Below are 44,203 nucleotides of genomic sequence, written 5' to 3'. Positions count from 1 at the left end.
GTCCCGGGGCGGCCAATCCCTAGAAACACCACTTCCCAGTTCGGGCTGGGTCGCGTCGTGCCTTTTCGGTTTCGCGGCCTGGGTCTGTTTTGGCGGGGGTGCTCCCCCGGCGGGCCGGACTCTTGTCGATCGGGCACTGCCTTCACCCGGGCACTGTCTTCACCTGAGACTGCGCAGCGGGTCAGCAGGGGCCGTTGTCGGTCCAGACGCCCCACTGGCCGCTCAGGCTCGGGTCCTCGCCCTTGGTCCACCACTTGTTGGTGTAGTAGTGGCCCTTCCAGGAGACCTTGGTGCCGCCGGCCGCGTAGGTGGTGTTCGCGTCCCAGCTCGGGGCCGCCGCGCAGCCCGCCGGGGTGGTCGGCGTCGCGGTGGCGGTGGCGGTCGGGGTCGCGGTGGGGGTGGCCGTCGCGGTGGGGGTCGGGGTCGGGGTCACCGTGGTGGTCGGGGTCGGCGTCGGGTTCGGCGCGGCCGGGCAGCCGCTCGCGGAGCCGTTGGTGGCCTCGACCATCTTGTCGAACAGGGCGGTCCTGGTGCCCAGGTCGTACAGCGAGAAGGCGAAGGAGCCGCCGAGGCCGTTGCAGTGCGCGTAGTCGGCCTTGGCCTGGATCGACCTGGCGTCCTCACCGCTCCAGAAGGTGCTGCCGTCGTAGAAGTACGTGGCCTTGGCGTCGTCGTCCCAGAAAGTCTTGGCCGGGTTGTCGACGAAGCCGCCGAGCTCCTTGTACATCTGGATGCCGGGGACGTTGCCGGACATCGCCGCGCCGGCGGCCGCGCCGGTGGCGGGCTGGAACAGGCCGTTCTTCCCGTTGTTCGCGACGCCGGTCCAGCCGCGGTAGTAGAACGGGACACCCATGTTGATCTTCTTGGCGGGGAAGCCGCCGGGGATGCCGTAGTCCGGGTCGCCGACCGTCCACGCCTTGACCGCGTTGTCGATCGAGTACTTGCCGTGGCCCGGCTTGGCCGGGGTCATCGGGTCGTTCGGGCCGGAGTAGAGCGGGGCCTGGTGGTTGGTCGGGCCCTGCGCGTCCCAGGCGCCGTGCATGTCGTAGGTCATGACGTCGAGGAAGGTCAGGTACTGGCCGACCTTGTCGGTCTCGATGTTCATGATCTTGTCCTGGCCGGCGCCGACCGCCGCCGAGAGGGCGTAGGTCTTGTTGTCGGCCTTGCCCTGCGCGTCCAGCTGGTTGCGGAACTCCTGGAGCAGCAGGGTGTAGTTCTGCTTGTCGGCCGGGCTGGAGAGGTTGCCGGTGTGGCCGCCGCCGCCCGGGTACTCCCAGTCGATGTCGACGCCGTCGAAGATGCCGGCCGCCGAGGCCGGGCCGCCGTAGCCGGCGTCCACCGGGAGGTTGCCCTTGATGAACATGTCGAGGCAGGAGGAGACCAGGTGCTTGCGCGAGGCGTCCGTGGCGGCCGCCGCCGAGAAGTACTTGGAGTAGGTCCAACCGCCCAGCGAGATCAGGATCTTGAGGTTGGGGTTCTTCGCCTTCAGCTTCTTCAGCTGGTTGAAGTTGCCCGCGATCGGCTGGCCCCAGACGTCGCCGACGCCGTCGACCGCGATGTCCGGGCCGAAGCTCTTCTGGTAGTCGGCGAACGCGTCGCCCGCGCCGTCACCCGCGCTGGGGTTGTTGTCGTCGCCGCTGGCCGCCTTGGTGGCCTCGAAACAGCCGAGGTCGGTCGGGTGGATGTTGGCGAACGAGTAGATCATGTAGTCCAGCTTCCCGGCGACGCCGGTGTCCTGGATCGTCTTGGGGTAGTACGCGTTGGCGTAGATCGACCACTGGTCGAAGTAGGCGACCTTGATGCCGCCGCTGGTGGCGGGCGCGCCGGTGCTGTTGGTGGTCGCGGCGTTGGCCGCGCCGCCGCCGGACAGCGCGAGGCCCGCACCGAGCAGCAGGGAGGCGGTGGTGCCGGCCGCGACGGCGGCCAGGCTCTTCGGGCGCCGGCGGCGGCCGCCCTCCGGAGCCGGGGTCCCGGCCCTTTCAATGCGTGAGCGCAGCATGGGTGCGTGACTCCTGGTCGTGGGGGTTCCGTCAGCCCGGGGGTGCACGTCCGGGGTGGGGCCGGACGACCGGGACATGACAGATCAGGGGTGGGAATCGAGCGGGATCAGGCCTGGACGGACACCGGGATGTGCCGAACCGGCGCCCGCGGCACGAGGCCGTTGACGCCGGTTCAGGGGCTCCCTGCACCTGGGCAATAAAAATGGACTAGACCAACTCCCTCGTCAAGGGGTGATGTTGGGCCTTGAGCCGCGCTTAAGGTTCGCCGCCCTCCCCCGCGACCCCGCCGACCAGCGGCACCGAACTGCGGCTCAGTAGCGCACCGCGTTGGCCACCTCGGCCTTGACGGTGCCCGTCAGGTCCCGGTTGCTGCGCGCGGTGGCCTGGGCGCTCTGGCCGGCCGCCACGTCCGGGACGGTCACCGCGGTCGCGTCGAGCACCTTGCCGGAGCCGTCGGTGAAGTTCACCTGGATCACGTACCGGTACGACTGCTGGGCGTGGTTGGTGACGGTGAGCTCCACCTGGGCCTTGCCGTCCGAGCCCGTGGTCACCGCCCCGGCGGTGACGTCCCCCTTGGCGTCCAGCCCGCCCTTGATCCCGGCGACGGCCGAGGAGGCCGCCGAGACCGCCGCCGAGGCCTGCGCCTCCGCCGAGGAGATCGCCGAGCCGATCCCGCCGGCCGCCGAGGCCAGCGCCGAGGCGACGGAGGCGGCCGCCGAGGCCCCCTTCGAGACGGCCGCGGCCGCCGAGGAGGCCACGCTGCTCGGAGTGCTGCCCGAGGAGCAGCCCGCCAGCGCCGTCGCACCGGCCACGGCCGCGGCCAACACCCCTGCCGCCAGGCGGTGTTGGCGGCGTGCAGGCGGCGCGTCCGGGCGCCGCGCGGTGACCCGCGGGCGGGCGGGTGTCCGGCTGAGCGGCTTTCGGTCCATGGCTTGTCCACTCCCGGCGACGCTCCGTGTCGCCGTCCACGTCGGGGCGGCCCCGGCCGGGGCCGCCAGCAGAGGTGATCCATCGGGGCGGGCGGCCGGTCCGCCGGGCCGCCCGCCCGGTTGGGGCCCGTCCGACAGCTCCCGCCGGGCGCGGCGGACCGTCGGACCGGCCCTGGCGTCAGGACAGCCCCGAGCCCTCCTGTTCGTCCGCCTCGACGGCCGCCCGCTCCTCGCGCAGCCGCACCACGTGCCGGCGCCGGGCCACCACGCCGTACGCCCCGGCGGCGCTCGCCGCGAAGGACAGCACCCCGACCCACCGCCGGTCGAAGACATAACCGGTCAGGTGGTCCAGCGAGTACCGCCCCGGGCCGGCCAGGCCGAGCGCGAGCCCGGTCGCGCCGAGGAACGCCGGGTACTCGTAGCCGCCGGAGACGGTGAAGAAGCCCGCCGGGGCGTGCACCGCCACCGCGCCAGCCATCGTCCCGGCCACCACCGCACCGGCCGCCGGGGTGGCCAGCCCGGCCACCAGCAGGGCGCCGCCGCCCGCCTCGCCGAGGCCGGCCGCGAGGGCGCTCTCCCGGGCCGGATGGAAGCCCATGTGCTCCATCGCCTGGGCCGTGCCCTCCAGGCCGGCGCCGCCGAACCAGCCGAACAGCTTCTGGGTTCCGTGCGCGATCAGCACCCCGCCGACCGCGCCGCGCAGGGCCAGCAGGCCCAGGTCCTTCCGGTTCAGACACATGTCGCATCCTCGTTCCCGCGGGGGTGGTCCGGGTTCCATAGCACCCGAGAGCGAGCACCCGTTCGAGTCGGGGCCGCCATCCGGGCGAATCCGCGGGATCTTCGGAATACGGAGCTCACGCCGCACGCCACACCCGGGCGCGGGGCGTGGCGGGCCGGTCGTGGCGGGGGCCGCGGTCATGCTTGGCAGATGTTCGTCTTCAACCTGAGCAGCGCCTTCATCGCCTTCTTCGCCGTGGTCGGCCCGCCGAAGGTCCTGCTGTCCTTCGCCCACCTGGCCGCCACCCGGACCACCCAGGAGCTGCGGCGGCTGGCGGCCTGGAGCACGGTCATCTCGGCGGTGATCGCCGTGGCGCTCGTCTTCAGCGCGGACTGGACCACCTCGCTGTTCCACATCAGCGACCAGTCGCTACAGCTCGCCGGCGGGACGATCTTCTTCATCTACGCGGTCGCGCTGGTCTTCGGCGTCCACCTCGGTGCCGAGAGCAGGGGCGACGAGCACCTGAAGAACCACATGGTGGACGGCATCCGCGAGCTGCTGCTGCCGTACATCGCCAGCCCGCTCGCCGTCACCGCCGTCCTGGTCGCCGCGCTCACCAAGGACGACTGGGGCTGGCGAGTCACCGTCTGCGCCGCGTACACCGGCGTCGTGGTGATCAACTACGCCTGCGTGGCCGTACTGGCGCCGCTGATGCAGCGCACCCACCGGACCTCGCTGGAGGTGCTCTCCCGGCTGCTCGGACTGCTGCTGGCGGCGGTCGGCGTGGAACTGTTCCTGAACGGCCTGGCCGGGCTCGGACTGCACCTCCCCGAGGGGCACTGAGCCCGGCCGGTCGTACCGCTACCCCTACCGCTACCGCCCCGCGAGGGTGGCCAGCACCTCGCCGATCCGCTCCCGCACCAGCGGGTCGGCGACCAGCCCGTCCGGGCCGACCGCCGCGCGGTCCAGCGGGATCTTGGCGCAGGCCTCCTCCAGCACGGCCGCGCCGGTGTAGCCGAGGACGGTGCGCAGGGTGGCCTCGGCGCCGTGGCCCCGGCCCGGCCCGGCGGCGTTGATCCAGGCGGTGGGCTTGTCGGAGATCTCGGTGCCGCCGACCGTCCAGTCCAGCAGGTTCTTGAAGGAGCCGGGCAGCGTCCCGGCGTACTCGGGGGTGCAGATCAGCAGGGCGTCGGCGGCCTCGATCGCCTCCCGCAGGGCGGTGACCGGGCCGGGCAGCGGGTCGAGGTCGTCGTCCGGGTTGAAGTGCGGCAGTTCGGCCAGGCCAGCGTAGTAGGTGGCGCGCAGGCCCGGGGTGGTGGCGGCGAGGGCGGCGGCGGTGCGCAGCACGGTCTCGTTGGTGGAGCCGGCCCGCAGGCTCCCCGGCAGCAGCAGGATGTGACGGTCGTTCGGCATGCCGAGGAACCTACCGTTCCCCTCCGGTCGGGGGCACGCGTCAGGGCACGACCGTCCCGGGCACGACCGTCCCGGGCAGGACCACTCAGGGCACGACCACTGGCCGCCAGGGCACCGGGCTGGAGAGGATCATCGAGCTGGCCGGCTGGCCGTACCCGCCGAGCCGGTCGCAGAGCGCCTCGAAGTCGGCCATCGTGGGCACCGCGACCAGCAGCGCGCAGCAGGCGCCGCCGGTGACCCGGTGCAGCTGGAGCACCTCCGGCCAGGTCGCCACCTCGGGGTCGCGCAGCACGCAGCGCGGGCCGTAGCACTGGATCTGGACCAGCGCGGTGATCGGCAGCCCGGAGCGGGTGAGGTCCACGTGGGCGTGGTAGCCGGTGATCACCCCGTCCGCCTCGAGCCGGCGGACCCGTTCGGCCACCGCGGGTGCGGACAGGCTCACCCGGCGGGAGAGTTCGTTGTAGGAGAGCCTGGCATCGGCCTGTAGCTCGGCCAGCAGGTGGCGGTCGACGGCGTCCATGGTGACTCCCGGAGTGGCTGGAATCGGCGGTTCTGCCGATCGTAAAGGGAATCGACCGAACGCATCGCGGACGCAAACCCCGAGGCCGGTAGCGGTGCCCGGCGGCCATTCAAGCGGGGGGCCGCACCGCCGCACAATGGGGCCCCGGTGGAACCAGGCCGTCCGTCTGGTCGCCGGGCCGGGCGACGACGCCCGGGTGGATCAGGAGGAAATCGGATGGGGCACGACACGGTGGAGACACCCAACCTGTCGTTCGGTCGGGGCCAGGAGCCGGGTCGGGGCACCCCGTACGCCCGCTACGCGCGGCTGGAGGAGCTGCACAGCCTCCAGCACCCGCGCAGCAAGGTGCCGGCCGAGCTGTCGTTCATCGTCACCACCCAGGTGATGGAACTGCTGTTCGACCTGCTGCGGCACGAGTGGACGCTCGCCCAGCAGGCGCTGCGCGAGGACGACCTGCCGTCCGCGCTGGCCGCGCTGCGGCGCGGCACGCACGTCCAGGACGTCCTGGTGGAGTCCTGGGACCTGCTGGCCACCATGACGCCGCAGGAGTTCAACGCCTTCCGCTCGGTGTTCGGCGAGGCCTCCGGCTTCCAGTCCTCGGCCTTCCTGCACCTGGAGTTCCTGCTCGGCAACAAGAACGCCGCGCTGCTGCGGATGTACGACGAGGTGCCGGAGACGCTCGCCGAGCTGACCGGGGTGCTGCACGCCCCCGGCCTGTACGACGACGCGCTGGCGCTGCTGGCCCGGCGCGGCCTGCCGGTCCGGGCCGAGGTCTCCGCGCAGCGGTACCAGCCGGACCCGGCGGTCGCGGACGCCTGGCGCCGGGTCTACACCGACCCGGAGTTCGCCGCGCTGCAGCCGCTCGGCGAGGCGCTGCTGGACGTCGCCGAGCGGGTGACCCGCTGGCGCCAGCGCCACCTGACCGCGGTCAAGCGGACGATGGGCGGCAAGCCCGGCTCGGGCGGCTCCAGCGGACTGAGCTGGCTGCGCAAGGCGGCCGAGCAGGACGTTTTCCCCGAGCTGTGGACCATCCGGGACGAGATGTGAGCGAGGACAAGGGCATGATCACGCGCGAGGAGTGCGCGGCGCTGGACGCCGTCGACCCGCTGGCGGAGTTCCGCAAGGAGTTCACCCTGCCGGACGGGGTGATCTACCTGGACGGCAACTCGCTCGGCGCGCTGCCGGCCCGCACCCCCGAGCGGGTGCGGCAGCTGGTCGAGGAGGAGTGGGGCCAGGCGCTGATCCGCAGCTGGAACGACGCCGGCTGGTTCGAGCAGCCGTACCGGCTGGGCCGGCGGATCGCGCCGCTGATCGGGGCCGGGGCGGACGAGGTGGTCGTCTGCGACACCACCTCGGTGAACCTGTTCAAGGTGCTGTCGGCGGCGCTGCGGCTGCGCCCGGGCCGGCACACCGTGCTGGGTGACGGCGAGGCCTTCCCGACCGACCTCTACATCGCCGAGGGCGTCACCGGCCTGGTCGAGGGCGCGCGCAGCGTGCTGATCCGGCCGGAGGAGCTGGACGCGCACCTGGACGGCGACGTCGCCGCGGTCGTCCTCTCGCACGTGGACTACCGCACCGGCGAGCTGCTGGACCTGCCCGGCATCACCGCCCGGGTGCAGGCCGCGGGCGCGCTGATGATCTGGGACGTCTGCCACTCGGTGGGCGCGCTGCCGGTCGAACTCGGCGCCGCCGGCGCGGACTTCGCGATCGGCTGCACCTACAAGTACCTGAACGGCGGCCCCGGTTCGCCGGCCTTCCTGTACGTCGCCGAGCGGCACCTGGCGGCCGGCCCGTTGCAGCCGCTGAGCGGCTGGTTCGGGCACGCCCGCCCGTTCGCCTTCGAGCCCGGCTACGAGCCGAAGCCGGGCATCGGACGGTTCCTGACCAGCTCGCCCTCGCTGCTGGGCCAGGCCGCGCTGGGCGCCAGCCTGGACGTCTGGGAGCGCGCCGACCTGACCGCCGTCCGCGCCAAGAGCCTGGCGCTGACCGACCTGTTCATCTCCCTGGTCGAGGGCCTGGACGGGATCGAGGTGGCGACCCCGCGCGAGCACGCCCGGCGGGGCAGCCAGGTCGCGCTGCGGCACGCCGACGGCTACCCGGTGGTGCAGGCACTGATCGAGCGCGGGGTGATCGGGGACTTCCGCGCGCCGGACCTGATGCGCTTCGGCTTCACCCCGCTCTACCTGTCCCACACCGATGTCTGGGAAGCGGCACGGCAGTTGGCCGAGGTGCTGGAGAGCGGCGAGTGGCGGGCGGAGCGCTTCTCCCGCCGGGGCGAGGTGACCTGACAGCCTCCGAGAATCGGGGCGGCGGTCGTGACGAAGGTCATGTCCGACTGACGTTCGATGCTCACCACCGCGGGAAGCCTCCCCGTTGACTGCTCGTCAGCCGCACCGGGGAGGTCAGCATGAACATCGAACTCGGACCGCTCAAGCCCGAACCGGCCATGCTGGCCCTCGGCCTGGCGCTCTACTTCCTGATGCTGTGGACGCTCGGCCGGGGCGCCTTCCCGCGCATCGAGCGGTTGCGGGCCGAGCGGCGGGACGCGACCGAGGGCCGCGCCGAACGGGCCGAGGCGGTCCGCGCCGAGGCCGAGGCCGTCCAGGACGCCGGGCGGCGGGAGCTCGCGGCCGCCCGGCACGAGGCGGCCCGGATCCGGCAGGAGTACGCCGAGCGGGGCGCGGCGGCCATCGCCCGGGCCCGGGCCGAGGGCGCCCGGGAGCGGGACGAGCTGCTCGCCGCCATGCGCGCCCTGATCGCCGCCGAACGGGCCGAGGCCGCCGCCCGACTCCGCCGGGACGTCGGCAAGCTGGCCGTCACCCTGGCCGGCCGGGTGGTCGGCGAGCCGGTGCACTCCGTCGCCGCCGACCGCCGCACGGTGGATCGTTTCCTCAGCGAGCACTGAGCCACCGCGGACCCAGCACACGAGGCAGGCCGCCCGGGTCGATTCGACCCGGGCGGCCTGCGTCGTTGCGCTCAGGGCGCCGGTCAGTCGTTGCGCTCAGCGCCGGTCAGCTGTGGCGGCCGCGGCGGCGGGCGACCAGGACGGCGAGACCGCCGAGGCCGAGCAGGCCGACACCGGCCAGGCCGAGGACCACCGGGGCGTTGCCCGAGCCGGTGGAGGGCAGTTCACCGCCGCCACCGTGGTGGTGGCTGGTGGACGGGTGACCGGTCGGGTGGTGGCTGGTCGGCTCGTGGCTGGTCGGAGCCGGGCCCGAGGTCGAGGAGCTCGGCGAGGGCGAGGCCGAGCTGCTGGTGGGGTGCGGCGTCGGGGTGTGGCTCGTCGGGTGCGGCGTTGGAGTGTGGCTGGTCGGCCGGGGCGAGGTCGGGGTCGGCTTGGGGGAGGTCGGGGTCGGCGACGGGGAGTTGGACGGCGAGGGCGAGGAGGAGGTCGGCGACGGGCTCGGCGAGGTCCGGCAGTCCGGCAGGTCCCCGTCGAACGGGTAGCTGTGGATCTCGTAGCCGCCGGTGCCGGTGTGGATCAGGTTGCCCGCCAGGTAGACCCGGCCGTTCATGCCGGGCTGGGCGACGGTCGTGGTGCCGCCCGGGTTGCCGGCCATGACCGAGCCCTGGAACTGGGCGCTGCCGAGGATCTGGGCCGTGGTCGCGGTGGGGAAGTTCCACATCAGCCTGGAGCGCATCTCGGTGGTCGGGTCCCCCGCGAGCCCGGTGCCGGTGTAGGTGTTGATGATCGGGTTGTCGCCGAGCATGTTCACCACCACCGTGGCGCCCGCCGGGATGCCGGTGAAGACCAGGCCGATCGTCCGGGTGGCCGAGCCGAGGTCCTGGGTGACGTTGAAGACCTGCCGCGCGCTGGTGCCGTCACCGGCGAAGGTGGCCTCACTGCGGGTGACGGTGACCCTGCCGGTCGCGGTGGCCCGGCCTGCGCAGGCGGAGGCCTCCTCGATCTGGGTGAGCACCGTCTCGTAGGGCGCGGCGGCGTCCGGATCCTTGAGCGCCTGGCCGGTGGGGTCGATGTTGACGGTGCCGGAGAGCGTCCCGGCGTAGCGGAGGTTGCCGAAGGCCGGGCCCTTGGAGTCGCTGCTGCCGATCAGGATCTGGTTGCCGCTCCGCACGCCGACGCTGCCGCCGACCGTGACGAAGTCGCTGCCGTTCGGCGGCGGGACCCGTGAACCGACGCCGACCACGCCCATGTTGTAGACGCCGCCCTGGCTCTTGTCGACGGTCAGGTCCCCCAGCGCGACGATCTTGCCCTCGGCCTCCGCCGCGCGGCCGTTCACGGTGTAGTTCCCGCCGGTGAACACGTTGATGGTGGAGTCCCGGCCGCCGAAGTCGCCGTTGTGCGGCGGCGGCCAGGTCGACGGACAGGCGGGCCCGGTGCAGGCGCCCAGCGGCGGGGCCAGCGACGCGGCCGAACCGGCCGTCAGCACGACGGCCAGCGGCAGTGCGGCGACGGCGGTCGCCACCGCGACCTGGACGGCCCGGCGCCCGTGGCCGGCCCGCGGCCCCCGCACCGCGGTCGTTCTGTGATCCGGCGTACCGGTGCCCTGACCCATCGACACATCCTCCGCGCATGGAAGAGGCAGGCATCCGCGACCTGCCGTACTCGGTGTTGTTGTCTGGCAATCCCATGAAGGCGCGACATCCAACCCCAAATCGGGCGATTCACACCCTATTGACCCTCGGACATGATCCGAAGATCAGCTGAACGGCGGTCCGGGCCGTCGACCTGCCCCGAACCTCCGGGCGGCGACCCGGCTAGGTTGGGGGCATGACCACCGAGCCCCAGGACCGGCCCGCGCCGCTCGTCGCCGTCGCCTCCTCCGACGCCGTGCTGAAGCACCCCGAGGCGGGCGAGCACCTGCTCACCGCCGTCGAGCGCGAGCGCGCCGGGCGCTTCCGGCACGAGTCCGGGCGGATCGACTTCACCGCCGGGCACGTACTGGTCCGGCTCTGCGCCGCCCGGCTGCTCGGGGTCCCGGCCGCCGAACTCGTCCTCGCCCAGCACTGCCCGGACTGCGGGCTCGCCGACCACGGCAAGCCGTACCTGCCGGACCACCCCGGGGTGCACGTGAGCCTGTCGCACACCCGGGGCGTGGTCGCGGCGGGCGCCGGACACCAGCCGGTCGGCGTGGACGTCGAGCTGGCCGCGCGCGGCGGCTCGCTGCGCGCGGTCGCCCGCCGAGTGCTCACCCCGGCCGAGCTGGCCCTGGTCGAGGCGGCCCCGGAGCCGGACCTGGCGTTCCTGCGGCAGTGGGTGCGCAAGGAGTCGCTGATCAAGATCGGCCGGGCGACGCTCGACACCCTGGCCACCGTCGACCTCTCCGCGCTGCCGCTGGAGGTGCCGCCCGGTGCCCCGACCCGCGGCCGCTTCGAGGACCTGCACCTGCTCGACTGGACGGACCCGGCGCACGGCGCGGCCGTGGCGGCGGTCAGCACCGCCGCACCGCAGGTGGTGGAGCTGGCGTAGGCCGGCCGCGGGGGCCGGTCACGTGCGCCCACCCGAGCGGCGGGCCGGCGGATAAGCGGTGTTAGCGTGCCTGATCGCGGGTGCGCCGGAACCGGACGCTCCGCCGTACCAGCTCCCACCGCCGGATTAAGGGTGTCCCCGCCATGGCCAAGTTCCTGCTGAGCCTGCACGTCCTCGCGTCGGTCCTGTTCATAGGCCCGGTCGCGGTCGCCGTCAGCATGTTCCCGCGCCGGGCCAAGGCCGCACTGGCAGGCGGACCGGACCAGGCCTCGGACGCCGGCGTGCTGCGGATCCTGCACCGGATCACCCAGGTCTACGCGCTGCTGGGGGTCGCCGTGCCGGTCCTCGGCATCGGCCTGGCGCAGGTGATGGACGTGATCGGGCAGTCCTGGCTGATCGTCTCGATGGTGCTCACCGGCATCGCCGCGCTCTCGCTGCTGCTCTTCGTGCTGCCGGGGCAGCAGGCCGCGGTGGACGCGCTCGCCCTCGACGCCGGGGACGAGCAGCACACCAAGGCCGTCCAGGGGCTGCGGCTGCTGCCCATGACGGCCGGGGTGTTCAACCTGCTGTGGGCGGTGGTCGTGGTGCTGATGGTCATCCGGCCGGGGTCGAGCACCGGCGTCTGAGACGCCCACTGCCGGGCGCGGGCCCCGGTCCAGTACCGTCCTGAACCATGACGATCATGGCGGGGATGGGAAGCACGGCGGGGACCGGGGTCGGCGTGCTGCTGCGCGGCTGGCGGGAACGGCGCCAGCTCAGCCAGCTGCAACTGGCCCTGCAAGCCGACTCCTCGGCCCGGCACATCAGCTTCATCGAGAACGGCCGGGCCCGCCCGAGCCAGGAGATGGTGCTGCGGCTCGCCGAGCAACTGGACGTCCCGGTGCGCGAGCGCAACACCCTGCTGCTGGCGGCCGGCTACGCCCCGCACTACCCCGAGACGCCGCTGGACGACCCGTCCATGGCCGCGCTGCGCGGCGGCATGGAACGCCTGCTCGCCGCCCACGACCCGTACCCGGCGCTGGTCGTCGACGGGGCCTTCCGGGTGCTGGCGGCCAACCGCTCACTCGGGCTGATCCTCACCGGGGTCACCCCGGAGCTGCTGCAACCGCCGCTCAACGCGATGCGGATCACCCTGCACCCGGACGGACTGGCCCCGCGCATCGTCAACTTCCGGCAGTGGCGCGGGCACCTGCTGGAACGGATGGAGCGCCAGATCGAGCTGGTCCGCTCGGAGCCGCTGCGGCAGCTGTACGAGGAGGTCCGCGGCTACCCCGAGCCGGCCGGCGGCACGGCCTCGGACGGGGAGCGGGCGGAGGCCACCGAGCTGTTCCCGTTCGCGCTGCCGCTGCGGATCCGGCACGAGGGGCGGGTACTGTCCTTCCTCTCCACCATCGCGACCTTCAACACCCCGCTGGACGTGACCGTCTCCGAGCTGGCCATGGAGACCTTCCTCCCGGCCGACTCGGGGACGGTGGAGTTCCTGCAGTCCGCGGTGGGGTCGGAGCGGTAGCACGTCAGGACCGGTCGTCTGTCAGGACCGTTCGCGCGTCAGGACCGGTCCGCGCGGCGCTGGGCGGTGAACTGAAGGCCCACGAACAGGGCCACCACCGCGGCCTGCAACGGGATCCAGACGAACCCGGCGCCGGTCGGCTCGAACCACAGCTCCATGGCCACCAGGCTGAGCACCACCCAGGCCGCGTTGAGGTCGATCACCGTCCGCACCGCGAGCCGCGGCGGCTGCCGACGGGCCGCCAGCACGCCGACCGCGAGGGCGTAGACGGTGAGGAAGGCGCCGAGGTCCAGCAGGGTGGCCCGGCCGATGCCGAGCAGGTCGCCGATCGGACCGGCGAAGGCCAGGTAGGACAGGCCGTTGCCACCGGTGACCAGGGCATCCAGGGCGAGCACGCCGCGCACGCTCCGCAGCGAGAGGACGGAGGCGGTGGGGCGGGCGGGCGTGAGGGTGTTCGCGGACATGGCGGATCAGCCTCCTGAGGGGGGTTCGGATCCCGGTGGCCGTGGCGCCGACCGGATGCCTCCACCCTGCCGGGCCGTCCGGCAGGCGTCGATTACCCCGGAGGTCATGCTGCCTTCCGGGCCTCCGCGTTCAGGGCTTCGGCGTTCAGGCTTCGGCGTTCAGGCCCTCGGCGGGCGGGCGCCGGCGCCGGGGCGGCGCAGCGGGACGCCCGCCCGTTTCACCGCGCGGGCGGTGATCGTGGTCTCCGCGCGGGTGACCCCGAGCGGGCCGAGGGTGTCGGTCAGGAAGCGGTACAGCCCGCCGTGGTCCGCGCAGAACACCACGGCCAGCAGGTTGTGCGGGCCGCTGGTGGCGAACACCCCGTGCACCAGCGGGTGCCCGGCCAGCGCCGTACCGACCTCGGCGAGTCGGCCGGGCGGCACGTCCAGCCAGAGGTTGGCGTCCACGGCCATGCCGAGCAGCTGCGGGTCGACGGTCGCGTGGGTGCGCAGCTGCCCGGCCTCGTCGAGCCGGTGCAGCCGGCGGCGAACGGTCGACTCGGGGGCGCCGACCGCCGCGGCGAGGGCAGCGTGGGACTGCCGGGCGTTCTCGGACAGCCGGGCCAGCAGCGCGCGGTCGAGCCCGTCCAGCGGTGGGGGCGCGGCCGGGCGGGGCACGTGCGGCCGGGCGAGCGCCGCAGCCTCCGGCGCGCTCAGGTAACCGGCCTGCCACTGCCCGGCGTCGGCGAAGGCGTGCAGCACGGCGTGGGTGGTGGTCTCGGTGACGGCGGCAGTCGCGGGCAGCTGTCCGTAGAGCAGGCGGTCACGGGCCCCGGCGTCGCTCAGCATGACGGCGCCGACCTCGTGGCCGCCGAGCATCACGTCGACGAACGGCACGTCGGGGCGGTCGGCCAGCGCCTGCGCGATGGCGTCCACCGCGCCGCGCAGCACCCGGACCCGCAACAGGAGGGCGCCGACGGCGCTGTCCTCGACGTCGGGCAGCCGCACCACCCGCAGCACCCCGGCCTGCTGCATGCGGGCCAGGCGGCGGGTGACGGTCCGGGCGGACACGCCCAGCACCTCGGCGATCCGGCCGGGCTCGGCCCGTCCGTCCACCTGGAGGGCGCAGACCAGGCGGCGGTCCAGGGTGTCCAGCACGGTGTCCGGATCAGCGGTGGAGAGGTCCATGGTGTCCGATCTCCGTCGTTCTCGCGGCATTGAGCGTCTTCTTCGGCAGCCCTGACGGTACTCCTTGTCCTCGGCGGCCGGGTGGTCCGGCCGCGGCGAGCACGAGGGAGTACGGCGATGAAGACGGCGACGGAGCTGTGGACGCTGGCGGACGGTGTGACCGCGGCGGTGCGCGAGGTCGGGGCGAAGCTGGCGGCCCGACGACCCGTCGATCCCACCCCGGCGCCGACCCTGGCGGAGGCGATGGCGCGCTTCGCGGAGGTGGACGACCCCGCCGCCGCCGAGCTGCGGGAGCGGCTGGGCGCACTGCGCCCGCAGGCCGGGTGGGTGCCGGAGGAGCTGGACGGCTCGGTGCCCGCCGAGGGCGAGTGGTGGCTGTGCGACGCCACCGACGGCGCGGTGCAGTACCTGCTCGGGCACCCGCACTGGGCGGTCACCGCGACCCTGGTCCGGGACGGCGTGGCGGTGCTGGCCGTGGTGCACGCCCCGGAAGCGGCCGGCGGCCGGACCTACCGGGCGGTGCTGGGCGGCGGGGCGCGGCTGGACGACCGCCCGGTGGCGCCGCTGCCGCGCGAGCTAGCGGCGACCGTCGCCGGGACCAGCCAGCCGCCGTTCGTCGCCGCCGACCCGGTGGCGCTGCGCCGGGCCGGCGAGTCGCTGTCGGCGCTGGCCGGCGCGGTGCTGGCGGTGCGCAACCTCGGCCCGACCTCGTTGCAGCTGGCCCAGGTCGGCTCCGGGCACCTGGGGCTGTTCTGGGAGTACGGCCGGGACGCGGGCAACCTGCTGCCCGGCGCGCTGATCGCGAGCGAGGCGGGCGCGACGGTGACGGACGCCACCGGGGCGGCCTGGACGGCCGGCTCCGACAGCCTCCTCGCCGCCGCGCCCGGGCTGCACGCGGACGCGCTGGCGGTGCTGCGCGCGGTGCGGTGATCAGCCGGTCATACCGAGGCCGACCACGCCGGGGTCGGTCACGCCGGGGTCGGTCACGCCGAGCCCGCCGAGCCCGCCGCGTCCAGCCCGAAGAGCGCCGCCGCGTTGTCGTGGCAGACGGCGCGCAGCCACTCCTCCCCCAGGCCCAGCCCGGCCAGCGCCTCCAGCTGGTGGACGTACCGGTACGGGATGTTGGGGAAGTCGCTGCCGAGCAGCACGCGATCCTGGAGGCCGCGCAGGCGCGGGAGTTCGGCGCGCGGGAACGGCACGTCGGCCTCGACGAAGTCGGTGAACGCCATGGTGGTGTCCAACCGCACGGCGGGGTGGCGTTCGGCGAGGTCGAGGAAGTCGCGGTACTCGGGCATGCCGAGGTGGGCGACCACCAGGACCAGGCCGGGGTGCCGGTCCAGCACCTCGCCGATCGGGCCGGGGCCGGTGAACTTGCCCGGCACCGGCCCCGATCCGCAGTGGGTGACCACCGGGGTGCCGCTCTCGGCGAGCAGCCCCCAGACCTCGTCCAGCCGGCGGTCCGTCGGGTCGTAGCCGCCGACCTGGAGGTGCGCCTTGAACACCCGGGCGCCGTCCTCGATCGCCCGCGCCACGTACCCGGGCGCGCCGGGCTCGGGGAAGAAGGTCGCGGTGTGCAGGCCGTCCGGGGTGCGGGCGGCGAAGTCGGCGGCCCAGGCGTTCAACCAGCCGGCCATGCCCGGCTTGTGCGGGTAGAGCATCGCGGTGAACGCCCGGACGCCGAAGTCCCGCAGCCGCTGGACGCGTTCGGCCTCGGCCTCGCGGTAGGTGATCGGCCACGGGCGGTTCACCAGCGGCCCGGCCGCGTCGAAGTAGGCCCACACCTTGTCGAGGACGTTCTTCGGCATGAAGTGGGTGTGCACGTCCACCAGGCCGGGCAGTCCGAGGGCCTGCCAGAAGGCGCGGACCTCCGCTGCCTCGCTCATGACCTCCTGAGCCTCGCTCATGCCGGCACCGGGCGGGCGCGCTCGATGATCTCCGTCGGGTCCGGACCGGGCGGCAGGGTGCCGAACGCGGCGCCGTGGTCCCGGCCGAGGCGGGTGGCGCAGAAGGCGTCGGCCACCTCCGGGCTGCCGTACCGGACCAGCAGCGAGCCCTGGAAGGCCAGCGCCATCGACTCGACCAGCCGGCGCGTGCGGTACTCCAGGTCGGTGAGGTCGGTGAGCTCCTTGCGCAGGGCGGCGACGGCCGCGTCCAGCCGGCGGTCCGCCCCGGCGGCGGCGTCGAGTTCGCCGAGGAAGGCCTCGACCGTCTCCGGGCGCTTGGCCATGGCGCGCAGTGCGTCCAGGGCGGCGACGTTGCCGGAGCCCTCCCAGATCGACACCAGTGGCGCCTCCCGGTAGAGCCGGGGCATCCCGGACTCCTCGACGTAGCCGTTGCCGCCCAGGCACTCCAGCGCCTCGGCGGCGTGTGCCGGCCCTCGCTTGCAGACCCAGTACTTGGCCACCGCCAGGCCCAACCGCCGTACCAGCGCCTCGGTTTCGTCCCCGGCCAGGGCGAGGTCGGTGGCCTGGGCCAGCCGCATCGCCACCACGGTGGCCGCCTCGGACTCGACCACCAGGTCGGCGAGCACGTTGCGCATCAGCGGCTGGTCGACCAGCGCCTTGCCGAACGCCCGCCGGTGCAGGGCGTGGTGGACCGCCCGGGTGGCGCCGTAGCGCATGCCGGAGGCGCCGCCGATGGTGCAGTCCAGGCGCGTCATGTTGACCATCTCGATGATGGTCGGCACCCCGCGCCCCTCCTCGCCGATCAGCCAGCCGACCGCGCCGTCGTACTCCAACTCGGCCGAGGCGTTGGACTTGTTGCCGAGCTTGTCCTTGAGCCGCATCAGCCGGAGGCGGTTGCGGGTGCCGTCGGGGAGGATCCGCGGCAGCATGAAGCAGCTGAGCCCGCCCGGCGCCTGAGCCAGCGTCAGGAACAGGTCGGACATCGGCGCCGAGGTGAACCATTTGTGCCCGGTGAGCCGGTAGGTGCCGTCGGCGTGCGGGACGGCAGTGGTGGTGTTGGTGCGGACGTCCGAGCCGCCCTGCTTCTCGGTCATCGACATGCCGGCGATCAGCCCGCGCTTGGTGCGCGGCTCGCGCAGCCCGAAGTCGTACTCGGTCGAGGCCAGCAGCGGCTCCAACTCGGCCGCCAGGGAGGGGTTCGCGCGCAGGGCGGGGACGGCGGCGTAGGTCATCGAGACCGGGCAGGTGTGACCGGCCTCGACCTGGCCCCAGACGAAGAACTTGGCGGCGCGCGCCGAGTGGGCGCCGGGCCGGTCGTCCCGCCAGGGCGCGGCGTGCAGGCCGTGCGCGACGGCGGTGCGCATCAGCTCGTGCCAGTACGGGTGGAACTCGACCTCGTCGACGCGGTGGCCGAAGCGGTCGTGGGTGCGCAGCACCGGCGGGTTCTCGTTGGCCAGCCGACCCCACTCGGCGGCCTGTTCGGAGCCGGCCAGGCGGCCGAGTTCGTGCAGTTCGGGCTCGGCCCAGCCGGCGCCGGCCCGGTGCAGGGCGGCGAGCAGGGTGGGGTCGGCGGCGGTGTCGTGTCCGTACGGCAGGGGCACCTGGTTGGTGACCTCATGCGTCGCTGTCATCGCGTCCTCCCAGGGCACGCAGGGTGAAGGAGACCAGGGCGGGGACCACCGCCGTGGTGGTGTCGCTGGTGGTGCTGTCGCTGGTGGTGCTGCCGCGTTCGGGCGCGGCGGGTGCGGGAGCTCCGGATGCGGGAGCTCCGGGCGCGGGAGCTCCGGGCGCGGCGGCGAGCGGGCCGGCCAGCGCCTCGCCGACCGCGCCGACCAGCGCGGCCGCGGTCAACACCGCGTCCTGCTGCGGGAGTTCGCCGCTCGCCACGGCGGCGGTGATCTCGGTGGCGATGACGTCCCGGAACGCCCGCCGGAACACCAGGCGTTCGGTGTCCACCACCGCGTCGGCCGGCTCGACCAGCAGCGCGTACGCCAGCCGGGGCGCGCGCAGGGCGCGGGTGGCGAAGGTCTCGACGACGGCGGCGATCCGCTCCCGCGGGGTCCCGCGCAGGGCGACGGCCGCGTTGACCGCCGCCATCTCGCGGGTGACCACCCGGCGGAACAACTGCACCGACAGCTCGGCCTTGTTGGCGAAGTGCTGGTAGAGACTGCCGGTGGCGATCCCGGCGCGGTCCGCCACCGCGGCCATCGTGCAGCCGCCGTAACCGCGTTCGGCGAGCAGCCCGACGGCCGCCTGTAGCACCGCCTCGCGCTGGGCGTCCAGGCGGGCTTGGACGGCGGGCGTGCGTCGGTAGGCCATGGAAGCATTGAAGCACTGATTCACTGCTTCGGGGAGGGGTTCGACGGGGAGTGGCTCGGCGGAGAGGGATTCGGCGGGGAGGGCTCGGCAGGAAGGGCTCGGCGGGCACGAAACGGGCCACCCGCCGGACTCGGTCCGGCGGGTGGCCCTGTCAGCGGTACGGGTGCCCGCGTCCGCTACAGCGGGTTGCGCTCCAGCTTCTGGCCCTCCTCGTCGAGCGGACCGAACGGCGGGATCTGGTACGGCGTCTTGGCGAGCGAGCGCGCGGTGTCCTGGTCGGCCGCCAGGCCGGCCCACTCCAGCACCTTGGCGGTCGCCTCCGCCGACTCCTCGGCCGGCAGCTTCTCGATCTTGGAGCCGTGGTTGCCGCCCGCCACGGTGTAGACGTAGCTGTCCTCGCTGCCCCGGCCGAGCTCGAACGGCTTGGCGCCCCACGGGTCGTTGCCGCCGTAGACGAACATCATCCGCTCGGCGTGGTGCTTCACCCAGCGGTCGATGTCCCGCATCGCGTTCTTGTTGAAGGTCATCGGGATGTCCTTCGGCACGTACGAGCGCGGCGCGTACAACTCCTTGTAGTCGTAGTGCAGCAGGTCCTTCAGGTAGGAGACGTCGAAGTAGGGCGCGCCCAGCTCCGTCCCGGCCTGGTAGTAGTACGCGGTGTACTTGGCCAGTGACTGGTCGCTGTTGCCGGTGATGCCGGACTGCGCGTCGAACCACGCGTACAGCTCGTCGTCGGTCGCGGTGGCCGCCGCCGGGACCTTGGCGCAGTCCGCCTCGGTGCTGTACTGCCAGAACGCCCAGACCACGTCGAGCACGCCCGCCTCGTACGCCCGGTCGGTGGTGCCCAGCGTGCCGAAGGTGGAGCCGGCCGCCTTGTTGTCGGCCACGTAGCGGGTCTCCAGGCGGTCGCGGCGGACCAGCAGCTCACGCTGGGCGGCGTTGAGCGCGGCCCGGCACTCGGGGGTGCCGACGTTCTGGAAGAAGTCGGTGTAGGCCGCGTAGTCCTCGACGTCGGTGTTGTTCGGCGCGACGTAGGCGACCGTGCCCGCCATGTCGTCCGGGTAGAACCGGCGGTAGTAGGTGGAGGACATGCCGCCCTTGCTGGCGCCGGTGGACAGCCACTCACGCTGGTAGATCCGCTTGAGCGCGGTCACCAGCGCGTGCGAGTCGGCGGCCTGCTCGCGGATGCCCGCCTTGGTCCAGTCCGCCGGGTCGGGGCGCGAGGGGGTGAAGAAGCGGTACTCGATGGAGACCTGGTTGCCGTCGACCAGCCGGGTCGGCTCGGTGCGCGAGGGGTTGGTGCCCAGCGTGTAGCCGTTGGTGTAGAAGACGGTCGGCCGGTCGGTGCCCCGGTGCAGGACGCTGAACCGCTGCTGGAAGGTGCCCAGCCAGGGGCGGAAGTGGTCGATCGGCTGGGTGTAGGTGAACAGGAAGTAGCGGTGGCCGGTGGTGGTGGGCTTCTCCTCGGTGAAGGTCACCCCCGGGATCGCCGTCAGCCGGGCCTTGATGTCGGCGTTCGGGTCGTCGGCGACGCTGCGGCCCTGGGCCGCCCCGGCCCCCTGGGCGACCTCGGCCCCCTGCGCGCCGGTGGCCAGCGCCGGGGTCGCCAGACCGCCGATCGCCAGCAGCGGTATCAACAGGACGGAAACCAGCAGCCTTCTCACTGTGGTGGTCATCAACTCTCCATCGGGTCAACGGACATGACAGCTGCCTTGTCGGCACAACTCTGCGGTGCGGGTGGTGCGGCGGCCGCCCGGTAGACGGCCGAATGGGCCACCCGCCGGTCGCGGGTGGCCCATCGGGGAAAGGTGCTGGTCAGTGGGGTCGCTCCGGTTCCGTCCGGCCCGGCCTCACGGGCGGGGCAGGGCGCAGCCGGACCGGGTCAGGTCGAGCTTGTTGCCGGCGGCGAAGCAGGCCGGGATGCCGTAGGTCTCCTGGGCGTAGCCGATGCCCTGGTGCACCGTCACCGTGCCGTTCTGGTCGACCTCGCACGGGTTGTCCAGGGTGCAGGACTCGCCGCTCTCGTTGATCGTGTTGTTGACGGCCACCACCTGGCCGGTCGAGGCGTCGACCACCGGCGAGCCCGAGGTGCCGCCGATGATGTCGCAGCCGGAGGTGTAGCGGACCGAGTCCTTGAAGGTCCAGTCGGCCTCGTGCAGCCGGTAGGCGAAGCCGTCGATCGAGCAGGAGTAGATCTTCTTCCAGTACCCGGAGACGACCTTGATCGAGGTGCCCTGCACCGGGTGGCTCGCGGAGATGGTCAGCGGGGCGATCCCGTACCGAGACTGGATCGCGGAGTAGGTGGTGTTCAACTGGTAGATCGACACGTCGGTGTCGGTCATGGCGCCGTAGACCACCTTGCTCGCGCGCAGGGTGCCGAGTCGGCTGCCGCTGGAGCTGAGCAGGGTGAAGGTGCGGCTGGAGGGCTGGTTGACGACCACCTGACCGGGGCCGGGCATACCGGACTCCAGGCAGTGGCCGTTGGAGAGGATGAGCGCCGGGTCGGTCGCGGCCGAGCCGGGCATCCGGACCAGCGAGCCGGAGCAGTTGCTGAGCGCCACCGTCCCGGCGAAGTTGACGGCGGCAAGGGGCGCGGCGGCCTGGTGGTCGGCGACTGCGGGGGCCTGGACGGTGGAGGCCTGGGCCGTGGGGGCGGCGGCCTGGGCCGGGAGGGCTCCGGTCAGGGCAGTGGCCCCGGCGACCAGGAGCGTGGCGAGCATGCCTATGAGCGGCTTCTTCATGAGAGACCTCTCGGTGTGGGGGTCCACCAAAGCTGTCGCGGACATGACCCACTGTCAAGAGTCCCGCCACGCCGAGGAGGTCACTCGGGACACATTGGCGCGTTCCCGGTCGCCGGCGCCGGCGACCGGGGGTGCCGAGCCCCGCGGCCGGGGTACCGGGTGCCGGGGCGCTGTGGTCAACCCCCTTGCCAGTGCCGCCGACCGAGGCTGATCAGCCGCAGTTGCAGCCGCGCGGTCGCGGCGATCCGCGGCTCCCGGTCCGGGTCGGTCTCCTGCGCCTCCAGGAAGGCGGCCGCCGTCGAGACCATGTGGTCCACGTACAACTCGGCGAGCATCCGCAGGTCCTCCTCGCTCCAGCCCCGCGAGACCGGCTGGAGCGCCAGCGCCGCGCCCACCTCGGCGGCGAAGCGGCCGAGTTCGGCGTCGATCGCCTCGCGCACCTGCCGCACCCCGCCGTGCCGCTCGCGCGCCAGGAAGCGCACGTGCGGCCGGTGCTCGCGGACGTGCCGCTCGATCACGTCCACCGCGCGGTCGATCAGCTCCTCGGCACCACCCGCCCCGGCGAGCACCGAACGGATCATGACGTGCAGGCTCGCCAGCGACTCCTCGACCAGCGCCACGCCCAGCGCGGCGAGGTCGGGGAAGTGCCGGTAGAAGGCGGCCGGCGAGAGCCCGGCCTCCCGGGTGACCTCGCGGACGCCGAGACTCGCCAGGTTCTGGTCGGCCAACAGGTGCAGACCCGCGTCCAGCAACGCCCGCCGACTCTGCTGCTTCTGGGCCTGTCTGGCCCCAACGGTGTGACTCACGCCATTCAGTAAACAAGTGTTTGCCGAACTTCGCCACCCGGCGTACAGTGGGACCGAAGTCAGTGAACACTTGTCAACCGAAATGGTCGACACCGCCACCACAGCCGGAGGGGCCAGCCGTGATCCTGTTCTCCGCCCTGGTCGCCATGGGCGTCCTCATCGGCGCCGCCGCCCACACCTCGCTCCCGGTCTTCCTCACCGCCTCCGCCGCCATCACCGCCTGGCTGCTCGCCTTCGGCGCCCGCGAGGGCCTCGCCCGCCTGCGGCAGCGCTGACCCCGGCCCGACACCAGAGAGGGATCGCCACCGCCATGAACACCACCATCGACACCGCCATGGACACCCGCGTGAGCACCCCCGCGGGTACCCGCCAGAAGGCCACCGACGCCGACAACCTGGCCGTCGCCTCCTTCCTCCTCGGCCTCCCCGGGCTGCTGCTCTTCAACATCGCCCTGGGACCGCTCGCCATCACCCTCGCCACCCTGGCCCTCGTCCGCGGCACCCGCCGACGCGGCCGCGCCGTCCTCGGCCTGCTCCTCGGCATCGCCTCGCTGGCGATCCTCGCCGCCACCACCGTCTCCTCCCACGGCACGCTCTGGCAGTTCGGCGGCTGAGCATCCGCCGGCCGGGCGCCCGGCCACCGAACCGACCTTTCGAACGACTGATCGCGTCAACCCGCCCCGCGCGACCGGTCCGCCCCGTACTGTGGCGACTACGGCCGGGTGACCACAGGGGGCAGGAGTGACTACCGAGTACCGCAGCGACGCCGCACAGCCGGAGCCCACCGGGGCGGGTGGCCGCCTGCTCGCCGTGAGCGATCTGCACATCTCCTACCAGGAGAACCGCGACCTGGTGGAGAAGATCCAGCCGACCGGCCCCGAGGACTGGCTGATCGTCGCCGGGGACGTCGCCGAGCACTCCGGCAGCATCGAGTGGGCACTGGGCCTGCTCGCCGAACGCTTCGCCCGCGTGATCTGGGCACCCGGCAACCACGAGCTGTGGACCCACCCCGAGGACCCGGTGACGCTCCGCGGCGTCGCCCGCTACGACCACCTCGTGGAACTCTGCCGGAACCTCGGCGTGGTGACACCCGAGGACCCGTACCCGCTCTGGCAGGGCGCCGGCGGACCGGCCCTGGTCGCCCCGCTCTTCCTCCTCTACGACTACTCCTTCCGCGCCCCCGGCACGACCACCAAGGAGGAGTCCCTGGCGGCCGCCTACGAGAGCGGCGTGGTCTGCGCGGACGAACGGATGCTCCACCCGGACCCGTTCCCGGACCGCGACTCCTGGTGCCGCGAGCGCGTCCGGCTCACCGAGCAGCGCCTGGCGGCCTGCGACCCAAACCTGCCGCTGGTCCTGGTCAACCACTACCCGCTGGTCCGGCACCCCACCGAGATCCTCTGGTACCCCGAGTTCGCCCAGTGGTGCGGCACCGAACTGACGGCCGACTGGCACCGCCGCTTCAACACCGCGGCGATGATCTACGGCCACCTGCACATCCCCCGGAAGACCAGCTACGACGGCGTCCGCTTCGAGGAGGTCTCACTCGGCTACCCGCGCGAGTGGCGCAAGCGCGGACTGCCCGACCCGCTGCTGCGGGAGGTCTTCCCACAGGCGTAGGTCCCGGCGGCCACGTCGGCTGCCGTGCCGCCTCGCTGACCGCCGCAAGCTCGTCCTCGATCCCAGGAACGATCAAGGGCCAGTTCGTGAGGATCGCTCCTCCGAACTGGCCCTTCTCGTCTGTGGGCGCGGACGGTTTCGAACCGCCGACATCTGCTTTGTAAGAGCAGCGCTCTACCACTGAGCTACGCGCCCCCCGTCGCGGCCCGGTGGGGGTACGACGAGTGCCTAGGGTACCTGGTCCCGGGGGGTGGTGGGGTGCGGGTGGGGGGAGGGGGCGGGGGAAGGGGAGGTGGGTGGGGGTGCCGGGGGTGGGGGGTGATCGGGAAGAATGGGGGGCGGATTCAGCGGGTCGGAGCAGGGAGCGCGCAGTGACGGTGGCCGGCGGGAGCGGGCGGGGGTGGCGTCGGGCGGGGAGTGCGCTGGCCGACGCGCTGGTGTTGCCGGTGGTGCTGGCGGGTGCGCTGGGGGCGGTCGGGCTGGCGTCGGCGGGGAGCGGCGGCTGGTGGGGGCGGCGCAGCGGGGAGGGTGTGCGGGCGGACGCCAAGGCGGCCCGGGACGCGGCGCAGGAGGCCTTCTACGAGCTGGACTCGACGCAGCGCGAGGTGCAGCTGGCGGTGGAGACGGTCCGGGCGGCCGAGGACGAGGCGACGGCGCAGCGTGCACTGGCGGACCTGGCGGCGATCTCCGGCCGGGTGGACCAGGTGACCGTGAACTACCTCGGCGCGCTGGACGCGTACAACCTGGACGACGAGGCCCTGGACGCCGGTTCGGCGGCGCAGGCCCGGCGCCGGCTGGAGGACGTGAAGGGTCAGCTCGGCTCGGCCCGCGCCGAGCTGAACGACTTCCTGCGCCGGTTGCAGCCGACCCTCCAGCACGCCGAGCAGCAGCTGATGCGGGTCACCCCGGCGGTCGAGCAGGCGAAGCGGGCGCTGCTCGCCGCGAGCAACGCGCTGGACGAGGTGCGCGGCGCCGGGCTGCGGGCGGACGAGCTGGCGGCCCGGCTGGCCGAGCTGGCGCCGGAGCTGGGCCGGCTGAACGAGGGCCCGGCGCGGCACGGGGTGGCGCCGACCCTGCAACGGGCCGAGGACGTGCGGCGCCGGGCGGAGGCGATCGCGGCGGACGCCGGGCAGCTGCCGGAGCGGGCGCGGGAGATCGACCGCCGGGTGGCGAGCCTGCGGACCCGGATCCAGGCGCTGGAGACCAAGGCGGCGACGGTCCAGCCGGCGCTGAGCGAGCTGCGCCGGCGGTTCAGCACGGCCTGCTGGCAGGACCTCCAGCGGGTCGAGGAGCAGGTGGCGGAGACCGGGCGCGCGGCGGAGCGCAAGCTCGCGGAGGCGGCGCGGGCCCGGGACGAGCAGCGCTGGGCGGACGCGACGAGCGCGATCGGCACCGTGCGCGCCCTGCTGGACACGGCGGACGGCTCGGTGGTCGCGGTGAACGACCGGCTGCGGCAGCTGAACGAGGTGCAGCACGACCCGAACCGGGAGGTCGAGCGGGCCCGCTTCGCGCTGCGCGACGCCCAGCGGCTGGCGATGGCCGGCCGCAGCGCGCCGGACCCCCGGCACGCCGCGCCGCTGGACGAGGCGGTGGCCCGGCTGGACCGGGCGGTGGCCACCCTGGAGGCGGCCGGCCGGCACCCCGACTACTGGCACTTCCTGACCGAGCTGGCGGGCGTGCGGGAGACGGCGGCGCGGGTGATCGAGCTGATCCGCGGCGACCTGGGCGGCGGCCACCGGTAGGGCACGACGGTAAGCGCACGGCGGTGGGAGCAGAGCGGTAGGGCACGGCGGTAAGAGCACAGCCGTAGGGCCTACCGCTGTGCCGCCTGGGTACCCTGCCGGTATGCCACGCTACGACTTCCGCTGCCGCTCCTGCGGCGCCACCTTCGAGCTCCGCCGCCCGATGTCCCAGGCCGGCGACCCCGCCGTCTGCCCGCAGGGCCACGAGGACACCGTGAAGCTGCTGTCCGCCGTCGCCGTCACCGGTGCCGCCTCCGCCGGCGCGCCGCGGCAGGCCCCCGCCTCCGGTGGCGGGGGCGGCTGCTGCGGCGGCGGGTGCTGCGGCTAGAGCTCTCCGGTCAATACAGCTAGAACGCCGCAGGGCTGACGGCCGGGGCCGGGGCCTCGCCCCGTACCCGGGCCAGGAAGCGCCGGACGATCTCCTCCCCCGCCGCCACCCCCACCTCGTCGAGGGCGGTGACGCCGGGGGCCGTCCAGCCGCGGTCGGCGAGTTCGCCGTGCCCGGGCCGCCAGCCGGCGTCGGCGGCGAGCAGCAGGTCGGCGTCGAGCAGCGAGTCGCCGGCCGCGAGCACGGTGGTCGCGCCGGAGCGGCGGACGGCTTCGGCGAGGGCGGCGCTCTTGCTGAGCGGCGCCGGGACGGCGTAGACCTTGCGGCCCTGGAGGGATACCGTCCAGCCGCGTTCGGCGCACCAGCCGGTCAGTTCGTCGATCCAGCCGTCCGGCAGCTCGGCGCGCTCGACGACCAGGTAGGCGAAGAGGTCGTCGGCGGTCTTGCGCTTGTGCGTCCACTCCGGGTCGGCGCACAGGGCGAGGTGCCGGACGATCTCGGCCAGCGGCGCGGAGGCGGCGGCGAGCCGGGCGGTGATCTCGGCGCGCCAGTCGGGGTCGGGCACGCCGTCGACGAGCAGCTGCCCGCCGTTGCTGCAGACCGCGTACGCGGGGACCCAACCAGGTGTCGGGCCGGGCAGGTTGATCCGCTCGTACTGGGCGAGGGTGCGGGTGGTCGCGGGGACGAGCCAGGCCTCGCGGGCGAGTTCGACGAGCAGCGCCGCGGCCTGTTCGGTCATGAACGAGAGCGCCTTGCCGTCGTGGACCTCGACGGAGAGCAGCCGCGGCGCGAGCCGGTCGGGGACGTCCAGGGCGAGCGCCCGGTTGGAGTAGATCAGGGTGCGGTCGAGGTCGCTCGCCACCAGGACGCCGGCTGCGGCTGCCGTGGCTGCCGCGCCGCGCGCGTCCGCGTGCATCGGGACCATCAGGACTCCTTCACCAGAACGGCCTTACCGGAGGCGCCGGTTGCGCCCCGGCTGTAACGGGGGTGGATCAGGCCGACGCACGAGTACGGCAGGCCTTCGACCTCCTCGACCTCGACGCCGCGCTGGGCGGCCAGCAGCCGGACGTGGTCCAGGTCGGCGCCGACGCCCCGGCGGGCGAGGACCCGCCAGGGGACGCGGCGCAGCAGTACCCGGGTGGTCTCGCCGACGCCGGGCTTCACCAGGTTGACGTTGTCGATGCCGTACCCGGCGCTGATCTCCTCGACCGCGGCCCAGCCGGCCCAGTCGGGTGCCCGGTCGCCGTCCGCGGCGAGCCGGTCGGCGGCGGCCGCGGCCTCGTCGCGGACGGCGGCGAAGTGGTCGGCGACGGTGTCGAGGAAGGCCGCGGAGGCGTCGCCGCCGCTCAGTTCGGTGTAGTGCTTGGCGCCGTGGAAGTCGTCCGGGCCGATCAGGTCGGCGCGCAGCACGGTGCGCGAAACCAGGCCGGACACCGTGGAGTTGAGGCAGGCGGAGGGGATCAGGAAGTCGTCGCGGGTGCCGTACGTCCGCACGCAGCGGCCGGGGTCGGCGAGGACGGCGAGGTCGGCGGAGAACGGCGTGCCGGCCAGGGCGTCGGCGAGTTCGCGGGTGATCGCGCCCTTGCCGGTCCAACCGTCGACGAACACCACGTCGGGGGCGTGGTGCCGGGCGGCCAGGTAGCGCAGCGCGACCGGGTCGATGCCCCGGCCGCGGACGATCGAGACCGCGTAGTGCGGGGCGTCCAGGCGGTGCGCGAAGGCGAGCCAGCGGCGGATCAGGATGCCGACGGGCGTGCCGGCCCGGGCGAGCGAGGCGAGCACCAGCCCGGGTCCGCGCTCGCGCAGCAGGGTCTCGGCGACGGTGCCGACGGCGAGGGCGATCCGGCGGGCGGAGACCCGCAGCGCCTGGTGGAACAGCTCCTGGTACTCGGGGCTGGGCTGGTACTCGACCGGCAGCGACTCGGCGTAGTGCGCGCCGCCGTTCTGGACGGCCTCCTCGCGCTCCTCGGTGGGGGCTTCGAGCGCCACGCCGGAGAGGTCCTTGAGCAGCCAGCCGACCTCGTCGGGGCGGTAGGAGGAGAACGCCGGACCACGCAACGGCTCGGGCAGCACGGGTTCCTCCGGCGCGGGCTCTCCCGGCAGCCCGGGCTCGGGCAGCACGGGTTCCTCCACCGGCAGAGCAGCGGGCCGGTGCGAGGGCAGGACGGCGAGCACCACCCGGTCGGTGACCTGCCGCAGCTGGGTCAGCAGCGCCCGCTCGCCCTCGTGCAGCGCGGGGGTGTCGGCGACGTCGTCGACGACCAGCACCACGGTGTCGAACCGGCGGGCCGGATCGTCACCCTGGGCGACGTTGTAGACGTAGCGCTCGCGCGGGGCTGCGTCCTGCGGGTCGTCGTGGGCCGGGAAGGCGATCCGGGTGCGGATGGCGTAGCCGGGGTCGTCGACGGCCAGGACCGGCGAGCGGGTGGTGGTGGAGAAACGCACCCGGTCGCCGCCGAGGTGCTCGGCGAGCGCGGCGGCCAGGCACAGCGGCGCGTACATCAGCTCCTCGAAGCCGAGCACCAGGACGCGTTCGGCCGTGGCCGGCAGCGCCCGGGCCAGCTGCTGCGCCAACCGGGGCAGGGCGGCGGCGAGTTCGGCGCGGTGTTCGCCGGTGAAGCCGTGCCGGCCGCCGTCCGGCAGTCCGGCGGGCCAGTCCAGGGCGGCCCGGACCAGCGGGGCGGGCGCGGCGGGCGGGAGCTGCGGGGCCGGGCCGGTCTCGGCGATCAGCTGTCGGGCGCGGTCCAGGATGTCGGCGGGCAGCCGGACGGCGCCGTCGGCGGTGGCCACCAGGTCGAGCCGGACGCCGAGTTCGGCGGCGGTCTCGTCGAGCCGGCGCCGGTCGACCGCGGAGCGCAGGTCGACCAGGGCGACGATCACGTAGTGGCTGCGGGGGTGGCCGGCGTGCAGGGCGCGGATGGTGTTGAGGACGGTCCGGCCGGTCGAGAACTCGTCGTCGACCAGTACCAGGGGGCCGCCCCCGGCGAGGAGTTCGGGGTCGGCGGGGAGCAGCAGGTGGCTGGTGGCGTGGGAGTGCTCCTCCTCGAAGCCGCCGACCGGGGCGACGCCGGGCACCGGGCGCCGGGTGGAGTGCAGGTACGGGGCGTCCAGGCCGTCGGCGACGCTGTGGCCGAGGGCGGTGGCGGTCTCCGCGTAGCCGAGGACGACGGCCCGGGCGGCGGCCTCGGGGCCGAGCAGCGTGCGGACCCGGCGGCCGAGGGCGTACCCGGCGTCGAGGACGACCGAGGGCCGCTGCGGGACGTGCTTGCCGAGCACGGTGGAGACCAGCAGGTGGGCGCGTCTGGGGTTCTCGCGCAGGGCCAGGCCGACCAGTTCGGGGAGGCGGTCCGAGCCGGTGAGGCCGATGCCGGTCCGGTCGGCGACCCAGCGGCCGGTCCACGTCTGCTGTGCTATCACTGCTGGCCCTGCCTTCGATGGTGGTGCGATGGTGCGTTCAGCCGATCAGTACGGTCAACGGATCGGCGCGTTCAACGGATCAGTACGGTCAACGGATCAGTGCGGTCAACGGATCGGTGCAGCGGGTTCGACGACAACAGCACCTCACCCGCACAGGCAGGCCGACAGCAGCTCCGCGAAGCTGACGTCCTCCCGGGCCACCCCGAACACCCACGCCCGCCGCAGCACCTGCTCCGCCCAGGCACGGTGCGGCCGGGCCTCGTTCATCTTGTTGGTGTAAGCCGAGCGCAGGACGCCCCCGCCGTCCTGCTCCTGCCGGAGGATGTCCCGGGCGTCGCAGTACTCCTCGTGCGTGACCACCGAGAGGGCGTGCACGGCGGGGACGTGGCTGGGGTGGATGCAGGTCTTGCCGAGCAGGCCGTTGGCCCGGTCGAGTTCGACCTCCCGGATCAGCCCGTCCAGGTCGTGCTCGATGATCCGCCGTCGGACCTCCTCCCCGGAGGCGACGGCCGTCCCGGCGGCCTCGGCGAACGGCGTGCGGCGCAGCTGCGGCTTGAACATCCGCTCCTGGACCGGGAAGTACTCCCAGACCGGCCCGGTGACGGTGTACCCGGTGCCGTCCGCCCGCCCGAGCACATTGACCACGTCGCCGATCACCGCCGCGACCAGCGCCACGTCGTAGGCGGTGAGGTCGGGCGAGCGGCGCAGGCCGTACGCGGAGCAGAGGTCGGTGACGCCGAGCCGGACGGCGAGGATCCGGTCCCGGTGCTCGGCGAGCAGCGCGGCGATGCCGAACAGCTGCTCGCGCCGGGTCTCCAGGTGGGCGAGCTCGGGGGACTCCAGGACGGGCATGGCGAACAGCCGCCGCCCGGTGGCGGCCTCGGCGGCGGCGAGGGCGGCCAGGTACGCGCCGCCGCTCTCCGCGGTGAACTTCGGCAGGACGAAGCCGCTGAGCAGCGCGGCGGCCGGGCCGAGCCGCCGCGCCAGGTCGACGATCTGGGAGGCCGCACGAACTCTGATGAAGAGGAGGGGGTGATCCTGTGTGCAGTCGGTGAAATCATTGACCAGGTCACCCAGCTGCTCGACCAGGTTCCGCTCGCCCGCGTCCACCTCGTGGTCGGCGATCGCGTCCTCCAGGCAGAGCACCATCGAGACCACGCCCCGACCAGCCTGTTTGCGGATGTCGGCGGCCAGCGCGGGCCTGGTGGCCGGGCTGTAGAGGGTGCCGCCGAGGGCGGTGGCGAGCACCGCCGGCTCGCTCTGCGCGGTGAACGGCCGCGGCTGTTCGAGGAAGAGCCGGCCGCGGACGTCGTCGGCGAGGTGGCCGAAATGGCGCAAGGTGCTCTCCTCAGGGGGTGGACGGCCTCCGGTGCACTCCGGGGCGTGCGGCGGCCCGGGCGGGGGCACCGCGGTCGAGCGGGGCGTAGCGGGACGACACCAGGGTTAACCGGTCCACCGGGCACGGTGGTTCCCGGTCATGCGCTGGTGAACCCCCTTCGCCGGACCCCCCGAGGGCGTTTCGACCGCCCCATCGTACGGACGGGATCCGGCCGTTCGCGGTTCCGGGTCCCGGAGTTCCCGGAACGTTACCGTCCATGTCACCGATCTCCGGCAGAACCGGTGGCAACCCCGGACAAGCGCAAGGATTGGCAAAGTCCGACACGGCCCCGACGGCTTCGGTCACGTTGTCCGAAGGGGTGGCGAACAGGCAGGATGGTCCGCTATGACGCACGTGATGGCCAAGGGCGCCAACATCGCACTGCCGGCGGCGGCGGTCCGCGCCGTGCTGCGCTGGAGCGCCGCGCCCGGTGCGCCGGACGTGGACGCGTCCGCGCTCATGCTCGGTGCCGACGGCAGGGTCCGTTCGGATGCCGACTTCGTCTTCTACAACCAGCCGCGGCACCCCTCCGGCCTGGTCCGCCACCTGCCCAAGCAGCAGACCTCCGGCGGCGCCGAGATCATCGACACGGTCGAGGTCGAACTGGCCAAGCTGCCCGCCGACGTGGACCGGGTGGTCCTGGCCGGCTCCTCCGAGGGCGGCAGCTTCCGCGCCGTGCCGGGGCTGCGCCTGCTGCTCTTCGACGCCGCGACCGGCGAGGGCGGGCCCGCGCTCGCCGAGTTCGCCATCGTCGACGCCGAGAACGTCACCGCGCTGGTCGCGGGCGAACTGTACCGACGGGCCGGGACCTGGAAGTTCCGCGCGATCGGCCAGGGCTACACCTCCGGCCTGATCGGTCTGGCCACCGACTTCGGCATCACCGTCGAGGACGAGGCGCAGGCCGCCCCGGAGCAGGCCCCGACACCCGCCCCCGTCGACCCGCGCAGCACCCCGCTGCCGGACCCGCGCCCGGCCGCCCGGCCTGAGCCGGGCACCTTCACCCTGGCCCCGGCCGTCCCGCAGCCGCAGGCCCAGCCCCACCAGCAGCCGCAGCCGCACGCCGCCGCGAACGGGCCGGCCACCCCGCCGCCGCCCACCGTGGCACCGACCACCGGCCAGACCGCGCCCCCGCCGCCGGTCTCACCGCCCACGGTGCCCCCGGTAGCGCCGCCGACCCCGCCCGGGCCCCCGGCCCAGCAGCCCGGCACCGGCTACGGCTACCCCCAGCAGCAGACCGGCGGGTACGGCTACCCGCCGCAGCAGCAGCCCGGTACCGGCTACGGCTACCCGCAGCCCGGACAGCCGTACCCGCAGCAGCACCAGCCCCAGCCGGGCACCGGTTACGGCTACCCGCAGCAGACCGCGCCGGTCCCGCCGCAGCAGCACCCCGGCAGCTACGGCTACCCGCACCCGGGCACCGGCCAGCAGCCGCCCGTCCCGCCGCCGGCCCAGCCGGTGCAGCCGGTGCAGCCCGGGCCGCCCACCGGCGAGGAGTTCGTCCTCCCGCCCCAGGGCCCGCAGTTCCAGCCCCGCTGAACCGCCAACCACCAACCACCAACCCGAAGACCCCGCCCACCCGGCGGGGTCTTCGCACAGGCGGCACCCCTACTCCGGAGCGCTCGCCCCCGACTGGTTCTTGTACCCGCGCTGCCACTGCATCCCGAACCCGTACAGCCGGTCGATGTCCGCCTGGAACCCGCTGACGTACCGCACCTCACGGCGCACCGTCAGCTGGTTGTCCCCGCCGTTCTCGATCAGCACCACCGCGCACGAACGCGCCGCCCTGGCCCGCTCCTCCAGCTTGATCTCGATCCGCGGCCCGGTCTGCGGCACGATCGTCACCACCGCGTGGGACTGCTCGAACGCCGGCGTGCCGTCGTAGATGTAGACGAAGATCAGCAGCCGCTTGAACTTGTCCTTCTTCTCCAGGTTGACGTACATCGTCTCGCCGGAGGGCGCCCCGTATTGGTCGTCGCCGCTCAGCTTGATGAACGGCGGCTGCTGGAGGTCGCCGAAGAAGCCGCCGAGCGGCTGCACCACGCCCCTGGTCCCGTCGGTCAGTTCGTACATGCACGCCAGGTCGAGGTCGACGTTGTGCTGCACGTTCTGCGAGGCGTCCGGCTCCATCGGGCTGAGGATGCGCGGGCTGAAGAAGCGCCGGAACGACTCCCCCGTGGTCGGCCGGACGACCCCGGAGCGGGTGGTCCAGTGCAGGTTGACGTAGAGGTAGCCGGTGGTCGCCGCCGCTCCGGTGATCGCGTGCTGCGGAGCCCTCTTGGTGAGTATGACCTTGTGCTCGCCCCCGGGGTTGTCGAAGCTGTAGCTCCGGTCCCCGCGCAGGTACTCCCAGATCGAGACCATCCCGTCCCCTCCCCCTGCTCGCGCCAGACGATCTGACGGCCCGTCCGCCGGATCCATGATCGGGCATCGGCCCGCCCGACGGATACCCGAACCCTCCCCTCCCCTACCCCGTGCGGCCCCCGGAGTTCGGCCAAGGGCCGATCGGCGGGTCGATTGGCGGGACGAAGCCGCCCTCCCGTAACATGCCGCCCCTTCGGACGCGATATCGTCTAGCCGCACAGGCGTCCCGTCCGCCCCTGCGCGGGCGCGGTGGACACGCCGTGCGGAGACGAACGACCGTCAGACGGTGCCGACGCGGCGAGACCTGACCGCCCGTGGCGCCACCGTGAACCTGTCCCCTGCGGAAACCCGAGGCCCGACCCGCAATGAACCTGACCTCCATACAGCTGGTCTGGACCGTCGTCGGCGGCGCAGCCCTGCTGTTCGTCGCCATCCTGGTCGCGACGTTGCGTTTCAAGAACACCAAGAAGGACGAGCACGCCGACTCCTGGGAGCGCAACGAGGAGCGCCGGCGCCGCAAGGAGATGATCTACGGCATCTCCTCGTACACCCTGCTGTTCTGCTGCGCCGGCGTCGCCGCCGCGCTCTCCTTCCACGGCCTGGTCGGCTTCGGCAAGGAGAACCTGGGCCTGTCGAACGGCTGGGAGTACCTCGTCCCGTTCGGTTTGGACGGCGCCGCGATGTTCTGCTCGGTGCTCGCCGTCCGCGAGGCCAGCCACGGTGACGCCGCGCTCGGCTCGCGCCTGCTGGTCTGGGTGTTCGCGATCGCCTCGGCGTGGTTCAACTGGGTGCACGCCCCGCGCGGCGTGTCGCACGACGGCGCCCCGCAGTTCTTCTCCGGCATGTCGATCTCGGCGGCGATCCTGTTCGACCGGGCGCTGAAGCAGACCCGCAAGGCCGCGCTGCGCGAGCAGGGCCTGGTGCCGCGCCCGCTGCCGCAGATCCGCATCGTGCGCTGGCTGCGCGCCCCCCGCGAGACGTACGCGGCCTGGTCGCTGATGCTGCTGGAGAACGTCCGCAGCCTGGACGAGGCGGTGGACGAGGTGCGCGAGGAGCGTCAGGCGAAGCTGGACGCCAAGGCCCGCGCCCGGACCGCCGACCGCCGCGAGCGGGCCGAGCTGAAGGCGATCTCCCGCCAGGGCAGCATGCTGGCCCGGGCCCGTGGCGGACGCCAGGTGCCCGCGCTCACCGCGGCCGGCGACGGCCCGTCCGCTACGGAGCCTGCCCTAGCCGCCGGGTCGGACACCGCCTCCTCGCACCACTCGGCCTCCGGCGCGCTCGAGCCCGCCACCGCGCTGAGCGCCCTGGACGCCGGCCGCCGCCCGCGCGCCGCCGTCGGCTCGTCGTACTCCGGCCAGGGTTCCGCCGACTCCGCCGGCTCGTCCTACCGCGGCTCCGCCGAGTCGACCGGCTCGTCCTACCGCAGCTCGACGATCGACCTGACGGCCGACGACGACACCCTGTCGATGCCCAAGCTGGACTCGCTGGAGCGCAAGCTGCGCGCGATCGAGCAGCAGCTCGGCTGACCGCGGCGCCCGCTCCCGGCTCCACACACACATAGCCACACGCGAAACGGCCGCCCCCGGAACCCCGGAGGCGGCCGTTTCGCGTGCCCGGCAGGTCAGCTGCCGGCACTCACCAGTTCCTTCTCGTCACTCTCGCCCTCGCCGCCCTCGCGCCGGTTGCGCAGGATCGACGAGCCGAGCGCCAGCCCGATGAAGGCCACCCCGATCAGCCCGGTGACGATCTCCGGGATGTGGTACTTGATCCCGACCATCAGGATCACGGCGAGCGCGCCGATCGCGTAGTGCGCGCCGTGCTCCAGGTAGACGTAGTCGTCCAGGGTGCCCTTGCGGACCAGGAAGACGGTCAGCGAGCGGATGTACATCGCGCCGATCCCGAGGCCCAGGGTGATCTGGAAGATGTCGCTGGAGATGGCGAACGCGCCGACCACGCCGTCGAAGGAGAACGACGCGTCCAGGACCTCCAGGTAGAGGAAGAGGAAGAACGCCGCCTTGCCGACGACCTGCACGATCGACTTGCCGGCCTTCTCCGCCTCCTCCTCGCGCTCCGCCTCCGCCTCCAGGCCCGACTCGAAGATCGAGGCGAGACCGTTGACCGCGAGGTAGGTGACCAGGCCGAGGACACCGGCGAGCAGCACCGTCTCGGCGTGCGCCCCGGCGAAGAAGTTCGAGGCCAGCAGCAGCGCGACCAGGGCGACGATGCTGGAGAAGGCGTCCAGCTTGCCGACCTTCTCCAGCGGACGCTCGATCCAGGCCAGCCAGTTGTAGTCCTTCTCCTCGAACACGAAGTCGAGGAAGATCATCAACAGGAAGACGCCGCCGAAGGCCGCGATGGCCGGGTTGGCCGCCTCCAGGTACTGGCCGTAGGTGAGGCCCTCGTACGTCTTGTCGGAGTGCAGCGCGAGGTCGATGACGGTGCCCGGGCTGAGGTGCGCGGTGAGGCCGACGACCAGCAGCGGGAAGATCAGCCGCATCCCGAAGACGGCGATGAGCACGCCGACGGTGAGGAAGATCTTCTGCCAGTACGGGTTCATCCGCTTCAACACCGTGGCGTTGACCACCGCGTTGTCGAACGACAGGGAGATCTCCAGGATGGAGAGGATCAGCACGACGCCGAAGCCTTGGGCCCCCCAGAGCAGCCCGGCCGCGATGAGGCCGATGACGGTGATCGCGAACGACCAGCCGAAAGTGCGGAGGAACACGGGAGTTGGTTACCTTTCGGGTTTTTTCTGCTTTTCGCCCTTACTGTACGTTTACGCCGAAGTCGAGGGCGATTCCGCGCAGGCCGGAGGCGTAACCCTGGCCCACCGCACGGAACTTCCACTCCCCCGCGTAGCGGTACAGCTCGCCAAAGATCATCGCGGTCTCGCTCGACGCGTCCTCGGAGAGGTCGTAGCGGGCGATCTCCTGCCCGTCCACGGAGTTGACCACCCGGATGTAGGCGTTGCGGACCTGCCCGAAGTTCTGCAACCGGGCCTCGGCGTCGTAGATCGACACCGCGAAGACCACCTTGTCCGCCTGCGCCGGCACCAGGTCCAGGTTGACCAGGACCACCTCGTCGTCGCCGGCGTCGTCGCCGCCGGTGAGGTTGTCGCCCTGGTGCTCGACCGATCCCTCCGGGCTCTTGAGGTTGTTGTAGAAGACGAAGTACTCGTCCCCGAGCACCCGACCCGTACCGCAGATCAGGGCGCTCGCGTCGAGGTCGAACGGCGCGCCCGTGGTCGAGCGGGCGGACCAGCCGAGACCGATCTGGACCTGCGTCAGGTTCGGCGCGGCCTTGGTGAGCGAGACGTTCCCACCCTTGGCGAGCGTGACCACCATGACTCTTCTTCCTCCCTTGCCTTCACCCGGGGCGCCATCCAGGTGTAGTCCCCCGCGGCCCCGGCCGGCCCCCTTCGGCCGGCTGAACTTCCTGAACTCACATCCTCGCAGCGCGACGGACCGGCGCGAAGCCGGGCCGACACGCAGCCGGGGCGGCCACGGACCACGAGGATCCGCGGCCGCCCCGGCCGGGCGGCGGTGAAGCCGCCATGCGAACAGAAAAACGAAAAGCGAACTAACGGACGGACGAACGCCGGATCAGACGTTGACGCCGAAGTCCTGGGCGATGCCGCGCAGGCCCGAGGCGTAACCCTGGCCGATCGCGCGGAACTTCCACTCCGCGCCGTTGCGGTACAGCTCGCCGAAGACCATCGCGGTCTCGGTCGAGGCGTCCTCGGAGAGGTCGTACCGGGCCAGCTCCTGATTGTCGGCCTGGTTCACCACGCGGATGAACGCGTTGCGCACCTGGCCGAAGTTCTGCCCGCGGCTCTCGGCGTCGTAGATGGAGACCGGGAAGACGATCTTCTGCACGGCCGCCGGGACGCCCGCCAGGTTGACCTTGATCGCCTCGTCGTCGCCCTCGCCCTCACCGGTGCGGTTGTCACCGGTGTGCTCGACCGAGCCGTCCGGGCTCCTCAGGTTGTTGAAGAAGACGAAGTTGCCGTCCGCGGCGACCTTCCCCTGGTCGTTGCAGAGCAGCGCGCTGGCGTCCAGGTCGAAGTCCGTCCCCGTGGTGGTCCGGACGTCCCAGCCCAGGCCGACGACCACGGCCACGAGCCCCGGGGCCTCCTTGGTGAGCGAGACATTGCCGCCCTTGCTCAGGCTGACACCCACTTGTCCTCCAAGATTCGGGAGGCACGCCCTGGTGCCCCCGGTGGTGCGGTTCGAGGCGCCGGCCGACGGGCGGCTGCGCGCCTCCACCCGGCCAACGGACCGAGCGTAGTGCGCGGTTCCCGTCCGGACGCGCGAACGGGCCCGGCGCGGCCGTTCGAAGTTCCGGCCGGTCCGGGCCCCGCGAGTACCCCGCCGGGACGCGCCCCGGGGGCGTCAGAGCGCGGCGAGGGCGTCCAGGTAGTCCTGGGTGTCCCGGGCGTCCGGGAGGTCGTTGACGACGCTCCAGCGCACCACGCCCGCCTTGTCGATCACGAAGGTGCCGCGCACCGCGCAGCCCTTCTCCTCGTCGAAGACGCCGTAGGCGCGGGAGACCTCGCCGTGCGGCCAGAAGTCGGACAGCAGCGGGAACTCCAGGCCCTCCCGGTCGGCGAAGACCCGCTGGCTGAACGGCGAGTCGTTGGCGAGGCCGAGCACCTGGACCTCGTCGTTCTGGAACCGGGGCAGCTCCTGCTGGATCGCACCGACCTCGCCGGTGCAGACGCCGGTGAAGGCGAACGGGTAGAAGACCAGGACGACGTTCTTCTCCCCGCGGAAGTCGGAGAGCCGGACCGCTTCGCCGTGCTGGTTCCGCAGCTCGAAGTCCGGAGCCGGGGTGCCGACCTCGATCACCATGGTGGGCCCTTTCTGACGCGACGGCGCCGCGCGGCGGGCGCGGCCAGCGCCATCCTCGCATCCGTTCGGGTGCGTTCCGCCGGACGGGTGAGGCCGACGGCCCCGGGCCGGGGTCACTTTCGCCCAGAGCGGAACCTCGGAGCCCGAACGTCGGAGCCCGAACGTCGGAGCCCGAACGCCGGGGCCCGAACGCCGGAGCCCGAACGCCGGAGCCCGAAAACGCCGGAGCCGGGAGCCGGGGGCCGGAAGGCGGCCGCCACCGGACCGGAAAAGGACCGGGCCCCGCCGGAGAGAGCTCCAGCGGGGCCCGGCCGGGGCCTTCAGCGGCCGCTCAGCGCTTGCCGCCCGGCTTGGCCGTGGACTTGGTCGCGAGCCGGGTGGCCGCCCAGTCCTTGGCGATGGCGATCGAGCTGGTCTGCGAGAGGCCGGCGGTGCGGGCCGCGTCGGCGATGTCCGAGGCCTCGATGTGGCCGTCGCGGCCGGTCTTGGGCGTCAGCAGCCAGATGAGGCCGCCCTCGGCCAGGTACTCCAGGGCGTCGACGAGGGCGTCGGTGAGGTCCCCGTCGTCGTCGCGGTGCCACAGCAGGACGGCGTCGGCGACGTCGTCGTAGTCCTCGTCGACGAGTTCCGTCCCGGTGAGCTCCTCGATGCCCTCGCGGAGGTCCTGGTCAGTGTCTTCGTCGTACCCCAGCTCCTGGATGACCTGGCCTTCTTCGAAGCCGAGACGGGTCGCCGGGTTGGACTTGTCCGCGGGGTCCGCGGTCGCGCTCACGGGAATAACCTCCAGTATTCGGCTCGGCGTCCATGCCGAGGCTGTGGCCGTAGTCCACACGGGCGCGGCGGTTCGCGCAAGTACCCGACCCCCGATCCCCTCCAAAGGTTGACGTGTCGCAGCGGGACACGCCGCTGGACGTGTCGGGAATCACGCCGATTTGCCCTTCTCTGCGTGGGACAAGGATGCTTCGGGTGGTCCCGGCCCACAGGGCGTACGCATGCCCGAGATGCGAACGGCATTCGGGTCCGCGCGTGCGCGGGCGTAGAGTCTCCTGTTGGCCCTCACCCCGGCCGCCCGCCATCGGGCGGACGGGACACCAGGTCGGACCACCTCTTTTCGTAACACCCGGGGGTGTGCGAGGCAGGCGATGAAGCCTGTGCCGCACACCGCCAGACCGTCCCGCTCAATGGGTGGAACGGTTACCGATCGGTAGAGATGACGGATCTCCGAGCGCGGTAGCACGATGGAGGCGGCGCGACACACCTCAGTTTCGACCGACAGTGAAGGAACAGCGTGGCTTCCGGATCCGATCGCAACCCGATCATCATTGGCGGCCTTCCGAGTCAGGTCCCGGACTTCGATCCCGAGGAGACCGCGGAATGGCTGGAGTCGCTTGACGCGGCCATCGACGAGCGGGGGCGCGAGCGCGCCCGCTACCTGATGCTCCGCCTGATCGAGCGCGCCCGCGAGAAGCGTGTCGCCGTGCCCGAGATGCGCAGCACGGACTACGTCAACACCATCGCCACCAAGGACGAGCCGTTCTTCCCCGGCAACGAGGAGATCGAGCGCAAGATCCTGAACGCGACCCGCTGGAACGCGGCCGTCATGGTCTCCCGGGCGCAGCGCCCGGGCATCGGCGTGGGTGGCCACATCGCCACCTTCGCCTCCTCCGCGTCGCTGTACGACGTCGGCTTCAACTACTTCTTCCGTGGCAAGGACGCCGAGGGCGAGTCCGGCGACCAGATCTTCTTCCAGGGCCACGCCTCCCCCGGCATCTACGCGCGCGCCTTCCTCCTGGACCGACTGTCCGAGCAGCAGCTCGACGCGTTCCGCCAGGAGAAGTCGAAGGCGCCGTACGGCCTCTCCAGCTACCCGCACCCGCGGCTGATGCCGGACTTCTGGGAGTTCCCGACCGTGTCGATGGGCCTCGGCCCGCTCGGCGCGATCTACCAGGCCCGGATGAACCGGTACCTGGAGCACCGCGGCATCAAGGACACCTCCGACTCGCACGTCTACGCCTTCCTCGGCGACGGCGAGATGGACGAGCCCGAGTCGCTGGGTCAGCTGTCGCTGGCCGCCCGCGAGGGCCTGGACAACCTGACCTTCGTGGTCAACTGCAACCTCCAGCGCCTGGACGGCCCGGTCCGCGGCAACGGCAAGATCATCCAGGAGCTGGAGTCCCAGTTCCGGGGTGCCGGCTGGAACGTGATCAAGCTGGTCTGGGACCGCTCCTGGGACCCGCTGCTCGCGCAGGACCGCGACGGCGTCCTGGTCAACAAGCTGAACACCACGGTGGACGGCCAGTTCCAGACCTACGCCACCGAGACCGGTCAGTACATCCGCGAGCACTTCTTCGGCTCCGACCTGCGCCTGCGCAAGATGGTCGAGTCGATGACCGACCAGCAGATCCAGCACCTGGGCCGCGGTGGTCACGACCACAAGAAGATCTACGCGGCGTTCAAGGCGGCCCGCGAGCACAAGGGCCAGCCGACGGTCATCCTGGCCCAGACGGTCAAGGGCTGGACCCTCGGCCCGAACTTCGAGGGCCGCAACGCGACCCACCAGATGAAGAAGCTGACGGTCGAGGACCTGAAGCGCTTCCGCGACCGGCTGCACCTGCCGATCACCGACAAGCAGCTCGACGAGGGCTACCCGCCCTACTACCACCCGGGCCGCAACTCGGAAGAGATCCAGTACATGCACGACCGCCGCAGCGAGCTGGGCGGCTACGTGCCGACCCGCAAGGTGCGGCCGCGCCAGCTGGAGCTGCCCGGCGAGGACGCGTACAAGGCGGTCAAGAAGGGATCCGGCAACCAGACCATCGCCACCACCATGGCGTTCGTCCGGCTGCTCAAGGACCTCATGCGGGACAAGGGCATCGGCAACCGCTTCGTGCCGATCGCGCCCGACGAGTACCGCACCTTCGGCATGGACTCGCTGTTCCCGTCGGCGAAGATCTACAACCCGCTGGGCCAGACCTACGAGTCGGTCGACCGCGACCTGCTGCTGGCCTACAAGGAGTCGCCGAAGGGCCAGATGCTGCACGACGGCATCTCCGAGGCCGGCTGCACCGCCTCGCTGATCGCCGCCGGCTCGTCCTACGCCACCCACGGCGAGCCGCTGATCCCGGTGTACGTCTTCTACTCGATGTTCGGGTTCCAGCGCACCGGCGACCAGTTCTGGCAGATGGCCGACCAGCTGGCCCGCGGCTTCGTGCTCGGCGCCACCGCCGGCCGCACCACCCTGACCGGTGAGGGCCTCCAGCACGCCGACGGCCACTCGCACCTGCTGGCCTCCACCAACCCGGGCGTCGTCGCGTACGACCCGGCGTACGGCTTCGAGATCGCGCACATCGTCCAGGACGGTCTGCGCCGGATGTACGGCACCAGTGCCGAGCACCCGCACGGCGAGGACGTGTTCTACTACCTCACCGTCTACAACGAGCCGATCAAGATGCCGGCCGAGCCCGAGAACGTGGACGTCGAGGGCATCCTCAAGGGTCTGCACCGGTACGCGCCGGCCACCGCCGGCCAGATCCCGGCCCAGATCCTCGCCTCCGGCGTGGCCGTGCCGTGGGCCCTGGAGGCCCAGCGCATCCTCGCCGAGGAGTGGAACGTCAAGGCCGACGTCTGGTCCGCGACCTCCTGGAACGAGCTGCGCCGCGACGCGGTCGAGGCCGAGGAGTTCAACCTGCTGCACCCCGAGGAGCAGCAGCGCGTCCCGTACGTCACCCAGAAGCTCCAGGGTGCCGAGGGCCCGTTCGTCGCGGTGTCCGACTGGATGCGCGCGGTGCCGGACCAGATCTCCCGCTGGGTGCCGGGCCAGTACCAGTCGCTGGGCGCCGACGGCTTCGGCTTCGCCGACACCCGTGGCGCGGCCCGTCGCTTCTTCCACATCGACGCGCAGTCGGTCGTGCTGGCGGTGCTCACCGAGCTCGCCAAGCAGGGCAAGATCGACCGCAGCGCGCTGAAGGAGGCGGTCGACCGCTACCAGCTGCTGGACGTGGCGGCGGCCGACCCGGGTGCCGCGGGCGGCGAGGCCTGATCACCCGGTTCACAGCCGGCCGTACCGAGGGCCGGGTCTCCCCGACGGGGAGGCCCGGCCCTCGGGCGTGTGCGGCCCTTCGTCGCTTCGGCGCGGAGTGTCACTTCACCGTGAAGGTGTTCAGGACGGTGTTGAAGCGCTGCTGGGTGGTGGCCCAGTCCTCCTGCGCCGGCGCGGACATGTAGATCGCGTACTCGGTGCCGTTCGGCGCGATGAAGGCCTGGTCGATCGCGTGCCGCGGACCGCGCTTGGGGTCGGTGTAGGTGAACTCCCACACGGCGCCGTCCCGGCCCTGGTAGACGTTCTGTTGCAGGACGATCCGGTTGTAGTCGGGGGACTGGCCGACGGTCTGCTCCAGCTGGAGGAAGTGGTCGAGGGAGGACTGCGTCGCCCCCGGGGTCACACCGAAGCGGAGCAGGTGGACCCCGCCGTCGGGCGAGTAGTCGATCTGGCCGCCGTTCTCGGAGCGCGACCAGCCCTGCGGGACGGCCACCAGGAAGCCGGCCGGGTCGTCGGCCCAGCGGAAGCCGGCGGGCGCGGGGGGCAGGGCCGGTGCGGGGGTGGCGGGTGCCGGGGTGGCCGGTGCCGGGGTGGCGGGTGCCGGGGTCGCGGGTGCCGGGGTGGCCGGTGCCGGAGTGGCCGGTGCCGGAGTGGCCGGTGCGGGGGTCGCGGTGACCGTGGCCGTGACCGTCGGATTGGGCGTCGGGGTCGGGGTCGGAGTCGGCGTAGGGGTGGGCGTGGGAGTGGGGGTGGGGGTCGGCGCGGGCGAGGCCGGTGCCGAGGGCGAGGCGGCCGGGGCGACGGTCTTGCTGCCGGAGCCGCCGGACCCGCCGTTCACCACGGCGAAGGTCACGCCGCCGACCAGCAGCAGGGCCAGCACGCTGCCCACGATCGCCAGCCACCGCCGCCGGTGCCGGCCGCCCTCGTCCGGGCCGGGCTGCCCGGCCGGTACCGGCGGGCCGGGCAGCCCGCTCGGCGGACCCGGCGGACCCGGCGGCCCCGGCGGCCTCGGCGGCACGGCCGCGCCGTGCCCGGTGACGGGGGGTGGCGGCGGCGGGCCCCCGCCGGGGAGCGGCGTCGGCGGGGTGGACTGCGTCCGGGTGCGGTCCGGCGGGGGCCCCGCGGGCGGCAGGTGCGCGCGGGTCCCGCCGGTGGCGGCGCCGGACACCTCGCGCAGCAGGCGCACGGTCTCGACCGCGTCCGGGCGTTCGGTCGGGTCCTTGCGTAACAGCGCTTCCAGGACCGGGGTCAGCGGCCCCGCGCTGCGCGGGTCGGGCAGCGGATCGGCGATCACCGCCTGGAGCGTGCTCATCGTGGTGGTGCGGTGGAACGGCGACTGCCCCTCCACCGCCGCGTACAGCGTGGCGCCCAGCGACCACAGGTCCGACTCCGGCCCGGCGCGGTAACCGAGCACCCGCTCGGGCGCGACGTAGTCCGGCGAACCGACGATGTCGCCGGTCCTGGTCAGGTTGGGCGAACCGGTGAGGGTCGCGATGCCGAAGTCGGTGAGCACGGCCCGGCCGCCGCGCTCCAGCAGCACGTTGGCGGGCTTCACGTCCCGGTGCAGGACGCCCAGCCGGTGCGCCTGCTCCAGCGCGGCCGCCACCTGCTCGCCGACCCGGGCGGCGTCCCTCGGCAGCAGGGTGCCCTCCTCGCCGAGCACCTCGGCGAGCGAGCGGCCGTCGATCAGCTCCATGACGATCCAGGGCCGGCCGTCCTGCTCCAGCACGTCGTGGACGGTGATCACACCCGGGTGCCTGATCCGGGCGGCCGCCCTGGCCTCCTGGAGCATCCGCGCGTGCAGGACGGGCAGGTCCTCCTCCGGCACGCCGCGCGCGCTCAGCTCCTTCACCGCGACCCGGCGGCCGAGCTTGAGGTCCTGGGCCACCCACACCGTGCCCATGCCGCCGCGCCCGATCCGTTCACCGAGCCGGTAGCGTCCGGCGATCACCCGGGGTTCCTCCGCCGGCGGCGGGCCGAGTGGCGTGTCGTCCTGAGAGCCCATGGCGTTCCCGCATTCCTGTGCGCCCTCTTCCAGCAGACGCTGCCGGGCTGCCCCGGTCAAACCGGGTGGGTGGACGGCCGGCGGCCCCGGACTCCGCCGAGTCCGGGGCCGCCGGCCGAGTACCGTCCGCGGGCGTCAGATGTGGACGGCCGGGCCCGCGTCGGTGGCTCCGCGCCGGGTGAGCAGGCCGAGCAGGGCGGCCGCGAAGGCCACCACCGCGGCGACCGCGAAGGCGAGCGACATGCCACTGACGAAGGACTCGTGGACGGCACCGGCCATCGCGTCCACCGCCTGCTGCGGGGTGCCCGCCGGGGCCGACGGGGCGATGCCGAGCTGGGCGGCCTGGTTCAGGCCCTCCGCCTCGGGGCCCTGGACCGGCGGCAGGCCCGCCTTGGCCCAGTTGCCGGGCAGCACGTCGGTCACCTTGGCGGCCATCAGCGCCCCCAGTACCGCGGTGCCGAGGCTGCCGCCGACCTGCATCGCGGCCTGCTGGAGGCCGCCGGCCACGCCGGACAGCTCCAGCGGGGCGTTGCCGACGATCA

General features: G+C 73.0%; 41 protein-coding genes, 1 tRNA gene and 1 pseudogene (1 of these 43 running past the window's edge). 16 read left to right on the top strand and 27 right to left on the bottom strand.

Translation table 11 applies throughout. The features are described 5' to 3' along the window. Window positions 1-181: 181 nt before the first annotated feature. The 3 genes from ABTY15_RS20145 to ABTY15_RS20135 all read right to left on the bottom strand — a co-directional run bounded on the left by ABTY15_RS20145 (window position 182) and on the right by ABTY15_RS20135 (window position 3,668). Entirely contained in the window at window positions 182-1,999 is a 1,818-nt protein-coding gene (locus tag ABTY15_RS20145) for a glycosyl hydrolase family 18 protein (protein WP_350593251.1), read from the bottom strand. Window positions 2,000-2,311: 312 nt separating this feature from the next. Next, on the bottom strand, window positions 2,312-2,929 hold the full coding sequence (locus ABTY15_RS20140) for an FxLYD domain-containing protein (protein WP_350593244.1): 618 nt from the start codon (window positions 2,927-2,929) through the stop codon (window positions 2,312-2,314). Between the two features lie 178 nt (window positions 2,930-3,107). Then, entirely contained in the window at window positions 3,108-3,668 is a 561-nt protein-coding gene (locus tag ABTY15_RS20135) for a DoxX family protein (protein ID WP_350593237.1), read from the bottom strand. A 189-nt stretch (window positions 3,669-3,857) separates the two neighbouring features. On the opposite strand from ABTY15_RS20135, the gene ABTY15_RS20130 reads away from it, so the two are divergent. Next, window positions 3,858-4,490 (top strand): MarC family protein, encoded by a 633-nt coding sequence (locus tag ABTY15_RS20130; protein ID WP_350593231.1) that lies wholly within the window; start codon window positions 3,858-3,860, stop codon window positions 4,488-4,490. 30 nt (window positions 4,491-4,520) lie between these two features. On the opposite strand, the gene ABTY15_RS20125 is transcribed toward ABTY15_RS20130, so the two are convergent. Both ABTY15_RS20125 and ABTY15_RS20120 read right to left on the bottom strand, forming a co-directional pair. Beyond that, window positions 4,521-5,060 (bottom strand): NADPH-dependent FMN reductase, encoded by a 540-nt coding sequence (locus ABTY15_RS20125; protein ID WP_350593223.1) that lies wholly within the window; start codon window positions 5,058-5,060, stop codon window positions 4,521-4,523. Window positions 5,061-5,145: 85 nt separating this feature from the next. Beyond that, window positions 5,146-5,580 carry an Lrp/AsnC family transcriptional regulator gene (locus tag ABTY15_RS20120; protein ID WP_350593217.1) on the bottom strand — a complete coding sequence of 145 codons (435 nt, stop codon included), beginning with the start codon at window positions 5,578-5,580 and terminating at the stop codon, window positions 5,146-5,148. Between the two features lie 216 nt (window positions 5,581-5,796). Between ABTY15_RS20120 and ABTY15_RS20115 the strand changes: the two genes are divergently transcribed. The 3 genes from ABTY15_RS20115 to ABTY15_RS20105 all read left to right on the top strand — a co-directional run bounded on the left by ABTY15_RS20115 (window position 5,797) and on the right by ABTY15_RS20105 (window position 8,485). Continuing rightward, on the top strand, window positions 5,797-6,627 hold the full coding sequence (locus tag ABTY15_RS20115) for a tryptophan 2,3-dioxygenase (protein WP_350593212.1): 831 nt from the start codon (window positions 5,797-5,799) through the stop codon (window positions 6,625-6,627). A 14-nt stretch (window positions 6,628-6,641) separates the two neighbouring features. Continuing rightward, window positions 6,642-7,868 (top strand): kynureninase, encoded by a 1,227-nt coding sequence (kynU, locus tag ABTY15_RS20110; protein WP_350593208.1) that lies wholly within the window; start codon window positions 6,642-6,644, stop codon window positions 7,866-7,868. 119 nt (window positions 7,869-7,987) lie between these two features. Beyond that, window positions 7,988-8,485: a F0F1 ATP synthase subunit B family protein gene (locus ABTY15_RS20105; protein ID WP_350593201.1), complete on the top strand. Its 498-nt coding sequence runs from the start codon at window positions 7,988-7,990 to the stop codon at window positions 8,483-8,485. 106 nt (window positions 8,486-8,591) lie between these two features. Here ABTY15_RS20105 and ABTY15_RS20100 read toward each other — a convergent pair whose 3' ends face one another. Continuing rightward, window positions 8,592-10,097 carry a choice-of-anchor A family protein gene (locus tag ABTY15_RS20100; protein WP_350593196.1) on the bottom strand — a complete coding sequence of 502 codons (1,506 nt, stop codon included), beginning with the start codon at window positions 10,095-10,097 and terminating at the stop codon, window positions 8,592-8,594. A 215-nt stretch (window positions 10,098-10,312) separates the two neighbouring features. On the opposite strand from ABTY15_RS20100, the gene ABTY15_RS20095 reads away from it, so the two are divergent. The 3 genes from ABTY15_RS20095 to ABTY15_RS20085 all read left to right on the top strand — a co-directional run bounded on the left by ABTY15_RS20095 (window position 10,313) and on the right by ABTY15_RS20085 (window position 12,521). Continuing rightward, window positions 10,313-11,011: a 4'-phosphopantetheinyl transferase family protein gene (locus ABTY15_RS20095; protein WP_350593192.1), complete on the top strand. Its 699-nt coding sequence runs from the start codon at window positions 10,313-10,315 to the stop codon at window positions 11,009-11,011. 143 nt (window positions 11,012-11,154) lie between these two features. Beyond that, entirely contained in the window at window positions 11,155-11,637 is a 483-nt protein-coding gene (locus ABTY15_RS20090; RefSeq protein WP_350593184.1) for a DUF2269 family protein, read from the top strand. Between the two features lie 47 nt (window positions 11,638-11,684). Beyond that, window positions 11,685-12,521, top strand: coding sequence for an MmyB family transcriptional regulator (locus ABTY15_RS20085; RefSeq protein ID WP_350593179.1), 837 nt, complete (start codon window positions 11,685-11,687; stop codon window positions 12,519-12,521). 38 nt (window positions 12,522-12,559) lie between these two features. Here ABTY15_RS20085 and ABTY15_RS20080 read toward each other — a convergent pair whose 3' ends face one another. Continuing rightward, on the bottom strand, window positions 12,560-12,985 hold the full coding sequence (locus ABTY15_RS20080; RefSeq protein WP_350593173.1) for a hypothetical protein: 426 nt from the start codon (window positions 12,983-12,985) through the stop codon (window positions 12,560-12,562). A 159-nt stretch (window positions 12,986-13,144) separates the two neighbouring features. Next, a complete protein-coding gene (locus ABTY15_RS20075) occupies window positions 13,145-14,152 on the bottom strand; it encodes an Lrp/AsnC family transcriptional regulator (protein WP_350593167.1) in 1,008 nt (335 codons plus the stop codon). Between the two features lie 117 nt (window positions 14,153-14,269). Here ABTY15_RS20075 and ABTY15_RS20070 point away from each other — a divergent pair, with 117 nt between their 5' ends. Beyond that, window positions 14,270-15,082 carry an inositol monophosphatase family protein gene (locus ABTY15_RS20070; RefSeq protein ID WP_350593161.1) on the top strand — a complete coding sequence of 271 codons (813 nt, stop codon included), beginning with the start codon at window positions 14,270-14,272 and terminating at the stop codon, window positions 15,080-15,082. A gap of 53 nt (window positions 15,083-15,135) precedes the next feature. Here ABTY15_RS20070 and ABTY15_RS20065 read toward each other — a convergent pair whose 3' ends face one another. The 7 genes and pseudogenes from ABTY15_RS20065 to ABTY15_RS20040 all read right to left on the bottom strand — a co-directional run bounded on the left by ABTY15_RS20065 (window position 15,136) and on the right by ABTY15_RS20040 (window position 21,922). After that, window positions 15,136-16,035 carry an amidohydrolase family protein gene (locus ABTY15_RS20065; protein ID WP_350593155.1) on the bottom strand — a complete coding sequence of 300 codons (900 nt, stop codon included), beginning with the start codon at window positions 16,033-16,035 and terminating at the stop codon, window positions 15,136-15,138. Window positions 16,036-16,052: 17 nt separating this feature from the next. Then, window positions 16,053-16,223 (bottom strand): hypothetical protein, encoded by a 171-nt coding sequence (locus tag ABTY15_RS39800; protein WP_502893544.1) that lies wholly within the window; start codon window positions 16,221-16,223, stop codon window positions 16,053-16,055. 168 nt (window positions 16,224-16,391) lie between these two features. Then, window positions 16,392-17,687 (bottom strand): annotated as a pseudogene (locus ABTY15_RS20060) (acyl-CoA dehydrogenase family protein); the annotation flags it as partial. After that, window positions 17,671-18,375 carry a TetR/AcrR family transcriptional regulator gene (locus ABTY15_RS20055; RefSeq protein WP_350593146.1) on the bottom strand — a complete coding sequence of 235 codons (705 nt, stop codon included), beginning with the start codon at window positions 18,373-18,375 and terminating at the stop codon, window positions 17,671-17,673. The pseudogene ABTY15_RS20060 and the gene ABTY15_RS20055, both read right to left, overlap by 17 nt. A 176-nt stretch (window positions 18,376-18,551) precedes the next feature. After that, window positions 18,552-20,051 (bottom strand): S28 family serine protease, encoded by a 1,500-nt coding sequence (locus ABTY15_RS20050; protein ID WP_350593138.1) that lies wholly within the window; start codon window positions 20,049-20,051, stop codon window positions 18,552-18,554. A gap of 174 nt (window positions 20,052-20,225) precedes the next feature. Beyond that, window positions 20,226-21,116 (bottom strand): S1 family peptidase, encoded by an 891-nt coding sequence (locus ABTY15_RS20045; RefSeq protein ID WP_350593128.1) that lies wholly within the window; start codon window positions 21,114-21,116, stop codon window positions 20,226-20,228. 176 nt (window positions 21,117-21,292) lie between these two features. Beyond that, on the bottom strand, window positions 21,293-21,922 hold the full coding sequence (locus ABTY15_RS20040; protein ID WP_350593121.1) for a TetR family transcriptional regulator: 630 nt from the start codon (window positions 21,920-21,922) through the stop codon (window positions 21,293-21,295). Window positions 21,923-22,041: 119 nt separating this feature from the next. On the opposite strand from ABTY15_RS20040, the gene ABTY15_RS20035 reads away from it, so the two are divergent. From ABTY15_RS20035 to ABTY15_RS20025, 3 genes are all read left to right on the top strand, one after another. Continuing rightward, on the top strand, window positions 22,042-22,197 hold the full coding sequence (locus ABTY15_RS20035) for a hypothetical protein (RefSeq protein WP_350593115.1): 156 nt from the start codon (window positions 22,042-22,044) through the stop codon (window positions 22,195-22,197). A 35-nt stretch (window positions 22,198-22,232) separates the two neighbouring features. Next, window positions 22,233-22,535 carry a DUF4190 domain-containing protein gene (locus ABTY15_RS20030; protein WP_502893543.1) on the top strand — a complete coding sequence of 101 codons (303 nt, stop codon included), beginning with the start codon at window positions 22,233-22,235 and terminating at the stop codon, window positions 22,533-22,535. Between the two features lie 127 nt (window positions 22,536-22,662). Further along, entirely contained in the window at window positions 22,663-23,541 is an 879-nt protein-coding gene (locus tag ABTY15_RS20025) for a metallophosphoesterase family protein (protein ID WP_350593110.1), read from the top strand. 123 nt (window positions 23,542-23,664) lie between these two features. On the opposite strand, the gene ABTY15_RS20020 is transcribed toward ABTY15_RS20025, so the two are convergent. After that, window positions 23,665-23,736 (bottom strand) — tRNA-Val (locus ABTY15_RS20020). 176 nt (window positions 23,737-23,912) lie between these two features. Between ABTY15_RS20020 and ABTY15_RS20015 the strand changes: the two genes are divergently transcribed. Next, window positions 23,913-25,283 carry a coiled-coil domain-containing protein gene (locus tag ABTY15_RS20015; RefSeq protein ID WP_350593103.1) on the top strand — a complete coding sequence of 457 codons (1,371 nt, stop codon included), beginning with the start codon at window positions 23,913-23,915 and terminating at the stop codon, window positions 25,281-25,283. A 103-nt stretch (window positions 25,284-25,386) separates the two neighbouring features. After that, a complete protein-coding gene (locus tag ABTY15_RS20010) occupies window positions 25,387-25,611 on the top strand; it encodes an FmdB family zinc ribbon protein (RefSeq protein ID WP_350593099.1) in 225 nt (74 codons plus the stop codon). Between the two features lie 19 nt (window positions 25,612-25,630). Here the strand turns inward: ABTY15_RS20010 and ABTY15_RS20005 are convergent, their stop codons facing one another. From ABTY15_RS20005 to ABTY15_RS19995, 3 genes are all read right to left on the bottom strand, one after another. Further along, window positions 25,631-26,536 (bottom strand): HAD family hydrolase, encoded by a 906-nt coding sequence (locus tag ABTY15_RS20005; RefSeq protein ID WP_350593096.1) that lies wholly within the window; start codon window positions 26,534-26,536, stop codon window positions 25,631-25,633. Further along, window positions 26,536-29,028, bottom strand: coding sequence for a phosphoribosyltransferase (locus ABTY15_RS20000; protein WP_350593091.1), 2,493 nt, complete (start codon window positions 29,026-29,028; stop codon window positions 26,536-26,538). The genes ABTY15_RS20005 and ABTY15_RS20000 overlap by 1 nt, the downstream gene beginning before the upstream one ends. Before the next feature lie 144 nt (window positions 29,029-29,172). Then, a complete protein-coding gene (locus ABTY15_RS19995; protein ID WP_350593085.1) occupies window positions 29,173-30,366 on the bottom strand; it encodes an HpcH/HpaI aldolase/citrate lyase family protein in 1,194 nt (397 codons plus the stop codon). A gap of 385 nt (window positions 30,367-30,751) precedes the next feature. Here ABTY15_RS19995 and ABTY15_RS19990 point away from each other — a divergent pair, with 385 nt between their 5' ends. Then, window positions 30,752-31,942, top strand: coding sequence for a TerD family protein (locus tag ABTY15_RS19990; RefSeq protein ID WP_350593080.1), 1,191 nt, complete (start codon window positions 30,752-30,754; stop codon window positions 31,940-31,942). Window positions 31,943-32,011: 69 nt separating this feature from the next. On the opposite strand, the gene ABTY15_RS19985 is transcribed toward ABTY15_RS19990, so the two are convergent. Beyond that, window positions 32,012-32,767, bottom strand: a complete 756-nt coding sequence (locus ABTY15_RS19985) for a Tellurium resistance (protein WP_350593074.1) — start codon at window positions 32,765-32,767, stop codon at window positions 32,012-32,014. Between the two features lie 365 nt (window positions 32,768-33,132). Between ABTY15_RS19985 and ABTY15_RS19980 the strand changes: the two genes are divergently transcribed. Next, entirely contained in the window at window positions 33,133-34,293 is a 1,161-nt protein-coding gene (locus ABTY15_RS19980; protein WP_350593069.1) for a DUF2637 domain-containing protein, read from the top strand. Window positions 34,294-34,388: 95 nt separating this feature from the next. On the opposite strand, the gene ABTY15_RS19975 is transcribed toward ABTY15_RS19980, so the two are convergent. The 5 genes from ABTY15_RS19975 to ABTY15_RS19955 form a co-directional block, all read right to left on the bottom strand. After that, window positions 34,389-35,492 carry a DUF475 domain-containing protein gene (locus ABTY15_RS19975; protein WP_350593064.1) on the bottom strand — a complete coding sequence of 368 codons (1,104 nt, stop codon included), beginning with the start codon at window positions 35,490-35,492 and terminating at the stop codon, window positions 34,389-34,391. A 40-nt stretch (window positions 35,493-35,532) separates the two neighbouring features. Then, entirely contained in the window at window positions 35,533-36,111 is a 579-nt protein-coding gene (locus ABTY15_RS19970) for a TerD family protein (RefSeq protein ID WP_350593058.1), read from the bottom strand. Between the two features lie 258 nt (window positions 36,112-36,369). Next, a complete protein-coding gene (locus tag ABTY15_RS19965) occupies window positions 36,370-36,945 on the bottom strand; it encodes a TerD family protein (protein WP_350593052.1) in 576 nt (191 codons plus the stop codon). Window positions 36,946-37,158: 213 nt separating this feature from the next. Beyond that, a complete protein-coding gene (locus ABTY15_RS19960) occupies window positions 37,159-37,617 on the bottom strand; it encodes a peroxiredoxin (RefSeq protein WP_350593049.1) in 459 nt (152 codons plus the stop codon). 331 nt (window positions 37,618-37,948) lie between these two features. Beyond that, entirely contained in the window at window positions 37,949-38,389 is a 441-nt protein-coding gene (locus ABTY15_RS19955; RefSeq protein WP_350593045.1) for a DUF3052 domain-containing protein, read from the bottom strand. 516 nt (window positions 38,390-38,905) lie between these two features. Between ABTY15_RS19955 and aceE the strand changes: the two genes are divergently transcribed. Further along, on the top strand, window positions 38,906-41,656 hold the full coding sequence (gene aceE, locus ABTY15_RS19950) for a pyruvate dehydrogenase (acetyl-transferring), homodimeric type (protein WP_350593041.1): 2,751 nt from the start codon (window positions 38,906-38,908) through the stop codon (window positions 41,654-41,656). Window positions 41,657-41,756: 100 nt separating this feature from the next. Here aceE and ABTY15_RS19945 read toward each other — a convergent pair whose 3' ends face one another. After that, window positions 41,757-43,607 (bottom strand): serine/threonine-protein kinase, encoded by a 1,851-nt coding sequence (locus tag ABTY15_RS19945; RefSeq protein ID WP_350593033.1) that lies wholly within the window; start codon window positions 43,605-43,607, stop codon window positions 41,757-41,759. Between the two features lie 189 nt (window positions 43,608-43,796). Beyond that, window positions 43,797-44,203 carry the 3' portion of an MFS transporter gene (locus ABTY15_RS19940; RefSeq protein WP_350593025.1) on the bottom strand. 1,198 nt of this gene lie beyond the right edge of the window, so only the last 407 of its 1,605 coding nucleotides appear in the window; its start codon lies off the right edge, out of view; the stop codon is at window positions 43,797-43,799.

It is taken from the genome of Kitasatospora sp. NPDC097643 (genome assembly GCF_040302625.1).
GTDB lineage: Bacteria > Actinomycetota > Actinomycetes > Streptomycetales > Streptomycetaceae > Kitasatospora.
The sequence above is the reverse complement of the archived record's forward strand: the minus strand, read 5'-3'. Positions and strand labels throughout refer to the sequence as shown.

Excerpts from the sequence above, each read along its gene's own strand:
- ABTY15_RS20145 (WP_350593251.1), bottom strand. The coding sequence starts at position 1,999 with ATGCTGCGCTCACGCATTGAAAGGGCCGGGACCCCGGCTCCGGAGGGC.
- ABTY15_RS20140 (WP_350593244.1), bottom strand. The coding sequence starts at position 2,929 with ATGGACCGAAAGCCGCTCAGCCGGACACCCGCCCGCCCGCGGGTCACC.
- ABTY15_RS20135 (WP_350593237.1), bottom strand. The coding sequence starts at position 3,668 with ATGTGTCTGAACCGGAAGGACCTGGGCCTGCTGGCCCTGCGCGGCGCG.
- ABTY15_RS20130 (WP_350593231.1), top strand. The coding sequence starts at position 3,858 with ATGTTCGTCTTCAACCTGAGCAGCGCCTTCATCGCCTTCTTCGCCGTG.
- ABTY15_RS20125 (WP_350593223.1), bottom strand. The coding sequence starts at position 5,060 with ATGCCGAACGACCGTCACATCCTGCTGCTGCCGGGGAGCCTGCGGGCC.
- ABTY15_RS20120 (WP_350593217.1), bottom strand. The coding sequence starts at position 5,580 with ATGGACGCCGTCGACCGCCACCTGCTGGCCGAGCTACAGGCCGATGCC.
- ABTY15_RS20115 (WP_350593212.1), top strand. The coding sequence starts at position 5,797 with ATGGGGCACGACACGGTGGAGACACCCAACCTGTCGTTCGGTCGGGGC.
- kynU (WP_350593208.1), top strand. The coding sequence starts at position 6,642 with ATGATCACGCGCGAGGAGTGCGCGGCGCTGGACGCCGTCGACCCGCTG.
- ABTY15_RS20105 (WP_350593201.1), top strand. The coding sequence starts at position 7,988 with ATGAACATCGAACTCGGACCGCTCAAGCCCGAACCGGCCATGCTGGCC.
- ABTY15_RS20100 (WP_350593196.1), bottom strand. The coding sequence starts at position 10,097 with ATGGGTCAGGGCACCGGTACGCCGGATCACAGAACGACCGCGGTGCGG.
- ABTY15_RS20095 (WP_350593192.1), top strand. The coding sequence starts at position 10,313 with ATGACCACCGAGCCCCAGGACCGGCCCGCGCCGCTCGTCGCCGTCGCC.
- ABTY15_RS20090 (WP_350593184.1), top strand. The coding sequence starts at position 11,155 with ATGGCCAAGTTCCTGCTGAGCCTGCACGTCCTCGCGTCGGTCCTGTTC.
- ABTY15_RS20085 (WP_350593179.1), top strand. The coding sequence starts at position 11,685 with ATGACGATCATGGCGGGGATGGGAAGCACGGCGGGGACCGGGGTCGGC.
- ABTY15_RS20080 (WP_350593173.1), bottom strand. The coding sequence starts at position 12,985 with ATGTCCGCGAACACCCTCACGCCCGCCCGCCCCACCGCCTCCGTCCTC.
- ABTY15_RS20075 (WP_350593167.1), bottom strand. The coding sequence starts at position 14,152 with ATGGACCTCTCCACCGCTGATCCGGACACCGTGCTGGACACCCTGGAC.
- ABTY15_RS20070 (WP_350593161.1), top strand. The coding sequence starts at position 14,270 with ATGAAGACGGCGACGGAGCTGTGGACGCTGGCGGACGGTGTGACCGCG.
- ABTY15_RS20065 (WP_350593155.1), bottom strand. The coding sequence starts at position 16,035 with ATGAGCGAGGCAGCGGAGGTCCGCGCCTTCTGGCAGGCCCTCGGACTG.
- ABTY15_RS39800 (WP_502893544.1), bottom strand. The coding sequence starts at position 16,223 with ATGGCGCTGGCCTTCCAGGGCTCGCTGCTGGTCCGGTACGGCAGCCCG.
- ABTY15_RS20055 (WP_350593146.1), bottom strand. The coding sequence starts at position 18,375 with ATGGCCTACCGACGCACGCCCGCCGTCCAAGCCCGCCTGGACGCCCAG.
- ABTY15_RS20050 (WP_350593138.1), bottom strand. The coding sequence starts at position 20,051 with ATGACCACCACAGTGAGAAGGCTGCTGGTTTCCGTCCTGTTGATACCG.
- ABTY15_RS20045 (WP_350593128.1), bottom strand. The coding sequence starts at position 21,116 with ATGAAGAAGCCGCTCATAGGCATGCTCGCCACGCTCCTGGTCGCCGGG.
- ABTY15_RS20030 (WP_502893543.1), top strand. The coding sequence starts at position 22,233 with ATGAACACCACCATCGACACCGCCATGGACACCCGCGTGAGCACCCCC.
- ABTY15_RS20010 (WP_350593099.1), top strand. The coding sequence starts at position 25,387 with ATGCCACGCTACGACTTCCGCTGCCGCTCCTGCGGCGCCACCTTCGAG.
- ABTY15_RS20005 (WP_350593096.1), bottom strand. The coding sequence starts at position 26,536 with ATGGTCCCGATGCACGCGGACGCGCGCGGCGCGGCAGCCACGGCAGCC.
- ABTY15_RS19990 (WP_350593080.1), top strand. The coding sequence starts at position 30,752 with ATGACGCACGTGATGGCCAAGGGCGCCAACATCGCACTGCCGGCGGCG.
- ABTY15_RS19985 (WP_350593074.1), bottom strand. The coding sequence starts at position 32,767 with ATGGTCTCGATCTGGGAGTACCTGCGCGGGGACCGGAGCTACAGCTTC.
- ABTY15_RS19980 (WP_350593069.1), top strand. The coding sequence starts at position 33,133 with ATGAACCTGACCTCCATACAGCTGGTCTGGACCGTCGTCGGCGGCGCA.
- ABTY15_RS19970 (WP_350593058.1), bottom strand. The coding sequence starts at position 36,111 with ATGGTGGTCACGCTCGCCAAGGGTGGGAACGTCTCGCTCACCAAGGCC.
- ABTY15_RS19960 (WP_350593049.1), bottom strand. The coding sequence starts at position 37,617 with ATGGTGATCGAGGTCGGCACCCCGGCTCCGGACTTCGAGCTGCGGAAC.